This window comes from Viridibacillus sp. NPDC096237 (assembly GCF_050278625.1).
Lineage (GTDB): Bacteria > Bacillota > Bacilli > Bacillales_A > Planococcaceae > Viridibacillus.
Genome location: NZ_JBNNTI010000007.1, coordinates 1 through 57,671, shown reverse-complemented (window position 1 = coordinate 57,671; position 57,671 = coordinate 1). Strand labels below are relative to the sequence as shown.

Sequence of the window (57,671 nt, the reverse complement as noted above, 5' to 3'; positions counted from 1 at the left end):
CAGGAACGCTAAGTGAAGCGAGAACGAGCTCGGGTTCCATGCTTTCAAGCAAATCCATATTAATGGAAAGATCAGGACCAAGGCGTGGTAAATGCTGAATAGCAGATGGCCAATCAGAAAAATCATCGATAGCAATCAACTGATGTTCAAGCTGTAAATAGATTAGTAGTTCAGTATTGCTAGGACAAATTGATATGATTTTCATCTCTAAAAGACCTCCTTGTAAATAAAAAGTCATTCGTTAAGTGTCATTATACCATAACGATTGGCTATTCTTGGATGCAGAAATACTTTTTCCTTTTGTTGATTTAGTACGGATATACATAAAAACAGCGATTGCGAGTAGTAGCATAATCGATGCCATTAGTTCAATTCTCCGTTTCCATTAACTGTTGTTAGCTGTTAATTGGTGATTTTGAATAATTTTAATAGCAAAATTGGGATCATAACCAAGTACCCAATTGCCATTTATATTCGTTTGTGGTACACCGAGACGACCAGTTGCAGTCACTAATAATTGTGCAATTTCAGGCTTTTCTTGAATAATTACTTCCTTATAAGGAATGTTTTATAAATTTTTTATTAACACGCATAACCACAATTTGTAGAAGAATAAACAGTTACGTCATATGTCATTTCGTATTCCCTCCTTTTATATACATTGTAAAGTATTTACAATATACTGCCAGGGGTATTGATTTTCAAATGTTTTGTTTATAGTATATTTACTTGACACAATACCTTTAGGGGTATAATATCTATAACTGTTACACGATATGCTTGAATTGGAGTGATGATAATGGAGTATAACGATCAAATTAAAAATCGATTGAAACGAATAGAAGGGCAGTTAAAAGGTATTATTCGTATGATTGAAGAAGAGAAAGAATGTAAAGATGTCATCACACAGCTATCTGCCTCTCGATCAGCAATTGATCGTGCAATTGGACTTATTGTAAGTACTAACTTAGTACGTTGCATGGAGGATGAAAATGAGCTTAAAGGAAAAGATAAAGAAACTTTAATTAAAGAAGCTGTTGATCTATTAGTGAAGAGCCGATAATCGTCTCTTCCTTATTTTAATATAATATATACCTAGTGGGGTAAGGGGATAATGAAAATGAAATCAATTTCAGTAGAAGAAGTACAACAATTATTAGAATCGGGTAAAGAATTGAAATTGATAGATGTTCGCGAAGTAGAAGAAGTAGCAACGGGCATAATTCCAACAGCTATTAATATTCCTTTAGGTTTAATCGAATTTCGTATGAATGAACTGGATAAATCAAAAGAGTACATTATGGTTTGTCGCTCTGGTGGGCGTAGTGGCAATGCAACAATGTTTTTAGAAAATCAAGGCTTTAATGTAGCAAATATGGATGGCGGCATGCTGGCTTGGGCTGGCGATGTTGAATAATTGAATAAGATTCAGCTATAAGTTCCGTAGAAAAGAGTATGCGATTTGCATACTCTTTTTTATAATGTACATTTCAGTATAATCAACTGAATTTAGAGCGTTCTTAAGAAAATGCTAATTTTTCTTGTTATTTCTGTTATTCTATTAAAAGAAGAGAAGTGTTTTTATTTAATGAGGAGTGTTTTTTGTAAAATGAATTCTATTGATGAAATGAAAGAAAAAGATCAAATACAACCGTTTTTTTCTATTTGGCTTAATCCGAAAAAGACAGCTAGATTTGTATTGGAGGAAAAATCAATTGGTTATGCCATTATGTTTGTTATACTTAGCGGAATTGCGGGTACTATAATTGGAACGTCAGACACGGAAATATATCCAATTATGCCTATTTGGGGAATTATCTTACTATGTACGCTGTTAGGTCCATTCTTAGGTTTACTATCTGTTTCCGTTTCTAGCCTTGTAGTATGGCTGTTTGGTAAACTCTTTGGTGGTCAGGCAACTTATAAAGAAATGTTCAAAGGGCTAAGTATCGTTGGAATTCCGGGGATTTGGTTATTTCCATTTATGTTTATATGGATGGCTTTCTCGCCAGTGACTTATTTTAAAACCGATATAGTTCCTGGAGATGTTTCATTTACGATTATTGCTGTAGTAGCATCAATTGCATCAATTATTATTGGAGTGTGGTCAATAGTTATTAACGTAGCTATTGTTTCTGAGGTACATCGATTCTCAATATGGCGTGCTGTATTAACTATCTTAATTCCTGGTATTATTTTTATTTTTATCCTTATTGCTATAATAGGTACTATTGTAGGGCTCATATTGAGTATTTAAGTGTAAGTTTTTTAGCTCTTTTGTTATTAAGCGGAAGAGCTTTTTTGTAATAAAAATACCTTTAGAAATTGTTGATAATTCAACATTTCTAAAGGTTCTAAAGCTGTTATGAACAAGAGGTAAACGAGAGCTCAATTCAAAAAAGGTTAAGAATGGATTAGATACTGAAATTATCACAGTTAGCAAACCAAACAATACTGAAGAATATTATAAGAAAGGAACACAGGGTTATACCGCATTTTAAAACTATGTTTTGTATATGATGAAGTAGTATTCGGAAAATCAAAAAAGGTACAGGCACTAAGGTGAATGAAAAGTATACTATTACTGATTTAGTTCAATCAGGGAACAGTTATCGATTAAAAACAAAAAGTGGACTACTACCCATAAAACAATTTCTCGATGCAATGTTTCTTCTAATAGATAAAATCAAATATGTACAAAAATAATAAAGACCAGGTACTCGTAATATAATTGAGTCCTGGTCTTTTAATGTTTTATACAGTTACATCAAAGTCTGATTCTAAAACTTCGTTAAATTATTGCTATACGTTCTTTATCTTAATATTCCCTAACTTCAAATGAGGCAATCTTGTCATGTACTATATATTCCGTTACTTTTTTATAAGGCGAAAGTGTTTTTGAAAATTTGAATGTTGAAGTACCTTGAGAACTTTCAAACCAAATTAAGTAATTATTTAAAACTTTATTAGTCACATCATATTCTTTTGTTATGCCATTTACTAAAGTGATACTTAGAATAGCACTCGAATGTTCATTATTTAGTTTCTTGACGATAACTGTACAAATAGCTACTAGATCTGTGTTTTCTACCTTTGCAGTAATAATTGCTTCTCCTTCTCGAATAGCTGTTACATTACCTTCTTGGTCAACAGTCGCAATTGATTCATCACTGCTTGTCCAAATAATTTTTTTATTTGCGGCGTTTTCAGGCAATACGGTTGCTGTAAGTTTATCGTGGCTATCTTCAACTAATTCTAATTTGTATTTATCTAATGAGATTGTTTCAACGTTAGGTTCAGGTTTAACAGTAGCGTCATATCCCCAAAGTTCTAATTCATGAATAGTAAGGTTAACTACATTGCTTGTACTTCCATTATTTTTGGTAATATTAATTCTAAAATGCGTAAATGGTTGCTTATTATCTATTTCAAAGGCATTTTCCCCATCTTGCCATATAGCATAATTGCTAACACTATCAAGCTTTGTCCAATTAACCCCATCGTTAGATCCTTCAAAAGTCCAAGAATTTGGTAAATTAGTCATATAACCAGGATTACTACTTTGATGTTTCCCATAAAATAAAATGTACTTAGTTAATATCTTTGGTGTATCAAATTCATACCCAAGCCAACCCGTTTGTGTATTCGTTCCCCAAGCTTTAAAGTTATTACTAACTGAATAGTGTGGTACTCCGTCAAAAGCTAAAAATGGTTCTAATACTTTAGAGCTGCTTGTTACCTTACCAGATGGTGCATCATTCGATGTCATTTTTGGAATTAAACTTTCAGAAACTGTAGTCTCTGCTTGTGCAGTACTAGAGAAAATAAAAAATGGTAGACTTAATAAAAATATAAACATTATTTTTTTCATGTAAAATTCCCCCTCCTTATAATTACTACTTTAGTATATTTTTTGTAATAAATATATAATAAAAAACATGTAGTTTTGATATCTATCTACCCTTACTAAATTTTATCTCGTAGTAAAAATTTTATATACATAACAATAGGCATCCATGAAATGGAAGTATTGGAAAAAAACTAAAGATATTGATGAATACTTCGTTGTATATTTTATTAAAACTCGAGGGAATGATAAAGGAAAAACACTATTTAAAAGTAGCTTTGCATAATAAGGTGATGAAAAAGTAAAACTGCACTTAAGTTAAAATATGATAAAGAGCGATAGCCGATGATGGCTTTTGCTCTTTTTGCTGTCTGATATGTAAAACATGCATGCCAAGCTCCCCCAGCAATGGTACCAAGGGTTTAAGTGTTCCCTCACAAACTTATTGTACAAAAAAACCACTTCTTTGAACTATTCCCCCAGATAATAAAGTTGTTTTGAGTAACTTTGGATACTTGGAGAAAAAGAAAAAACCTTGAAACTGTTGATATAACAGTTTCAAGGTTTTGAGATAATCTGCTTTTGGAAAGCAAGAAGATTAACGAGAGTAGTACTCTACGATGTAAGCTTCGTTGATTTCAGCCGATAATTCGCTACGTTCTGGAAGACGTACAAAAGTACCTTCTTTTTTGTCTGCATCCAATGATAGGTATTCTGGTACGAAGTTGTTTACTTCGATTGCTTCATTAACTACATCAAGGTTTTGAGATTTTTCACGAAGAGAAATCACTTGACCTGGTTTTACACGGAATGAAGGGATGTCAACGCGTTTGCCATCAACCATAATGTGGCCGTGGTTTACTAATTGACGAGATCCACGACGAGTGCGTGAAAGACCTAAACGGTATACTAAGTTATCAAGGCGAGTTTCAAGAAGGATCATGAAGTTTTCACCGTGGATACCTTGCATTTTACCAGCTTTGTCGAATAGAGTACGGAATTGACGTTCGTTCATACCATACATATGACGAAGTTTTTGTTTTTCTTGTAATTGCAAACCGTATTCTGATAATTTTTTACGTTGGTTAGGACCGTGTTGTCCTGGTGCGTAAGGGCGTTTTTCGATTTCTTTACCTGTGCCGCTTAGTGAAATACCAAGGCGACGAGACAGTTTCCATGATGGACCTGTATAACGAGACATAGAGAGTCTCCTCCTTCAATTGGTTTTATTTTGTTGTAAAATAAAAACCAGATGTATCCAGAATTATTGTCATTTTATTTTCATGTAACTTCGCCCATGCAGCCAAAGGGTTACGTGTTACACCATCCATTTCTGGAGGAATAAAATGAAAGCAATAAAACCATACAACTGCTGCGTTTATTTTACACAAAGCCAATTTTAACTTTTACATAGTAATGTGTCAAGAAAAATGAGAGATTGTAGAAAAGATAAAACAAGTGGATTAAGGATAATTCAAGGAGTTTTGATACAGTTTCTGTGAATTAAGAAGTTTTTTCCAAAAGAACTATAGTTGAAAAGGCTTATTTTATGTATAATAGAATTAGACAAGATCATATATAGCATGTTTTGAAGGAAAAGGTGATTGCATGGCAGATTATCAACAAACAATGCAAAATGTAAAATGTCAGATCCTAGACTTGTGGACAGATTTAATAGATGAAAAACTTAATAGTAGTGAATATTTAGAACTATTAAAAGGGATCTTCTTACAATACTTCGGTGTTTCAAAAAGTGAATACTTACATTTAAAGAAAGATATGTTCTCACCTGTCTCTATTGATGTAGAACAAGAGAATAATGGTATTCCGAGTGCATTATTAGAGCCGTATTTTCATCAACAGTATCCATTCCCAAGCGCATTTGTTGATATTTTGGAAAAAAAATATGATTTTGCTGATGATGCAATAGTTTTACGGGAAGTAAATCAGAAACCATTTGGCATTATCATTGTGCAAGAAACTGGGTATTGGAAAGAATTTGCGAAGACAAAGTATATACATGATTTTGAAATGCTAATCTCGCGTGTTATTCAGTTAATACAAAAAAATAAAAGAACCACATATGAACAAAAGATGAATACTGAATTAGTTAGAATGACTGGTATTTTCCATTCATCGATGGATATAGATCGAATACTGAAAGCACTTCTTCATGGTGTAAGAAGCGCTCTCCCAAAGTTTGAATCTAAACTTATTTTATCAAATGACCAAGATCGGCATTTAACTGTTGATACGCATACATTTGATTATATGTCTGAACGTTCTTCTACTATAGAAGCCTTTGTCTCTGGTGATGTGAAAATTGAGCAGGCAGTAGACATCGAATGGTGTGTATTAAATGCACCAATTAAAGGCCGTCAAGGAATTTATGGGGTGCTTCAAATTTTCGCACCGCTTAATTATGTTTTTAGTCAACAAGAGCAAGACCTTATTATGCATATAGCTGAAATATCAGGGAATGCATTAGAGAATGCAAAATTATATCATCAATCCCATCGATTAGTTTCAGATCTTCAACTTATAAATGAAACGTCCCACCGATTAAACATGAAATTGAATCAAGAAGAAATGTTATTGTTTCTAGCAAAGCAGTTAACAAAGTCGTTCAATCCTAATGAGATTTGTTTTGTTTTAAAGGAAAATAATGATTATCAAGTAACAACTGGGAGTACAGCTTTTTTCTTTGAAAATGTATCTAAGCCATATTTGAAATATGTTAGTGATCATTTTGATAAATCGACAGATCCGCTATTTGTAGCAGATTTCAGCAGTTTAGTGGCTGATAAAGTATCACTTATGTCCATGATGGCTATACCCATTATTATTCGTGAAAAAGTACATGGTTTTAGCATCGTCTTACATAATGATCCTTATTTCTTTTCTTTTGACAGTTTTAAATTAATGCAATCTTTAATACGTCATTCTTCAATGGCGATTTCGAATACAATTTTACGTGAGCAACTTCAGGAAATGGTCGATCGAGATCATTTAACTAAATTGTTTGCTAGAAAATATTTGGACCGGTATGTTGAAGTCTCGATGGATAAGGATGAAAGCGGAGTCTTTATTCTATTAGATATCGATGATTTTAAAATGATAAATGATACATATGGGCACCAAAAAGGTGATGCGATTTTAGTAACAATAGCACGACATTTGACAGATACAGTGCAAGGCCAAGGGATTTGTGCTAGATGGGGTGGCGAAGAAATTGCTATCTATTTACCTAATCAAACATTATTGGCATCAATTGATCTAGTCGATAAAATTGTTGCATCTATTCCAGAAGTAACGGTACCATCAGTCACTGTATCTTCCGGTGTAGCTGCTTGGCAAAAAAATGTTAAACACAATTTTCATAACGTTTTTCAAAATGCAGATATTGCATTATATGAAGCGAAAAATAACGGCAAAAATCAATTTCGTTTGTTTGAAATGGACGATGTCACATATTAAGATTTAAAAAAAGAGTTACGTCCCATATAATTGTGGGCGTAACTCTTTTGATATTTTAAAATGAAAGATGATTCGTTAACACTTGTACAAAATGTTCTATACCTTTACGATCATCATCAGAAAAGCGGTTTTGAATAGGGCTATCGATATCAAGTACACCAAAAAGCTTACCTTCAATGATGATTGGAACAACAATCTCTGATTGAGAAGCTGCATCACAAGCAATATGACCTGGAAATGCATGAACATCTTTAACGACGATTGTTTCTTGTTTAGCTGCTGCGGTACCACAAATTCCACGTCCAATTGCAATATGAACACAGGCGGGTAACCCTTGGAATGGTCCTAGCAATAATTCATCGTTTTTATGTAAGTAAAATCCACACCAGTTAATTGTATCTAAAAATTGATTTAGTAATGCCGAGGCGTTGCTTAAATTAGCAATGGCATCCGTTTCGCCTACTAATAAAGCGTCTAGTTGCTTAGCTAATAAAGCATATTGCTCTGTTGGGCTGCCACTAAAAGAGGATTGTGTAAACATTCTATCTCTCCATTCTAAATTATTTTAAAGGGAAAATTTTATCATAATGTTGGTGTAAATTCGTAACTTGATGAGCGTCAGAGCCAAAAACAAGCGGAATCTTTAGAGTATCAGCAAGTTTAATATATTGTAATGGAGGATAAGGTTCTTTACAATATTTTTTTGATAAACCTGCTCCGTTAACATCTAGTTCATAGTCCTTGTTGGCCATCAGTTGTAAAATTTCTTCGATTTGTTTGTGATCGTCTATTTTTTGTTGATGAGCTAATTGAAATTTATGAACGAGTGTCGGGTGGCCGATTCGCTTTGGTTTGAAAGGACCTAAATCAGCAGAAATAGATTCTTTTACTGTTTCATAATATAGATTGTAAACTTCCTTTACTGTTCCAACTTTTTCGGCAAACTCAAGGAAAATCTCACTTGAATAGTCTACACATGTGTAGGCATTGTCATATTTTAAAAAGTGAACTGATAAAATAGCATCGTCCAACTGTGGACCGATGTGATTTAAAAAGTCCCGTATTTGTCGTTCATAATCGGTAATATAATCGACTTCTAAACCAATGCGGATACGAATTTCTGATGCATATTGTTTTTTTAGTTTTTTTAATTTTTCTATGTATGTTGTTAATTGTTCGGTTTTCATACCACTATCCTTGAAAGGCGTTGGGTCAGTAAAATTGTTAGGAAGAGGTGCGTGTTCTGTAAACGTAATGTCAGTAAATCCAAAATTGATTGCTTTTTTGATGTAGTCTTCAAAATCATCCATCGTTCCATGAGGGCAAAAAGGTGAGTGAATGTGAGCATCTCGTTTCATAAAATATTCCTCCAACTTGTATAATATAGTGATATGGTAGATATTTTTTAAAAATACGTGTAAACGGTAAACAAATTCACCGAAAACATGGTAATATTAAGGTTAATTAATAGGCTGAAATAGTGATTTAGGAACAGGGGGTCTTACGATGCAGTATATCATTCCCGTCATCATCGTACTATGTATTATAGTAGCATTTATTTTCATTTTGCGTCGAAAACATAATAACGAAATTCAGAGGTTGGAACAAAAAAAGCTTCAAATTCAAAATAAACCTGTTTTGGAGGAGTTAACAAAAGTGAAAGCTCTGAATATGAATGGTCAAACAGAAGAAATGTTTGAGCGTTGGCGCAATAAATGGACGGAGCTTATGGACGTTGAAATGCCTAAAATCGACGTGCTATTATTTGATGCCGAAGAGCATGTGGATAAATTCCAATTTGGCAAAGCGACAGACATTGAAAAAGAAATTGAATCACGTATTAATGAGTACGATCAAGAGATGATCCAAATTTTAAAAGAACTTGGTGAATTAATCGGTAGTGAAGAGAAAAACAGAATCGAGATTGAACAGCTGAAGGATCAGTACCGTTCAGCAAGAAAGACGTTGTTAGCGCATCAATATTCTTACGGTCCTGCAGCAGGTCCATTAGAAAAACGTATGGAGGCATTTAATCCGAAATTTGAAGAATATGAAGTACTAACGGAATCAGGTAACTATTTGCAAGCAAGAGAAATCGTTATTACGTTAGATGAAGAAGGTCAACAAATTTTCAAATTGATAAATGAAATTCCAGCGTTATTAACGGATATTCAACACAAAATTCCATCTCATATTCATGAACTGCGAAACGGTCAACGCGAAATGGAAGAACAATCTTTCTTCCTAAAGCATCTAGAAATGAATGAAAAGTTAGATGTGATTGAAGAGAGTATCGCTGAGTTTAAACAACAAATTGCTGATCTGAACATAATTTCAGTACAGCATCGTGTAAATGAAATCAAAGATGAAATCGATTCATTTTACGATGCATTAGAAAAAGAAGTAATGGCTAAGCGATTTGTCGATGAAAACTTTGAACAAATTGGTAATCGATTAGAGGACGTCATTTTATCAACTCTTGAAACAGCAAGAGAAGCAGAAGAAGTTCAAAAAGGATATCATTTATCAGAAAAAGACGCTGCACTTCCTACCAATTGTAAACAACAATTGATGTCAGTTCGTCAGCGTTATGAATTGTTATCGGTACAAGTAAAAGAAGAACAATCTGCCTATTCTAGCTTACAAGAGGAGTTAAAGGGAGTTAAAGAAGAAACAGAACGCCTATTTGAAGAGCAAGATCGATTTGCTGATCGCTTAAAGAGTTTAAGAATTGACGAAAATAAAGCAAGAGCTACACTCGGAAATCTAAAGCAGTTATTGCATGAAACAGATCGTATGTTAAATAAGGCGAATATTCCGGGGATTCCAGAAGAAATGGATATACGATTAGAAGAAGCTGAAGAACAATTATTTATAGTTGTTCAAAGCTTAAAAGAAGTGCCGTTGAATATGGTAGTCGTACATAAGAATTTGGATACCGCTGAAAAATGTATTCAAGATGTACATAATACAGCAACAGAAATGCTTGAAAACGTACTTTTAATCGAAAGAATTATTCAATACGGTAACCGTTACCGTGCATCTAATCCGACAATGCACCAACGTTTACTAGAAGCAGAGCAGGCATTTCGTGAATTCCGTTATGCAAAAGCGCTAGAAAACGCGGCAACAGCTGTAGAAGCAGCAGAACCAGGTGCCATGAAAAAAATTCAAGTACTTGCCAAAGACGACAATTGACGTTCATAATAAGAGAAGCATAAAGCCACCGCACGGTAGAGTGCAGGTGGCTTTCTTTTGGAAGGAAGGTTACACAATTGATTTATCTTGATCATAGCGCGACGACAAAACCAGATTCAGCTGTTTTGAAAACATTTATTCAAGCAAATGAACGATACTATGCAAATCCAGCTTCGCTTCATCAAATGGGTACAGAAGCCAATACATTATTAATGAAAGCAAGGGAACAAATCGCACAAATTCTGAAAACAGGGCCTGAGCATATCATTTTTACGTCGGGTGGAACAGAATCAAATAACTTTGCTATTAAAGGTCTTGCCAGAGCAAACCAACATCGTGGCAAGCATATTCTAATCTCCGCTATCGAACATCCATCTGTCATCGAAAGTGCTCGTCATTTAACAAATGAAGGCTTTGAATTAGAATTCATCGAAGTTGATGAAAATGGAAGTATTATACTTTCTGACCTTCAAAGTAAAATTCGTAAAGATACTGTTCTTGTTAGTATTATGCACGTAAATAATGAAATGGGAGTTATTCAACCAATTCCGGAAATTACAAAGATAATCCGTGCAAATAGTCGTGCGTTTTTCCATGTGGATGCAGTACAAAGTTTCGGTAAATTACCAGTGCAATTTCACGGAGAAAGCGGTCCTGATGCTTTAACTATATCTGGTCATAAAATACATGGCTTAAAAGGAACAGGATTATTAGCCCTTTCTAAGCGCATTAAAATTCAACCGATATTTCATGGTGGTGGCCAAGAATTAGGTTACCGTAGCGGAACTGTTGCTGTACCACAAAATGTTGCTTTAGCGAAAGCTATGCGTTTAATTATGGAGCAAATGGCAGAAAATACAGCGAAATTTGCAAAGTGGCGCGATGATTTACATTCGTTTTTCAATAACTTTTATCATGTTCACGTTATTTCAAGTAATGACGGTGCTCCACATATTATAAGTTGCAGTGTAAGAGGCTTAAAAGGTGAAGTAGTTGTCAATGCATTGCAAAGTGAAGGTTTTATCGTATCAACATCTAGTGCGTGTTCTTCAAAAGATTCAAGTATTAGTCATGTTATAGAAGCGCTTCATATAGAAGAAAGTTTTGAAAAAGGTGTTATACGAATAAGTCTTGGTAATGGCTTAACAAATTCAGATATCGACCAATTTAAAGTAGTATTTGCGAAAATGATGAAACAATTAAAAGGAGAGACAATTCAACTATGAAATGGCATGAAATACTAATACGTTACGGTGAATTAACGACTAAAGGACGTAATCGAAAACAATTTATCACACGATTAAGAGAAAATTTACGTTTCTCATTTGCAGATATACCAGATATGAAAATTCGTGCAGAACGAGATCGTATGTATATTAGCAGTGATAACGACGATGATATGGATGAACTGATTAAACGCTTACCAACAGTTTTTGGTATCCATTCTTTTAGTCCGGTTGCTAAATGCGAACCCACTTTAGATGCAATGAAAGAACTTGCAATAAATATTATGAAATCAATCGATACTGATGGTAAATCGTTTAAAGTAAATGCAAAGCGTTCAGATAAAAGATTTCCGTTAGACACATATGAGTTACAGCTTGAGATGGGTGGACATGTATTAAGAAATATTCCGAATTTATATGTTCAAATGAAAGAACCTGAAATTGAACTTCGTATTGAAGTACGTGAACATGCAGTATATATGATGGTAGAAGTAATTCCTGGTGCTGGTGGTTTACCAGTAGGTGCAAACGGAAAAGCATTGTTATTATTATCTGGTGGTATCGACAGTCCAGTTGCAGGTTATTATATGATGAAACGCGGTGTACGAATAGAAGCAATTCATTTCTTCAGTCCGCCATTTACAAGCGATCGTTCACTTGAAAAAGTTAAAGATTTAGCCGAAAGAATGAGTCGCTTTGGCACAAATGTGCGTCTGCATATCATTCCATTTACTGAAATTCAACAAGTAATCCAACAACAAGTGCCAGAAAACGTAACTATGACTTCGACACGACGTATGATGATGAAGATTTCAGATGCAGTAAGACAAGAAATTGGTGCAACTGCAATTGTAACCGGTGAAAACTTAGGACAAGTAGCAAGCCAGACCTTAGAAAGCTTAGCCGCTATTAATGAAGTAACTTCAACACCTATTTTACGCCCATTAATCACATACGATAAATTAGAAATTATTGATGTAGCAAGAAAAATTGACACTTATGATATTTCAATACGTCCATATGAGGACTGCTGTACGGTATTTACACCTGCAAGTCCAAAAACAAAACCGAAATTAGAGAAAGTTGTGTATTATGAAAGCTTTACTGACTTCGATGAAATGATTCAAAAAGCAGTGCAAAACCGCGAAATTCATACGTTTCCGAAGAAGAAGCAAGATGAATTTGCAGATTTACTCTAATACAAGAAAGAATTTCCTGTAATTTGCCCGTATGAAATCCCTCCTTCGGCGCATTCTATATTCACAAGGAGGTGATACACATGGCAAATTCAAATTCAAATCCACTTGAAGTAGCAGGTGCTAAACAAGCGATCGACCAAATGAAATACGAAATCGCACAAGAATTCGGAGTGCAACTTGGTCCAGACGCATCATCGCGTGCTAACGGTTCCGTTGGCGGAGAAATTACAAAGCGATTAGTGCAAATGGCTGAGCAACAATTAAAAGGTTACAACAAATAATCAAATGATTAAGTAACCAAAGCAGAAGTCGGTGGTAAATTTGTCACCGGCTTCTTTTTTTGTTGATTTCATTATCTAGTACTAAGACTTGATAGTATACGCAAGTTGTGCGAAGTTAGAATTTTCTGTATAATGTTAATATTCTTAATGTGAGCATCTTAAGGGGGAGCTTTTCATGAAACGCGAAGATTTACTTGCGCCAGAAGATTATAATTTAGTTGAGGAATTTGAAAGGTATATACATGATGAGGCAAGGAAAGCCATTGTTTATGAAAACGAAAGTGGTAATACAGATGAAATCACATATGCTGGATTAATAAAAAAAGCAAATAAAGTGGCAAATGTATTTACCAACCATGGCTTGAAAAAAGGTGATGTAATCCTTATAATGGTACCTCGCTTAATCGATACATATGTTACATATGTGGCTGCTCTAAAAGCTGGATTAGTCGTTATTCCTAGTTCTGAAATGTTACGTGCAAAGGATATTGATTATCGCCTTGTACATAGTGAAGCTAAAGCCATCGTTTCTTACGAGCCATATATTGAACAATTTGATGAAGTAAAACATTTAGAAGGCTTAAAACTTTTTGTTATTGGTCAAGCACATAAACCTTGGATTGAAATTATTCAAGAAGCAGAAACAACATCTGAACAATTTGAAATGGCACCGACAAAAAATACAGATATGGCATTTTTATCATACACAAGTGGCACAACAGGAAGTCCTAAAGGCGTTGTCCATACGCATGGTTGGGCTTATGCACATTTAAAAACAGCGGCAGCTCATTGGCTTGGTATTGAAGATGGCGATCTTGTTTGGGCAACGGCAAGTCCAGGTTGGCAAAAATGGATTTGGAGTCCGTTCTTATCGGTATTAGGTAGTGGAGCAACTGGTTTTGTTTATAATGGCAAATTTGAGGCAACAAAATACTTGCAACTATTAGAACGTTATAAAATTAATGCATTGTGCTGTACGCCAACAGAATATCGCATTATGGCGAAGGTTGATGGTTTAGGAGAATATAATCTATCTGCATTACACAGTGCAGTTTCTGCAGGTGAACCGTTAAATCGTGAGGTAATCAATGTATTTGCAAGATTATTTGACTTAGAAGTCCGTGATGGTTATGGGCAAACAGAAAATACATTATTAGTCGGCACAATGAAAGGTATGGAAGCAAGACCGGGGTCAATGGGGAAACCAACACCAGGTAATATCGTTGATGTTGTTGATGAATACGGCAAACCATGCCCAGCTGGTGAAGTTGGCGATATTGCAGTACATGTAACGACACCTGCTCTTTTTCAAGAATATTTAAAAGATCCAGAAAGAACGAGCATGCAATTTCGTGGTGATTATTACATCACAGGCGACCAAGCTAAAAAGGATGAAGATGGTTACTTCTGGTTTGAAGGGCGTTCTGATGATATTATTATTAGTTCAGGCTATACAATTGGACCATTTGAAGTGGAGGATGCTTTAGTCAAACACCCTGCAGTACAAGAGTGCGCCGTTATCGCAAGTCCAGATGAAATCCGTGGTAATATCGTAAAAGCATTTGTCGTCTTAAAAAATAAAGAAGATAAAGGTTCAATTATGCTTATACAAGAGTTACAAGACCATGTGAAACAGCTAACGGCACCTTATAAATATCCGAGAGCGATTGAGTTTATAGATGAATTACCAAAGACAACTTCCGGTAAAATTCGTCGAGTTGAGTTAAGGAATCTAGAATTAAATAAAGCATAATAATAGATAAGTAGAAGGCCTATAGTCACTGCAACATGGCAGTGGAATAGGTCTTCTTTTTTATGTTACGTTTACTTTCGTATACTAAAGTCATATAATTATAGCGATAATCTATAAATTGAATATAGAATGAGGTGTTTCATTGCAGAACGAAAAGAAAGGCATACTTTCTGCCTTAGGCGCGTATATAATGTGGGGGTTCTTTCCTTTCTATTGGAAAGGGTTACAGCATGTTTCAAGCGAAGAGGTTTTAGCAGGACGTGTAATTTGGTCATTTATTTTAACATTAATATTTGTATGCTTCTTAAAACAAGGAAAAACATTAATAGCAGATTTTAAACAACTTTGGCAGCAACCAAAATCATTTTGGTTACTAGTTGCTGCAGCTTATTTAATTTCACTCAATTGGTTTTTATACATATGGGCTGTTAATAATAATCATATCGTAGAATCTAGCTTAGGTTATTATATGAATCCATTAGTGTCTGTACTATTAGGGATTTTCTTTTTAAAGGAAAAACTATCTAAGGCACAAGTGCTATCTTTCATAATCGCTGCTATCGGAGTGTTAATATTAACTATTTCATACGGTCAAATTCCTTGGCTGTCATTTGGTTTAGCATTAACATTTGGGGTATATGGTTTACTGAAAAAGAAAGTACTAGTGGATGCAACAAGAGGATTAGTATTAGAGACATTCTTTATATTACCTGTTGCAGTTGCATATTATATCTATGTCTATTTCCACGGAAATATTTCATTTTTACATATCGATATGAAAACGGATTTACTTATTTTAGGAACGGGTATAGTAACTGCGGTGCCATTAATATTATTTGCGACTGGTGCACAGAATATTCCTTTATATTTAGTTGGATTTATCCAATATGTATCACCAACTATTATGTTGTTTTTAGGTGTAATTGTATACGGTGAATCATTTAGTGGAATAGATTTATTATCATTTACTTTTATTTGGGTAGCATTAATATTATTTTCAATTACTAAGATTATAGAGGTAAGAAAAACGAAAAATTAGTAATTTGAAAAAAACGAAACATTATCAAGCTTGATTCGTAAGTTAATAGAAGGTAAAAGGAGGAAAAAGAAGATGAATGCAAAAAGATGGATCGCTTTAGGTGCAGCTGCTTTTTTGTTAGTTGCTTCAATTGGCGTAAATACTGTATTAAAGGTTGCTACAGCAGACTTTACATCAAAATTTGATAACATGCTTAATATGTCTGGCGGTACTACATATAGCGAAATACCAATTGAATCAGGTGATTTTAATAAGCGAATTGCTGTATTATCCGTGAACGGTACAATTCAAGATAATGGAGGTTCTGGTTCTTTATTAGGAGGATCACCAAGTTATAATCATAAGTTCTTTATGAATCAATTAGAGTCGATTATAAATGATAAGTCTATTAAAGGTGTAGTTTTAAAAGTGAACTCACCAGGTGGTACTGTTATTGAGTCAAAACAAATTTATGACAAGATTAAAGAACTTCAACAGGAACGTAAAATTCCGTTTTATGTATCTATGGGATCAATGGCTGCTTCAGGTGGTTATTATATTTCAGCACCAGCTGATAAGATCTTTTTAGATGAAGAAACGATGACTGGGTCAATCGGTGTAATTATGCAAGGCATGAATTATGGCAAATTAGCAGAAAAGTATGGAATTGAATTTCAAACAATCAAAACAGGTAAGTACAAAGATATTATGAGCCCTACACGTGAAATGACGTCTGACGAGCGTTCTATGCTACAAGAAATGATTAATGATTCTTATGAACGTTTCGTGGATGTTATTGAGGATGGCCGTGGCATGAGTGAAAAAGAAGTTAAGAAAGTTGCAGATGGCCGAATATTAAATGGTACTCAGGCGATTAAAGCTGGCTTAGCAGACGAAATCGGCTATGCAGAAGATACGATTGAAGCGATGAAGAAGGATCATAAACTAGATGGTGCAGAAGTATTTGAATATACAGCAACTGAAGATTGGACTTCAATATTCTCTGTGAAAATGAATAATCTATTCGGTGCTTCTGCTGAAACACAAGCAATTAGTAAAATTCTTTCTAACTACAATTCTGCACCGCGTATGATGTATATGTACGGTGATGAGTAAGGGGCGATGAAAATTGACAGGATTTGTTGAGGTAAACACGATTAGTCAAGAGCCGGTACAGGTTAGAAAAATAGAGCAATATCAACTAAAACCAGCAGGGTTCTGGGTTCGATTTTGGGCTTACTTATTGGATTTAGCTATCATTAGCGCGATTTCAGGCTTAACAGTGAATCCGATTGTGACTATACTCGGAATTGATACTGTGAATGCTCCATGGTATGCACCGGTAACGATTGTTTCTAGTGTTATATTTTATTTATACTTTGTAATCATGACAAAGTTTTGGAATCAAACTGTTGGGAAAATGGTACTTGGACTTAAAGTAATCCATGAAAAAGAGGAAAAGTTAAAGTGGGGTACAGTAATATTCCGAGAATGGATTGGAAGATTCTTTTCAGCTACTTTACCAGTTATCTATTGGATGGTGGCTTTTACACCAAATAAAAAAGGTTTGCATGATTATATTGCGGATACAATTGTAGTTCATGAAAATACTTATGAAAAACATGATAAGATGGTACGAGTGGAACAAAAAGAACCCACTATTGCTGAATCAAAAGAAGAGGGAAATTTATCTGTTGATAAAGAAGCAGTTGATTCTGAGGTTTCTCAGTTGCAAGAGCCTAAAAGATTCGAGTAAGATTAATACAAGGAGGCGTTGAAATGGTACAAGTAACATTTAAAAATAACCCTGTAACATTAGTAGGTAACGAAGTAAAAGTAGGGGATGAAGCACCTAACTTTATAGTAGTAGCTCCAGATCTTTCTGACAAAACTTTACAAGATTTTGAAGGTAAAATTCGTCTAATAAGTGTAGTACCTTCAATAGATACAGGCGTTTGTGATGCACAAACACGTCGTTTCAATGAAGCTGCTTCTGATTTAGGTGAAGATGTAGCCATTTTAACAATCTCATGTGACTTACCATTCGCTCAAAAACGCTGGTGCGGCGCGAACGGTATCGAAAATGTCTATACATTATCAGATCACCGCAGTATGTCATTCGGTGATGCTTATGGTGTACATATGAAAGAACTTCGTTTATTAGCGCGTTCTGTATTCGTTGTAGACCAAGCTGGAAAAGTTGTTTATGCTGAGTATGTATCTGAAGGAACAACACACCCAGATTACGAAGGTGTGTTAGCAGCTGTTAAAGAACTAGTATAATAAGAATTCTAATGATTATTACAACATGAAACCCACTCTGCCTCTTATGAGTGGGTTTCACGTTTGAAGGAGTATATATGGAAACAATTGAAAAACTCTTTTCTTTTATTAATGACAATGCTCAGAAGATAGAAAAGGAACAAGAATTATCATATTTAGATAGTGTTTTAGAAGTTTTGAATGCGTGGTTGGATGGCGATAGTGTACCTGCTGGTAAAGTCGCCTCAAAAGAAGATATCCGTAAGGCGATTCAACTGGCAATTTTAAAAGGGATGCGTGAAAATGCACAACCTAATCACCAAATGACTCCAGATGCACTAGGATTGTTAGTTGGGTATTTCGTGGAACAATTTATGGATAGTAAAGAGCAGACTGGCGCTAAAATCAAACTTCTAGACCCAGCAGTTGGTACAGGGAATTTACTATTAACAGTGATGAACTTACTACAAGACCGAGTAGATGGGATAGGAGTAGAAATTGACGAGCTACTTATCCAATTAGCGGCTGCAGCTGCCGATTTAACGGAGCAGCCAGTTGCGCTTTTCCGTCAAGATGCATTACAAAATTTAATGATTGATCCTGCTGATGCTGTAGTTTGTGATTTACCAGTAGGTTACTATCCAAATGATGAGGTAGCAAAGGAATTTGAGCTGAAGGCTACTGAAGGCATGACGTATGCGCATCACTTATTTATCGAGCAATCATTAAAATATTCGAAGGATGGCGGTTATCTATTCTTCTTAGTACCAGAGAATATTTTCGAATCAGAACAAGCGCAAGATTTGTATAAATATCTACAAAAAACGGCATGGATTCAAGCAGTAATCCAATTACCAAGTTCACTTTTCTCGAATAAAGCACATTCAAAAAGTTTATTTATCTTACAAAAGAAAAGTGCGGATGGAAAACCTGTGAAGGAAGTATTGCTTGCTAAAGTACCAAGTATGACTAATAAGCAAGCATTAGAAATGTTCTTCACAAAAGTTCAAATTTGGAAAAAAGAGCAAAAATAGTGCGTAAAAAAGAGGTCCTAATTATTATTAGGAGCCTCTTTTTATTTAATAATTATTCAGCAGCAGATTCTGGTGTACGTACTACAAGTACATCACATTTTGCAGAACGAACGATGTTTTCAGAAACACTACCGATTAGGAAACGTTCAACAGCGTTTAGACCAGTTGCACCACATATGATTAAATCTACTTCGTATTTTTTAGAAATTTCTTTTGTAATAATTGTTTTTGGGGAACCGTATTCGATTAAAACTTTAACATGTTCTACGCCAGCTGTTTCGGCTTCTTTTTTATATCCACCAAGTAATTCTTCTGCAAAGCCTTGTGCACGTTCAGCAATTGAACGATCGTATGCTTCAACAGCAGCAAATGAACGAGTGTCGATTACGTTTACTAAATTTAACGTTGCATTGTTACGTTTTGCAATTGCAACAGCTTTTTTGAATGCCCACTTTGCTTCTTCAGAACCGTCTACAGCCACAATGATATTGTTATAGGATAATGTCATATGTAATTCCTCCTTTATAATTAATAATATTATACCATCCAAAAGAAACAAATAAACACCACAATATTGAAGTAATTATGAAAGTTTTCCAATAAAAGTGTGAACAAATCCTTGTAAATCAATAAAAAAATTTGTGCTAAAGATTGTATTTTAAAAAAGACTTATATTGATAGAATAATAAAAAAATATAATTTTCTAAATTTATACACAAATTAGTGTTAAAATCTGTTAGAATGAACATGTTTTTAAGTAGAGATACTTGTTAATATTATCAATACAACAAGAGTTAATAGCTTTTCACATTTAGGAGGATGGATTATGAAGATTGGTATTCCAAAAGAGATTAAAAACAATGAAAATCGTGTTGCTATGACACCTGCTGGAGTTGTCAACTTAACAGTTTTCGGACATGAAGTATTCATCGAAACTGGAGCTGGTCTAGGATCTGGTTTTGGAGATGGAGATTATGTAGCTGCTGGAGCACATATTGTAGCGACAGCTGAAGAAGCTTGGTCTCAAGAAATGGTTATGAAGGTAAAGGAACCAGTTGCATCCGAATATGGTTATTTCCATGAAGGGCTAATTCTGTTTACATATTTACATTTAGCGCCAGAGGCAGAGTTAACACAAGCATTGCTTGATAAAAAAGTTGTAGGTATTGCTTATGAAACAGTACAACTTCCAAACAGATCATTACCGTTATTAACACCTATGAGTGAAGTTGCAGGACGTATGGCAACTCAAATTGGTGCTCAGTATCTCGAGAAAATGGAAGGCGGTAAAGGTATTCTTCTAGGTGGTGTACCAGGTGTGCCACGTGGTAAAGTTACTATTATTGGTGGAGGAATGGCTGGTGCAAACGCAGCGCAAATTGCTATTGGGATGGGTGCTGACGTAACAATTATCGACCTAAGCCCAGAACGATTACGCGTATTAGATGACCAATTTGGAAGCGATGTACAAACGCTAATTTCAAACCCATTCAATATCGCTGAGTCTGTAAAAAATTCAGATTTAGTTATTGGAGCAGTACTAATTCCAGGAGCAAAAGCGCCTAAACTTGTAACGGAAGAAATGATTAAATCAATGTCTCCTGGTTCTGTAGTAGTAGATATTGCAATTGACCAAGGTGGTATTTTCGAAACTTCTGATCGTATTACAACGCATGACAATCCTACTTATGTGAAACATGGAGTAGTACATTATGCTGTAGCAAATATGCCAGGGGCTGTGCCACGTACTTCAACAATGGCACTTACAAATAACACTGTTCCTTACGCTTTGCAAATTGCTAACAAAGGCTATCACCGAGCTTGCTTAGACAATGAAGCATTGAAAAAGGGATTAAATACTTTAGATGGCCACGTTACTTTTGCAGCTGTTGCTGAAGCATTAAACCATCCTTATGTAGATGCGGATACATTGTTAAAATAATGATAGAGAGAGCCACTTAGTAAATTTACTAAGTGGCTTTTTGTATAAAAAGGACTACTCAATTGAAGAGTAGTCCTTTCAAACTGTAGACAAACTCGGAAAAAACGAGTTTTCTACAGCCTTTTTATTTGTATACAGGATAAATCAGGTTCTCCGAAGCTTACCACTCGCTTTCCGCGGGCGAGCGCCGAGCCGCCTTCGTAGCTACGCTCCTGCAGGGTCTCGTCTGTCTCGCTTTCCCGCAGGAGTCGAGCGGACGCTTCTCCAAACCAATAAAATGCTACCTTTTACTTTTCTATTGACTCATTCATTTTAATAGATGTTAGACTGTAGACAAACTGCGAAGAAATTCTGGATTATCTACAGCCTTTTAATTTGTATACAGGATAAATCAGGTTCTCCGAAGCTTACCGCTCGCTTTCCGCGGGCGAGAGCCGAGCCGCTTCGTCGCTACGCTCCTGCAGGGTCTCGTCTGTCTCGCTTTTCCCGCAGGAGTCGAGCGGAAGCTTCTCCAAACCAATAAAATGCTACCTTCTACTTTTCTAATAACGCATTCATTTTAATAGATGTTAGACTGTAGACAAAATGCGGAGAAATTCGGGTTTATCCACATTCTTTTTTTATATACAGGATAAATCAGGTTCTCCGAAGCTTACCACTCGCTTTCCGCGGGCGAGCGCCGAGCCGCTTCGTCGCTACGCTCCTGCAGGGTCTCGTCTGTCTCCCTTTCCCGCAGGAGTCGAGCGGAAGCTTCTCCAAACCAATAAAATGCTACTTTCTACTTTTCCATTGACTCATTCATTTTAATAGATGTAAGACTGTAGACAAACTAGGAAAAAACGGATTATCTACAGTCTTTTTATTTTTAAACCGGATAGATTAGGTTTTCCGAAGCTTACCACTCGCTTTCCGCGGGCGAGCGCCGAGCCGTGCTTCATCGCTAAGCTCCTGCAGGGTCTCGACTGTCTCGCTATTCCCGCAGGAGTCGAGCGGAAGCTTCTCCAAACCAATAAAATGCTGCCTTCTACTTTTCTAATAACGCATGCATTTTAATAGATGTTAGACTGTAGACAAAATGCGGAGAAATTCGGGTTTATCCACATTCTTTTTTTATATACAGGATAGATCAGATTTTCCGAAGCTTACCACTCGCTTTCCGCGGGCGAGCGCCGAGCCGCTTCGTCGCTAAGCTCCTGCAGGGTCTCGACTGTCTCGCTATTCCCGCAGGAGTCGAGCGGAAGCTTCTCCAAACCAAGAAAATGCTACCTTCTATTTTTCTATTGACTCATTCATTTTAATAATTGAAAGTAAGAATAATCTTGAGGTGATGAAAAATGATGACGAGAAATCAAAATCATGAACGCCACCAATTAGGCATAATTACAGTTGAATAACTTAATCCGCAAGGCCATTTAGACAAAGAAGGATATCGCAATATAAATCCAATCCTTTAAAGTGCAAAAAATGGTATTCGTAGTGTACTACTCTCTATAATAATAAAAATTTATTTAGAAAAATTTTAAAGGCATTTGGAATGAGCCTATCAACTGTCTTTTGTCTTTAAAATAAAAAGGACTACTCAATTGAAGAGTAGTCTTTTTTATTATTAAAGAATGATTAATTCTTTTGGATATTTCGTTAGAACTTCTACGCCATCTTTAGTTACATATACGTCGTCTTCGATTCGAACGCCAGTAACATCCCCTTTATAAATTCCAGGTTCAATTGTGAAGACCATTCCTTCTTGAAGAGGCATATCGTTTGCGCCGTGAACAGATGGGAATTCATGTACAGAAATGCCCAAACCGTGACCTAAACGGTGTGTGAAATATTCACCATAACCAGCCTCTGTAATAACGTCACGAGAGATTTTATCTAAATCCATCGCACGAACGCCAGGTTTAACAGCTGTAATTGCAGATTCATTGGCGTTGCGAACAGCCTCGTAAATTTCTTTTTGAGCTGGTGTTGGTTCGCCAAATGATACTGTACGTGTAATATCTGAGCAATAGCCGTTATAGACAACACCAAGGTCAAATAAGATGAAATCACCTTTTTCAATTTTACGTTCACCAGGATTACCATGAGGAGAAGCTGTTTTCTTACCACTTAAAACCATTGTGTCGAATGACATATAAACGCCTTTTTTCTTCATAGCTAGTTCAATTGCAGATAAAATTTCAAGTTCCGTTTTACCCTCAGCAATTTCATTGCAACCTACTTCTATAGCATAATCTGCTAGAGCAGCTGCTTGACGTAAGTTTTCAAGTTCTTCTTTTGATTTCACTAAACGCATATTATTTAATTGGTCATCAAAGCCAACAAATTTTGTAGCTGGGAAGAAGGCATTAAGTTCTTCTAAACGTTCAACAGTTAAATGTGATTTTTCGATTGCAATGTTTTGTAATAAAAGTCCACGTGCTTCTGCAGCTTGATGTAATAATTCCCATGCATTATCAGTGTCTTCATGACCGACTACTTCATGTGACCAGCCTGCAGCTTTGGCATCAGGGACTTCCATTTTAGGGCAAATTAAAAATGGTTTTGCATCTTGGAAAATCATTACGCCTAGAAGTCTCTCATGTGGATCACTTTTAAACCCAGATACATAAAACACATTATCAGGTGTTGTTACGAATGCAGCATCAATACTGTGCTCTTTTAAATAGTTTGAAATCGTTTGTATTTTACTCATTATTAATCCCCCTCGGATTGTTTTAACAGGCTGAGACTAAACTTGCGCCTTCAGTATTATAGTATAAGAATACCAAAAAAGAAGGAGAAAACGTATTGATAACGAATATTTTTTAGTAAGTCGAAATATGAGGGGGATTTAATTATGAAGATTTCTTACCATGGGCATTCAATTGTGAAAATTCAGGTGAACGGTTATGCGATTTTATTCGATCCTTTTATTAATGGAAACAAATTAACGGATTTAAACGTAGAGGACCAAAAGCCAGATGTGATTTTGTTGACGCATGGTCATAATGATCATGTCGGGGATACAGTAGAGATTGCAAAAGCATCTAATGCTTTAGTCGTAGCACCTGACGAGTTAGCGAATTATTTGTCTTGGCAGGGCGTTAGAACGCATCCATTACATATAGGCGGTTCTCATGCATTTGATTTTGGTAAAGTAAAATTAACACAAGCATTCCACGGGTCGTCTTATACGACAGAAAAACGTGAAATTATTTATACAGGTATGCCAGCAGGTATTTTATTTTTTGCAGATGGAAAGACGGTTTATCACGCCGGTGATACAGCTCTGTTTAGTGATATGAAATTAATAGGCGAGCGTCATCCGATTGATGTAGCATTTTTGCCAATTGGAGATAACTTTACAATGGGACCTGAGGATGCAGCGTATGCGGTGGCTCTTTTAAAACCGAAAGTTGTCGTTCCGGTGCATTATAATACATTCCCGGTGATCGAACAAGATCCCCATGACTTTGCTGAAATGATCTCGATAACTGAAGTGAAAGTACTAAATCCAGGAGAAGAAATGGATATTTGAATAAAAGAACAGAACGAATATGTCCTTATTGGTTTTTCAATTAATGAAAATTTAATGAAAATGAATGGAATGTGGTACACTTAAACGATAATGATGTTGGAAAATAGGTGATTTTATGGCAACAAAACATGAGAAAATTCTTCAATATATAGAATCACTTCCTGTAGGAGATAAAATTTCTGTGCGACAAATCGCAAAGGATATTTCCGTGAGTGAGGGAACTGCTTATCGTGCAATTAAGGAAGCAGAAACAAGAAGACTCGTAAGCACGATTGAACGTGTAGGAACGATTCGAATTGAGAAGAAGAAAAAAGAAAATATTGAAAGACTTACTTTTGCTGAAATCGTTAATATAGTGGATGGACAAGTGCTAGGTGGTAAAGACGGTTTGCATAAAACACTTACGAAATTTGTCATCGGTGCGATGAAGCTTGAGGATATGATGCGTTATACCGACGCAGGCTGTCTTTTAATTGTTGGGAACCGTAGTCGAACGCATGAAAATGCTTTAAGAGAAGGAGCAGCTGTTTTAATAACAGGGGGCTTTGATGCAGCGGATGAAACGAAAAAGCTCGCTGATCAATTAGAACTACCAATTATTTCAACCAGCTATGATACTTTTACGGTTGCAACGATGATTAACCGTGCTATTTATGACCAACTGATTAAGAAAGAGATTTTATTGATTGAAGATATTTTCGTCTCGATGAAAGATACTGCTTTCTTAAAATCGACTGATTCGGTTCGTGAGTACAATTTATTAAATGCCTCAACGACTCATGGTGGATTCCCAGTAGTGGATAAGCATCATAAAATTGTTGGAATCGTGACATCACGTGATTTGATTGGTAAACAAGATGACGACCAGATAGATCGAATAATGACACGTAATCCTATTACTGTGTCGATGAAAACAAGTGTTGCAACTGCAGGGCATCGAATGATTTGGGAAGGCATAGATTTACTACCAGTAGTCGATGATCATGGATTGTTACAAGGTGTAATTAGTCGTCAGGATGTCTTAAAAGCATTACAAATGGCTCAAAGACAGCCCCAACACGGTGAAACAATTGATGACCTAGTAAAAAATGAAATCAAGATGGCGCGAGATGATGAGGAAACTACAGTAGAATTTACTGTTACACCTCAAATGACAAACCAATTTGGTGCCATTTCATACGGAGCATTTACTACGTTATTAGTCGAATCAGGTTCAAGTGCACTTAAAAAATTTAAGCGTGGTGAAAGTGTCGTAGAAAATATGACAATTTATCATATGAAACCAGTTCAAATGGAGACATCATTAGTCGTAAAACCACGCATTTTAGATATGAGTCGTAAATTTGTGAAAATGGATTTCGAAGTATATAGTGAAGCCGTTTTAGTAGGAAAAGCAATGATGACCTTCCAATTATTGGAGCGCTAAACGTATTGAATTCTACAAAAAAAGTGATGCACAGTACTGTGCATCACTTTTTATTCAAACGATATTCTTCTTCAACAAATTGTCCATAGTGGCGAACTCGTTTATTATAATTAAATGCAGTAAATAGACCTAAAAGAACTAAAACTGCACATACAATATACGTTAAATTGGTGTGGTACATAATCATTTGGTTAATACCAAAAATAACTAATAAGCCACCTAAAGCTACACCAGCACGGCTTGAATACCATTTTTTGTGAATAGGTAAATCAGAACGGAATTGTTTAGTTTTAAGGTAAAAATAAAAAGCAACTATAATAGCAAACAATATTGCTAGAACAATATTCAAAATATTAGACATGGTGTTCCTCCTATAAAAGCAAAGCTGATTCTAGTTTAACGATAAATACAAGAAAAAGCGAGTAGAAATCCAAAGGAAACTTGTTATATATAAATGCTATGATATAGTTTAAATCTTTCTATAGAAATACTTTGATAAATTCTAATATGTTACCCTTTGTACTGAATGTATTTAGGAATCCACTATAGTCTAAAGGAGAATCTTAATGAAACGACAAATTATTGACACAATCAAACAATATGACAAAATTATCATTCATCGACATGTTAGACCAGATCCAGATGCTTATGGTTCACAAATGGGTTTACAAGCTATTTTACAAGCGACATATCCGGAAAAAACAGTATACACAACAGGGGATCATGAAGAATCACTTTCATTTCTTGGGGAGCCTCAAGTTGTTGCTGATAATGAGTTTGAGAATGCGCTTGTCATTGTTACAGATACGGCCAATACAGAGCGTATCGATGATCAACGTTACAAACTAGGGAAGTTGGTAATTAAAATCGACCATCATCCAAATGATGATGCATATGGGGATTTACTTTGGATCAACACAAATGCAAGTTCTTGTAGTGAAATGATTTATGAATTATTCATTGAAGGAAAAGAATTAGCGGATTGGAAAATGGACGCTAAAGCAGCCCGCTTCTTATTTGCTGGAATCGTTGGAGATACAGGACGCTTTATCTATCCGAGTACAACAGAAATGACATTTTACACTGTTGGAGAATTAATCAAATACAATTTTGATCGTACAGAATTATTTGATGGTATGTATGAATTGGACCGAGAATTGCTGCATATGCAAGGTTATATATTCCAAAATTTTGTGATGGATGATGATGGTGCAGCTTATATTAAATTAACGAGCGAAGTATTACAGGAGTTTGGCGTTACGGCTTCTGATACTTCTTTATTAGTAGGGTCATTAGGTAATGTGAAGGGGATCAAAGCTTGGGCAATTTTCGTTGAAGAAGCTGATCAAATTCGTGTTCGCTTACGTTCAAAAGGACCTATTATTAATACTCTGGCAAAGCAATATAATGGGGGAGGTCATCCATTGGCATCTGGTGCAACAATTTATAAATGGGAAGAATCTGAAGAGGTTATCTCAAAATTAAAAGAACTTTGTGCGAAATACTGACTATAGAAAGGAAGAGATGAAGTTGCAAAATGTATATCCACAAATTGTGACGGCTGCGGATGTGTTAAAAAGTACGATTCGCATTGATGAGCTCATTTCTTTCTTACAGCAAGAACATGCGAAGGCAGCAGCAATCGTCAATTCTAAATTGTACGGTTTGTTGCCTTTTTGGCGTGCTTTAAAAAAAGCTGAGATTCATCCAGTTATTGGTTTAACTGTTCGTGTACAGTTTGGAAAACAGCAAGTGCGTTCAGTCGTTTTATATGCGGCAACTCAGCAAGGATATCAACATTTATTGAAAGTGACTTCTGCTATTTCCGTTCGTGAAGGAGAGGTATTACCATTACGCTGGCTTGAGGGCTACCATGAGGGCTGCATTCTGATGATACCTATGACTTCACCTGACTGGACAGCAGACGGTTTTTTTGAAGATGTACAAGCACTTCAAGATATTTTTGGTAAAGGGAGATTATATGTAGGGATCGACCGACCAGGTGGTATGAAGTCTGATTTAGAACAGAGCATTATCAGTTATTGCTGTGAACAAGAACTATCTATTTGTGCTACACATCTCAGTACTTTTATTCGTGAGGAGCATGCATTTTCATTTGAAGTAGCAAGAGCAATTGAACAAGGTATGAAGATGAACAATAGTGATCAGTTAACCGCACGGGAACGTCAACAATTTGTACCTAATCATAACCAATGGCAGGAGTGGTTTGCAGATTATCCTGAGTGGCTTGTGACAACCGAGCAAATGTTGCTTGACTGTCAGGTTGATCTAGCATTCGATAAATTTTTGATGCCTAAATTTCCAACTCCAGAAGGTGAGACAGCTACTTCTTTACTTGAGATAAATAGCTTGAGAGGTTTACATGAGCGCGTGCCAAATGCAAATGTAGCTTATATAGATCGATTGCATTATGAGCTAGGGATTATAAAGGAAATGGGCTATGCAGATTACTTTTTAATCGTCTCAGATTATATTCAATATGCGAAAAGTAAGCAAATTTTAACGGGTCCTGGACGTGGCTCGTCAGCGAGTTCCCTTGTTGCATATACATTACGTATTACAGATGTTGACCCGTTACAATATGGTTTATTATTCGAACGTTTCTTAAATCCTGAGCGAATTACGATGCCGGATATTGACGTCGATTTTGCAGATCATCGCCGGCAAGAAGTTATTCAATATGTTGCTGATAAGTATGGTAAGACATATACATCGCAAATTATTACATTCGGTACATTATCTGCTAAAGCAGTTGCTAGAGATGTTGCACGTGTATTTGGCTTCACTAGTGAAGAGATGTCGACAATTTCGTCGCTTATACCAAATAAAGTGGGCATTACATTAAAAGACGCTTTAGCGGAATCTGCAGCATTGCGTGATTGGATTGCAGCTGTAGATATAAGACGAAAATGGTTTGAAGTCTCATTAAATTTAGAGGGGCTGCCAAGAAATGCATCAACGCACGCAGCAGGTGTTGTTCTTTGTCCCGAACCATTAGTAAATATAGTCCCTATTGAGCCAGGTAATGAAGGGCTTTATATAACGCAGTGGCCGATGCAAGAAGTGGAATCCATTGGCTTATTAAAAATGGATTTCCTTGGATTGCGGAATCTAACTATTTTAGAGCGTATCCGTTCAATGATTTATTATGATACAAGGAAATTTCTTGATTTCGAAAAAATCCCCCTACACGATGAAGCGACATTCAGATTATTGCAACAAGGTGATACAACAGGTGTCTTCCAATTAGAGTCCGACGGCATGCGCCAAGCATTACGTGATATAAAGCCAACTGTTTTTCAAGATATCGTGGCAGTCAACGCATTATATCGTCCTGGTCCAATGGACTTTATTCCTGTGTATAGTAAAAGAAAACATAGTGGAGAAGTAGTAAACATGCCACATGCCATACTTGAACCTATTTTAAGTGAGACTTATGGTGTCATCGTGTACCAGGAACAAATCATGCAAATTGCTGCAGTGATGGCAGGATTTACAATGGGAGAAGCAGATGTTTTACGACGAGCAGTTAGTAAAAAGAAAAAAGAAATATTAGATGCAGAACAAAAGCATTTCGTGAATAACTCTGTAGCAAAAGGATTCACTGAGCAAGTAGCGAAGGAAGTTTACGATTTAATTGTTCGTTTTGCAAATTACGGTTTTCCAAAAAGTCATGCTGTGGCATATAGTGTCATTTCTTACCATATGGCGTATTTAAAAGCGAATTTTCCGGCGTATTTTTACGCGGCACTTTTAACTAGTGCAATAGGAAATCAAGATCGTCTTATGCGTTTGTTGCAAGAAGTGAAGCAAAAAGGAATAATCGTATTACCACCATCCATTCACCAGAGCGGTCGCACGTTCCGGGTGGAAAGCGGAGCTATTCGTTTTGCACTCTCGGCAATAAAGGGTGTACCACAATCATTTTTAACAAAACTTCTGACCTTACGAAAAAATGGTCATTCCAACTGGTCTGATTTATTTGATTTTGCGCTTGATATGACAGGTGTTCATTTTACGAGGAAAGCATTAGAACCTTTAATAAAAGCGGGAGCATTAGATGACTTTGGGCGAGATCGTGGACAACTTTTAGCTTCTATAGAAGCGGTAGTCAAGCATGCAAATTTATATCGACCAAGTGATGAAGAGAGTTTATTAAGTGATGGTGATTTTTTATTTGGTAAACCAAAATATGCAGATGCAAGTTTAATGCCGGAAAAGTTGTTATTGCAATATGAAAAAGAAGTACTGGGATTTTATATGTCAGATCATCCAATTATGAAATTAAAGAAAGAATTGCAGTTTGATTCAATATCAGCTACTGATATTTTAGAACTTCAAAGTCGAAAATATGCGAAAATACTCGGCATCGTTTCTGGGATTAAGCAAATTCGTACTAAAAAAGGCGAGCAAATGGCGTTTGTTGATCTTGAAGATGAATCTGGAATGCTTTCAATAACAATCTTTCCTCGTGAATATATCCATTTTCAAGAATGGTTACAAGAAGAACAAGTTGTTTTAGCAGAAGGTTTTGTAGAGCAGCGTAACGGTAAACCACAAATGATTGTAAAGAAATTGATGACGAATCTAACTGAAAAATAGGATAAAAGACTAAAACTGTGTGGCTTTCACACGGTTTTTTTATTTTTACTTTACTCTTTGAGGGATTTTCTGTATGCTATTATCAAAAGTGGTCAGACCACTATTTCAAACTTATATTGTCCAAGGAGAAATTCAATGAGTGCAGAAAAACCAACTTCTAAAATGTTTCTACAAATTGTCAGTGAGCTACGAGCATTAATACGTGATGAAAATATTCCGGCAGGTGGTAAAATCCCATCAGAGCGCGTACTAGCTGAGCGTTTGAATGTTGGTAGGTCATCTGTAAGAGAAGCACTACGTAGTTTAGAGCTACTTGGACTCATTGAAACGCGTAGAGGCGAAGGGACATTCTTAACAGATTTTCGAAATCATAAACTAGTAGAAGTATTGTCTACCTTCATTTTGCAGGAGGGAACAGATCTAGAGAATGTGAATGAAACACGAAAAATTCTTGAAAGAGATGCTATTCGTATCGTGTCTTCAAATGAAACATTACGTAAATTACCGGTATGGGAAAGTTTGTGGCGTAACCTTGAAACTGAAGGTGTAATTGCACGTGAGGATATTATGCGAGAAATCGTTATCGTATCAGAAAATCGCCTAGTACTGAAAATGTGGATCCTGTTAAAGCAATATGGAAAAGAGATATATAGTGGACTTTCTACCGAGCATGAACAGCCTATGTTACAAGCCTTTATAAGTGAATTAATGATAGGAAATACTGCTGAAGCAATAAGCTGGTTTGAGAAATGGACCGAGTTGCTACATAAGGGGAGAGATATTTTATGAGTATTAAAGATTTATTTAAAACCAATAAAATTAAAAATAAAGCGCGTAATTCTATAAAGCGCGAAGAAAATGATGTGCCAGAAGGGATCATGACTAAATGTCCTGAATGCCGTCATGTAGAGTTAACAAAGGATTTAGTGAAAGGACTGAAAGTTTGTTCAAAGTGCGATCATCACTACAAAATGACAGCTCAAGAGCGTGTTGATATTTTCTTTGATGAAGGTACATTTACATCATTGGATGATCACTTGCAATCTGTTAATCCATTAGAGTTTCCTAGTTATATTGAGAAGATCCAATCAGATATAAAGAAAACAGGATTAAATGAAGCAGTATTAACAGGTATTGGTGAATTAGATGGCAAACAAATTGTTGTAGCGATTATGGATTCACATTTCCGTATGGGTTCAATGGGTTCTGTTGTAGGTGAGAAGATTACCCGTGCAATTGAAAAGGCCACTGAACTAAGTGTACCATTCATCATTTTCACAGCGAGCGGTGGGGCTCGTATGCAAGAAGGTGTGTTATCTCTTATGCAAATGGCGAAAACGAGTGTTGCTTTACAACGTCATAGTGCAGAAGGTAACTTATTTATTTCGATAATGACACATCCAACAACTGGTGGTGTATCTGCAAGCTTTGCTTCTCTTGGTGATATCAATTTAGCTGAACCAAAAGCGTTGATTGGCTTTGCTGGTCGTCGTGTTATTGAACAGACCGTGCGTGAAAAGTTACCAGAAGATTTCCAAACTGCTGAATTTCTATTGGCACATGGTCAGTTAGATGCCGTAGTAAATCGCAAAGACATGCGCAAAACAGTTTCAACAATTGTTAAACTTCACGTAAAGGAGGCGCAATAATAATGGTGAAATACTTACCGTTCGAAGCACCCCTTATGCAGCTTCGTGAAAAAATTAATGAACTAAAAGAATTCACTTCCAATGCAGATGTAGATATGTCTAAAGAAATTAAGCAACTTGAGGACCGTTTTAGTAAATTAGCAAAAGAAATTTATGACAACATTCAACCTTGGGATCGTGTACAGATTGCTAGACATCCTGAGCGTCCAACGACAAAAGATTATATAAATGCTATTTTCGAAGATTTTATCGAGTTTCATGGAGATCGCAACTTCGGTGATGATGAGGCGATTGTAGGTGGTATTGCCTCTTTTGAAGGACAACCAATTACAATTATTGGTCATCAAAGAGGTAAGGATACAAAAGAAAATATTCGTCGTAACTTCGGTATGCCTCATCCTGAGGGTTATAGAAAGGCTATACGCTTAATGAAGCAAGCCGAGAAATTTTCAAGACCAATTATATGTATGATTGATACAAAAGGTGCGTATCCTGGTAAAGCGGCTGAACAACGTGGACAAAGTGAAGCTATAGCTCGCAACCTATTCGAAATGGCAGGTTTGAAAGTTCCTGTTATTAGTATTGTTATAGGTGAAGGTGGTAGTGGGGGTGCTCTTGCTTTAGGTGTTGCAAACCAAATCCATATGTTAGAGAATGCAACTCTTTCTGTCATCTCACCAGAAGGTGCAGCATCAATATTATGGAAAGATGCGACTTTAGCGCAAAAAGCAGCTGAAGCTATGCGTATTACTGCACCTAACTTAAAAGAGATAGGAATTATAGATGAGATTATTCCAGAAGTATTAGGTGGCGCGCATAATGATGTAGTGCAACAAGCACTTAATATGAAATCTGTTTTAAGCAATTCATTAGGACAACTACAAACTTTATCAGGTGACGAACTTATTCAAAATCGTTATGATAAATTTAGAGAAATTGGTGTTTTTGCCGAATAATTACAATTTTGAGGGTAGGCTGATTCTGTATCGATAAATTTGATACATGAAACAGCCTATTTCTTTCGACGCAATACTGACACAGAATACAGTTTCGTGTTAATGTTTTAATAGTGACGCTTGTAGGAGGAATGAATCATATGAAAAAGATTGGTGTTTTAACAAGTGGCGGAGATGCACCAGGCATGAATGCAGCTGTTCGTGCAGTTGTCAGGAAAGCTTTATATCATGATTTAGAAGTTGCAGGTATTTACTATGGTTATCAAGGCTTGATAGAAGGTCAAATTGAAAGTTTAGATCGAGGTTCTGTAGGGGATATTATTCAACGAGGGGGTACGAAATTACACTCTGCGCGTTGTCTTGAATTCAAAACAGAAGAAGGACAACTCAAAGCAATTGAACAGTTGAAAAAGCATGGTATCGAAGGGTTAGTTGTAATTGGTGGAGATGGTTCATATCGAGGGGCCTTAGAGTTAACGAAGCATGGTTTCCCTTGCGTAGGTGTGCCGGGAACCATTGATAATGATATTCCAGGAACAGATTATACAATAGGTTTTGATACAGCTTTGAATACGGTAATTGAAAGTATTGATAAAATTCGTGATACAGCAACATCTCATGAACGCACATTTATCATTGAGGTAATGGGACGTGATGCGGGGGATTTAGCTTTATGGGCTGGTCTTGCGGGTGGAGCTGAAACTATATTGATTCCTGAAGTACCACATGATTTAGATGAACTTGTCACACGTTTAGAACAAGGTTATGAGCGTGGGAAAAAGCATAGTATTATAATAGTTGCCGAAGGTGTTATGTCAGCTAGTGATTTGGCAAAAAAGCTATTAGAAAAAAATATTGAAACAAGAGTCTCGGTTTTAGGTCATATCCAACGTGGTGGCTCGCCGACAGCACGCGACCGTGTACTGGCAAGTACTTTTGCTGCAAGAGCGGTAGAATTATTAATAGAGAACCGTGGTGGCCTTGCAGTTGGCATGAGGAATCATGTGGTGGTAGACTATGACTTAGCAGAGGCATTTAAGAAAGAACGTAATACAGATTTGTCGATGTATACTTTATCAAAAGAATTATCGATTTAAATAAATTGGAGTGGTCGAGCAGATGAGAAAAACAAAAATTGTATGTACTATTGGTCCCGCTAGTGAATCGCAAGAAATTTTAGTTCAATTAATTGAAGCTGGAATGAACGTAGCTCGTTTAAATTTTTCGCATGGTAGTCATGAAGAACACGCAGCAAGAATCAAAAGCATTCGTGAAGCAGCGAAAAAAACTGGACAAGTTGTAGCTATTTTACTCGATACAAAAGGTCCTGAAATTCGCACTCATTCAATGGAAAATGACGCTGTTGAATTAGTAACAGGTCAAACAATTGATATTTCAATGACTGAAGTACTTGGAAACAAAGAAATTTTTTCTATTACTTACGAAAAATTAATCGACGATGTTGAAGAAGGTTCAATTATTTTACTAGATGATGGCTTAATTGAATTACGTGTAACTGGTAAAAGTATTGAGGCCGGATTAATTCATACTGTAATTGAAAATGCTGGTCTACTTAAAAACAAAAAAGGCGTGAATGTACCGGGTGTTTCAGTGCAATTACCTGGTATTACGGAAAAGGATGCACAAGATATTCTATTTGGTATCGAACAAGGTGTAGATTTTATAGCTGCTTCATTTGTACGTCGTGCATCAGATGTATTAGAAATCCGTGAGCTTTTAGAAAATAATAACGGTGGATACATCCAGATTATTCCTAAAATAGAAAACCAAGAAGGCGTCGATAATATCGATGAAATCATCCAAGTTTCCGACGGTTTAATGGTTGCTCGTGGCGATCTTGGTGTTGAAATTCCAGCAGAAGAAGTACCGATTGTTCAAAAAAGCCTTATCCAAAAATGTAACACAGTAGGAAAACCGGTTATTACAGCTACACAAATGCTGGATTCAATGCAACGTAATCCGCGTCCTACTCGAGCAGAGGCAAGTGACGTAGCGAATGCTATCCTTGATGGTACAGATGCAATCATGCTTTCAGGTGAAACAGCAGCTGGACTTTACCCGGTGGAATCTGTAAAAACAATGTATAAAATTGCGAATCGTATAGAGGATTCATTGGATCACCGTGCAATCGTTAGTAAACGTAGCCGTGAGAAAGGTGCTAGCATGACAGAGGCAATTAGCCAAGCAGTTGCTTATACTTCTCTTAACTTACAAGTTTCAGCTATTTTAGCACCTACTGAGAGTGGTCATACAGCAAAAATGATTGCCAAGTATCGTCCAGGTGTACCGATTATTTCAGTTACATCGTCTGAACAAACATGTCGTAAATTAGCGCTTGTATGGGGTGTATTCCCTATCGTTGGACCAAAAGTAAGTTCAACGGATGAAATTCTAGAGTTAACTGTCCAAGAAAGTTTGAACAAAGGCTACGTTCACCACGGAGATCTAGTTGTAATTACAGGTGGTGTGCCAGTAGGTGAAGCGGGTACAACAAACTTGATGAAAGTTCATGTAATCGGCGATATGCTAACTAAAGGTCAAGGGATTGGTAAATCTGCTGCTATTGGTAAAGCTTTAGTCGTAAGAAATGCAGAGCAAGCACTAGCTCAAGATACTGAAGGGAAAATCATTGTAACGATTGGTTCGGATCGTGATATGATGCCTGCTATCTCTAAATGTGCGGGGTTAATCACTGAAGAAGGTGGACTTACGAGTCATGCAGCAGTTGTTGGCTTGAGTCTAGGTATACCTGTTATTGTGGGCGTAAAAGACGCTACAACGATGATTAGTGATGGACAAGAGTTATCAATTGACGCAGTATCTGGTGTCATTTACTACGGACGTTCAAGTATTTTGTAATATAAAAACAACCTCAGCGTATTTGAGCTGAGGTTGTTTTTTAAAAGAGGTGAATAAATTGAAAAAAATCCTACTGTTTCTTATATTAATTCCGATTATAGAAATTGCCGTTGTTTTATTATCTGGCAAACTAATTGGTGCCATGTATACACTAATTTTAATTGTCGTAACAGGTATTTTAGGAATCTATTTAGCCAAAACGCAAGGAGTTAAAGCTTTTCGAGATATCCAACAAGCTATACAAAATGGACAACCACCGGGTCATGCCATGATAAATGGATTGCTTATATTTATCGGTGGAGTGTTTTTAGTCTTGCCAGGTTTTGTATCTGATATTATTGGTATTCTTTTAGTATTCAGTCCAACGAGAAACCTCTTTAAACCAATGTTATATTACTGGTTACGTAAAAAGATGAAAAACGGCCAAGTTATTTTGATACAAAAATAGGGTGTTTTTTCAGTTTTACAGCAAGTAGTAATAAGAATGGGCTAATTAAAATGCCTGCAATGCCAAAGAGTAATAAGCTAATGGCACTTATCATAAAAGCATGAACGGAACGGATATGTAAAGTTGACGCCCACATATACGATTCAGCGAACTGTCTTGAAAGCTGAATCACGGCATAGAGGACCAGTAAATAAATACAAAGCATCTCATTACCTGTTACAAAGAAGTATATACACATAGGGATAAGGAAAATACCGATACCTAAAAAAGGAAGACTATCTGCAACAGAGATGAGCAATGCTTTTCCAACAGGAAATGAAAATTCAAGGACCATTAAGCCGACAGATAAAAGCGCAAATGTCATGAGTAATAAACGTAATTCTACTGACAGAAAGTAACCAAATAATTGAGCAGCCTCTTCATAGACACGTTGAATAGGTTTTCTAAAACGAGCAGGAAAATAGATAAAGAACCATAGTCTATTCCTGCTTGTTTCATATAAAGCAAAATATAAAGCTACTAAATAAAAAGTAAAATTAATTAGATTATGGAAAGTAGACTGCACGATATTTACAAGCGATTCCATAGCCATGTCTACTAGGGAAATAAATTTTTCCTGTAAATTAAGTAGTAACATTGATTGCATATCAGAGAAAAACTCAACTTGGGTAATTATGCGTTTAATCTCTGGTAATGTTTCGATTAAAACAGAAGTTAAAAATAGTATAGCTGCGATGAAAATGGATAAAATAATAGCCTCGGTAGTTAATGCGGCAAACCATCGAGGTAATTTTAATTTCGAAAATAAATACTTTTGTAATGGATGTGCGAAGTAAGCTGTTAAAATCGCAAGAGATACAGGTAAAACTAACCAACATAATCCTAATAGTAGTGCAATTAGTACGAATAGTTGGATTCGATACATGGTGGATTTCTTGATTTTCTCTTGTAACAAAACATCATCCTTTAATAAATGTGATTTTTTCATCCTTGTTAATGTTGATTTTTTTCTACAAAATACGATATTTCTGTTTAAATTCTGTTTTTCTAATGAAATAACGGCTTTTCATTCACAAAGCCGTCAAAATTTATTATAATATCAATGTAAGCGATTTACTTATAGGTTCATATCGAAAAAGTAGGTTGCATTTATGTAATTTTTTGTAATGTAATGTAATCTAATACATTTTAAGAAGAAGGAGCGATATATTATGACAGCAACACGCGGATTAGAAGGTGTCGTAGCAGCAGAGACTAAAATCAGTTCTATTATTGATGATACTCTTACATATGTTGGCTACAACATTGATGACTTAGCAGACAATGCATCTTTTGAAGAGGTAGTTTATCTACTATGGCACACACGTCTTCCTAAAGCAGACGAATTAGCTGAATTGAAACAACAATTAGCTGACAATATGGAAGTGCCACAAGCGGTATTAGATCACTTCAAAACTTATGACATCAAATCTGTACACCCAATGGCTGCATTACGCACAGCAGTTTCTTTACTAGCTTTATATGATGAAGATGCTGAGGATATGTCTGACGAAGCAAACTATCGTAAAGCAATCAAATTACAAGCTAGAATTTCTACTGTTGTAACTGCGTTCTCACGTATTCGTGCAGGTTTAGAGCCAGTAGCACCTAAGAAAGAATTAAGCTATGCTGCAAACTTCCTTTATATGTTATCTGGTAAAGAACCAGAAGCAATCGCTGTTGAAGCATTTAACAAAGCATTAGTATTACATGCTGACCACGAATTAAATGCATCTACATTTACTGCTCGTGTATGTGTAGCTACATTATCTGATGTATATTCAGGTGTTACTGCTGCAATTGGCGCACTTAAAGGTCCATTACACGGTGGCGCTAACGAACAGGTTATGAAAATGCTTTCTGAAATTGGTTCAGTTGAAAACGTTGAAGATTATATCAACGATAAATTAGCTAACAAAGTTAAAATCATGGGCTTCGGACACCGCGTATACCGCAAAGGTGATCCACGTGCTCCACACTTAAAAGTTATGTCTGAAAAGTTAACTAAATTAACTGGACAACCTGAGTATTATGAAATGTCAGTGAAAATCCATGAAATGGTGACTGGACAAAAAAATCTACCACCAAACGTAGATTTCTATTCAGCATCTGTATACCATTCTTTAGGTATCGATCACGATTTATTCACACCAATCTTCGCGGTTTCACGCGTATCTGGATGGGTAGCTCACATTTTTGAACAATATGCTAACAACCGTTTAATCCGTCCACGTGCTGAGTATGTTGGACCAGGAATGCAAAAATATGTACCTGTAAACGAAAGATAATTGGTATAATAAAAAAGTCGAGGGCGGTGCTAGGTTTTGGTACCAGCCCTTTGATTATGAATATTAGGAGGCAATTAGTTTATGTCTAACGGTAAAATCGTAGTTGAAAATGGCGTACTTAACGTACCAAACAATCCAATCATTCCATTCATCGAAGGTGACGGAATCGGTCCAGATATTTGGGCAGCGGCATCACGTGTAATCGATGCAGCAGTAAAACAAGCTTACAATGGCGAAAAATCTATCGAGTGGAAAGAAGTACTTGCTGGTCAAAAAGCATTCGACCAAACTGGCGAATGGTTACCACAAGCAACTCTTGATGCTATCAATGAATACTTAATCGCAATTAAAGGACCTCTTACTACACCAATCGGTGGCGGTATCCGTTCTCTAAACGTAGCATTACGTCAACAACTTGACCTTTATGTTTGTTTACGTCCTGTACGTTACTTCGAAGGTGTTCCTTCTCCAGTTAAACGTCCTGAAGACACTGATATGGTTATTTTCCGTGAAAACACAGAAGATATCTATGCTGGTATCGAATATGCTGAAGGTTCAGATGAAGTTAAAAAGCTAATCAACTTCCTTCAAACTGAAATGGGCGTTAACAAAATCCGCTTCCCAGAAACTTCAGGTATCGGTATTAAACCAGTATCTAAAGAAGGTACACAACGTTTAGTTCGTGCTGCTATTAACTATGCTATTAAAGAAAAACGCGAATCTTTAACTTTAGTACACAAAGGTAACATCATGAAGTTCACTGAAGGTGGATTCAAAACTTGGGGTTACGAACTAGCTGAAACAGAATTTGCTGATCAGACGTTCACTTGGAACCAATATGATGCAATCAAAGAAGCTGAAGGCGCTGAAGCTGCTGATAAAGCACAAGCAGAAGCACTTGCTGCTGGTAAAATCTTAGTTAAAGATTCTATTGCTGATATCTTCTTACAACAAATCTTAACTCGTCCAAAAGAGTTTGATGTTGTTGCAACAATGAACTTAAACGGTGACTACATCTCTGACGCATTAGCTGCTCAAGTTGGTGGTATCGGTATCGCTCCAGGAGCTAACATTAACTATGTAAGTGGACATGCGATCTTCGAAGCTACTCACGGTACAGCACCAAAATATGCAGGTCTTGATAAAGTAAACCCATCTTCAGTATTACTTTCTGGCGTTCTTATGCTTGAACACCTAGGTTGGAAAGAAGCTGCAGATTTAGTAACTGCATCAGTAGAAAAAACAATTGCTTCTAAAGTTGTAACTTACGACTTTGCACGTCTAATGGACGGCGCTACAGAAGTTAAATGTTCTGCATTTGCCGATGAATTAATTAAAAACCTGTAATATTAGACTAGATGAAAGAGGGAATCGGGTGCTTATCCCTTTTCCCTCTTTACATATATAATAAAAGGGGCGTATTCAAATGACTTTGAAACGTAGTAAAATTTCTGTAATCGGTGGCGGTTTCACTGGCGCTACATCTGCTTTTTTAGCCGCACAAAAAGAACTTGGTGATGTTGTATTAGTAGACATTCCACAAGCTGAAAACCCAACAAAAGGTAAAGCTCTTGACATGTTTGAAGCTTCTCCAGTACAAGGTTTTGACGCACGTGTAATGGGTACTTCTAATTATGCTGATACTGCTAATTCAGACGTAGTAATTATTACTGCTGGTGTTGCGCGTAAACCAGGAATGAGCCGCGATGATTTAGTTCAAATCAACCAAGGTGTTATGAAAGCCGTAACAAAAGAAATTGTAAAACACTCTCCTGAAGCAACAATTATCGTTTTAACAAACCCAGTTGATGCAATGACTTACACAGTTTATAAAGAATCTGGATTCCCTAAAAACCGCGTAATCGGTCAATCAGGTGTTCTTGATTCAGCTCGTTTCCGTTCATTCATCGCTGAAGAGTTAAACATCTCAGTTAAAGATATTACTGGCGTTGTACTTGGTGGCCACGGTGACACAATGGTACCACTAACTCGCTACTCATTCGCTGGAGGTATTCCACTAGAAAAACTAATACCTGCTGAGCGTTTAGAAGAAATCGTTGATCGTACTCGTAACGGTGGGGCTGAAATTGTAAATCTTCTTGGTAACGGTTCTGCTTATTACGCTCCAGCTGCAGCATTAGTTGAAATGGCTGAAGCAATAATTAAAGACCAACGTCGTGTATTACCATCTATCGCTTATCTAGAAGGCGAATATGGTTACAATGATATCTACCTAGGTGTACCAACAATACTAGGCGCTAACGGTATCGAATCAATTATTGAATTAGACTTAACAACAGAAGAAAAAGTAGCTTTAGATAACTCTGCAGAAGCGGTTAAAAATGTTATGAAAGTTCTAGCTTGATTTATATACTTTTTAAAACGAGTAGGTTTTTACCTTCTCGTTTTTTTATAGTATCAAAAAAATTCAGACAATATATTATATGTATGCAATCATACTGTCTTTTTTTACTGATTATTGATACTATTGAATTAACAAATTATTTAAGGGGGAATATTGTGTTACTTGGCAAGAAGAGGAAGTTAGGTAAAAAAATTGAAGAGTTATCTGTTGGCGAATCATTACAACTAACAGAGAAAATCGAAGATAAAGACTTACTATTATATCTCGGCTTAACCAATGACAGTAATCCTCTATACATACAACATGACTTTACCTCGCAGACTAGTTTTCAAAAACCTGTAGTGCCTACAATCATGTTGAATGGTGTTGTAACATCAGCTATTTCAAAATATATTCCGGGCCCTGGTTCTTATATTACTTCTCAGCAATTTGAATATCCACATCCGGTATATCATAATGATACGATTCAAATTTTACTTGAAGTAATCGAAGTAAATAAAGAGCTTAATGAAGTAACTGTGAATATTAACGGGCACAATGATGACAGCATTCTAGTCATGCAAGGTAAAGTGACAGTAAATCCGCCGAATCGCGAACAAGACGAGTCTGCAAATAAGAAAGAAGAAATCTAGTAGCAAAGGTTTGAAATGGGGGTTTCAAATCAATTGCGGAGGAAACAAACATGACAAATAAAATACTTGTAGTAGAAGACGAAATTTCAATTGCAACATTATTACAATACAATCTCCAACAGGCTGGATACGATGTAGTAATTGCGAATGACGGGAAAGACGGTTTACACAAAGCAATTTTGGAAAAGCCAGATTTACTATTATTAGACTTAATGTTACCTAAAATGGATGGCATGGAAGTTTGCAAGGAGTTACGTATTAAGAAAATCAATACACCAATTATTATGTTAACTGCAAAAGACGATGAGTTCGATAAAGTACTGGGTCTTGAACTTGGTGCAGATGATTATATGACAAAACCCTTTAGTCCACGTGAAGTAATGGCTAGGGTTAAAGCGGTATTACGCCGTTCTAAAGTGACTGAGGTAGTGAAAGAAGAAGAGCATATTGAACAAACTTATTCATTTGGACAACTGCAAGTATTCCCTGACCGCTTTGAAGCTTTCTTAGGAGAGGAAGTGTTAGAATTCACTCCGAAAGAATTTGAGCTGCTTGTTTATTTATTGGAAAATAAAAATCGTGTGTTAACACGCGATCAGCTACTAAGTGCTGTATGGCATTATGATTTTGCGGGAGATACGCGGATTGTTGATGTGCATATTAGCCACTTGCGTGAACAAATTGAAGAAAATAGTCGCAAACCAAAGTTCATAAAAACGATAAGAGGTTTAGGTTATAAATTTGAGGAGCCGAAGCTATGATGAAATCTCTTAGAGCTAGGCTGCTCATTGCTTTTGGATTTCTGTATGGTACAGCGCTAGCTGGTCTTGGTTTTATACTAGGCCAGCTTTTTCCTGTATATGTAGAAGATTCGATACGCTCTAATTCCCTTCGATCGCATGAGAATATTTTACATGCAATTGAAAAACAAAGGATCGATTTAACTGTAGAGCAAGAACGTGCAATAATAGATGTCTTGCCACTTGATTTTGGCGGAAGTGAATTAGCGGATATAAGAATTCGTCTATGGATTATGCTTATTATCGCTTTAATAATTACCTTTATATTACTGATGATTATTACTTCGCGCTTGATAAAGAATTTAGCTCAGCCTATAGACAATGTAACAAATACAGCGTTAGAGTTAGCAAAAGGAAATTATCGTGCAAGGGCATATGAAAATGCCGAATCACCCACGATCCAACTAAGTAATGCGGTTAATGTCCTTGCTCGTAACTTGCAAGATATTATGATGATTCGCGAGATTGAGCAAGAGCGCCTCAAAACGCTGATTGAGAATATGGGTAGTGCACTTATAATGATTGGGAAGGAAGGGCATATATCCATTGTTAATAAAGTGTTTTTGGAATTATTCGATGTGCCCTACAATACAGTCTATAAACAGGTTTTCCGCGAGTTAGGTTTACCGAATGAGTTAGAACAATTCGTAGACCATGTCTTTATGACAGAAATAACATATCGTAAGCAAATGCAAATAGAAATTCAACAAGAATTTCGACATATGGAAGTATATGGTGCTCCTGTTATAGGAGAGCATGGTCACTGGTTAGGGATTGTGATTATCATGCATGATATTACGGAATTGAAAAAGCTGGAGCAAATACGTAAGGACTTCGTAGCAAATGTATCACATGAATTACGCACCCCTATTACATCGATTAAAGGCTTTTCAGAAACGTTATTAGACGGCGCATACAAGGATCAAGGGACATTATTGTCCTTTTTAGAAATTATTAATAAAGAGAGTAATCGCCTGCAAATGCTTATTATAGATTTGCTTGAGTTATCAAAAATTGAAAAGCACGGTTTTACAGTCAATATTGAACAGACAAGTTTAAAGGATGTTATTGTAAGAGCCACTGAAATGACAGTGCCACGTATTGAGGAAAAAAACATATCATTCGAAGCTGAAATTGAGCAGGATGTTGTAGTTGAAGGTGATTCAAATCGGCTAATTCAAGTTGTTATGAATTTAATGACGAATTCGATTACTTACTCTCCAGAGAATACGAAAATTAAAGTGAAGTTATATGAACAAAATAAAAATGGCATCATTGAAATCGTTGATGAAGGGATTGGGATTGAGAAACCCGAAATTCCAAGGATATTTGAACGCTTTTATCGTGTTGATCGAGCTCGTAGTCGTAACTCGGGTGGAACAGGGCTAGGTCTTGCGATTGTAAAGCATTTAATTGAGGCGCATCACGGTAAAATACAAGTGGAGAGTGAAGTTGGTAAAGGGACGACAATGCGTGTTATTTTGCCGGAAAAACAACCAAATTAACACACTCTTTACAATTTATATATATACTCTTCATAATCCTTTGTTAATATAATATTCGAAGCCCCCTTCAACCAGTGTTTATGGAAGCGAGAATCTAGGATTTCCTAGATTCTTTTTTAGGTTTTAAATAGCAGAATATAGTAATAATAAAATGCGAACATTTTTTCGTATTTTTATTAGCCGTCATTTTCCTTTCTACTTACACGCATGGTAAAATAGAAAAGAGAGACGGCTTTTTGACGTTTAGGAAAAAAGAAATTCCGCGCATAATAACATATAAAGCAAACAGCTCAAATGAGTAAGAAGAATGAGGAGAGTGTACACATGACAAAGGAAAAGCTACTACTTTTAGATGGAAATAGCTTAGCTTATCGAGCATTTTTTGCTTTACCACTATTAACAAATGATAGCGGTATTCACACAAATGCGGTTTATGGCTTTACTACGATGTTACAGAAAATATTAGAAGAGGAAAAACCAACGAAAATGCTTGTAGCATTTGATGCTGGTAAAACGACATTCCGTCATTCTACATACGGAGAATATAAAGGTGGACGTCAGAAAACACCACCTGAATTATCAGAGCAATTCCCGTATTTACGAAAATTATTAGATGCATATCGTATTAAGCAATATGAGCTGGAGATGTATGAAGCAGATGATATTATCGGTACTTTGAGTAAACAAGCTGAAGACCAAAAGCTACAAGTTATCGTTGTTACAGGAGATAAAGACTTAACGCAGCTGGCATCAAAGAACACAACTGTTTATATTACGCGTAAAGGTATGACAGATATTGAAAAATATACACCAGATCATATTCAAGAAAAATATGGTTTAATGCCTCAGCAAATTATTGATATGAAAGGTCTAATGGGGGATGCATCAGACAATATACCTGGCGTACCTGGTGTGGGTGAAAAAACAGCTATCAAATTATTAAAGCAATATCCAACTATTGAAGAACTATATGAAAATGTAGAACACGTGAGTGGTGCAAAGTTAAAAGAAAAACTTACGACCAATGAAGAACAAGCGAAAATGAGCAAACAGCTAGCAACGATTGATCGTCAATCACCCATTACTATTACGCTTGATGACTTAGTATATGGTGGTCCAAATGTAGATGAGCTGTTTTCATTGTGGCAAGATTTATCTTTTAAATCATTAATCGAAAAAAGTGAATTTGAATCAGAAGCGACAACAACGAAGGAACTAATTTTTTCTATATTAGACGATATATCAGCAGAGCAATTACAGGATGCGATGGCTGTACATATTGAACTTGCTGATGAGCACTATCATACTTGTGACAGATTTGGAATAGCGTTAGTAGATGACAAGCAAGCATATTATATTCCTTACGACAAAGCAATCGCTTCTTCAACGTTAAAAGAATGGTTAGAAGATTCTTCAAAGAAGAAGTATATTGTCGATTCAAAAGCAGCGCAAGCCGCATTATTACGTGATGGTATTAAATTAGCGGGCGTGGAATTCGATATGCTATTAGCTGCATATATTGTGAATCCTGCAATCCCTTCTGATGATGTCGCAACCATTTCGAGAGAGTTTGGTTATACTGATGTCCTATCAAATGACAATGTATATGGTAAAGGTGCAAAAAAAGCTACTCCGGCAATAGAAGCTGTTGCGGAGCATGCTTGTCGTAAAGCAAATGCGGTATACATTTTACAACCAAAGTTGGAGCAACTTCTTCGAGAAAATGAACAATTTGGGTTGTATAAACAATTAGAGCTACCACTAGCTGGAATATTAAGTGAAATGGAAAGTGAAGGTATCACAGTTGATCGTGAACGACTTGTTGAAATGGGGCATGATTTAACAACGAAACTAAAAGCGATTGAGGAAGATATTTATTCAATCGCTGGTCAATCTTTTAATATTAATTCACCGAAACAGTTAGGTGTTATTTTGTTCGAAAAATTGGGGTTACCTGTTATTAAGAAAACAAAAACAGGTTATTCTACTGCCGCAGATGTATTAGAAAAACTAGAGCCAGAACACGAAATAATTCGTCATATTTTACAGTATCGTCAGCTTGGGAAATTGCAATCAACGTATATAGAAGGTTTATTGAAAGAAATTCACGTAGAAGATCAAAAAATTCATACAAGGTTCCAGCAAGCATTAACATCAACAGGCCGCTTAAGTTCAACAGATCCAAATTTGCAAAACATACCAGTAAGACTTGAAGAGGGGCGTAAAATACGCCAAGCATTCGTTCCCTCAAATCCAGATTGGCTCCTTTTCGCGGCTGATTATTCACAAATCGAGTTACGTGTATTAGCTCATATGTGTGGTGACGAAAATCTAATTAGTGCATTCCAAAATGGTTCGGATATTCATACGAATACTGCGATGAATGTATTCCATGTGGCAGAAGAGGAAGTAACATCAGACATGCGTCGTGCAGCCAAAGCAGTTAACTTCGGAATAGTTTATGGTATTAGCGATTACGGTCTATCTCAAAACTTAGATATTACACGAAAAGAAGCGGCAGATTTCATTGAACGATATTTCGTGAGCTTCCCAGGTGTACAAGACTATATGAAAAATATCGTTGAAGAAGCGAAACAACATGGCTATGTGACTACTATTTTAAATCGACGACGCTATCTGCCAGACCTGAAAAGTTCAAACTTCAATTTACGTAGCTTTGCAGAGCGAACTGCTATGAATACGCCAATTCAAGGTAGTGCAGCTGATATTATAAAAAAAGCAATGATTGATATGGCAGCGGTATTAAAAGAGCAAAATTTACAAACGAAAATGCTTTTGCAAGTACACGATGAGTTAATTTTTGAAGCACCGAAAGAGGAAATTGCAATTCTTAAAAAGTTAGTACCAGAAGTAATGGGGAATGCATTCGAACTAAATGTACCACTAAGAGCCGATTTTGCATTTGGCCCAACTTGGTATGATACAAAATAAAGGAGTGATCGCATGCCAGAATTACCAGAAGTAGAAGGTGTTGTGCGTTCATTACAGCCGGTCGTTACGGGGAAAAAGATTCATCATGTGATGATTTCAAAAATTATTAGACAGGCGAAAGAACAAGGCAAAGAGTGTATTATTAAAGCAGTTGATCCTGATTCTTTTCAACAAGCGATTGAAGGCATGACTATAAAAAGCATCGAACGACGCTCAAAATATATCTTTTTCCACTTGGAGAAAAAGGGGGATCCATATCTGCTCGTCAACCATTTAGGTATGACGGGCGCATGGTTCCATGTATCGCAAGTTAGTGAAATTACTGAAGAGAAGTTTCAAAAACATGCGCATGTTTTAATCCAGTTCGATGATGGCGAGTGGCTTGTCTATTCTGATATTCGTCGTTTTGGTGAAATGCGCTTTTTGCATGAGCTAGCAGAGCATCCGCCACTACTTGAAATGGCACCTGAGCCTTTTTCAGATGAAGCTCTACCTTATTTTCTCGAAAAAGCAAATCTGACGAAATATGCAAATAAGTCAGTTAAAGAAGTAATTATGGACGGACATGTAATTGCTGGTTGCGGCAATATATATGCGACGGAAGCGTTATTTAAGATGAACATTCATCCAGCACGTAAATTGTCTCGAATTAGTAAACAACGTAAAATTGAACTTTTCGGGATAATTGTTCATATTTTACAAGAGAGTATTGATATTGGCGGCTCAACCATTTCGGATTACCGGAATATTAATGGGGAAGCGGGCAGTATGCAACATCGCTTGAAAATGTATGGGAAAAAGATTTGTCCGGTTTGTAATGGAAATACTAAACAAAAGATAATTGGTGGCAGAAACTCAGTTTATTGCCCCAATTGCCAACATTAAAGGTGTGATATACATGATTATTGGATTAACAGGAAGTATTGCGAGTGGTAAAAGTACAGTTGCAGAAATGCTAAAAGGGTTACAATTGCCGATTGTTGATGCTGATATAGTAGCACGTGTAGTAGTAGAACCTGGGACGGAAACGCTAAGAAATATAGTAGAAGCATTTGGCGAGGACGTTCTGTTAGATGATGGTACGCTTGATCGCCCTAAACTAGGAAATATTATCTTTCATAAACCTGCAGCACGTAAAACGTTAAACGATATTATACATCCAGCTATTCGCCGTGAAATGCTTCGCCAACGTGATGAACTATTAAAACATGGTGCACGTTTTGTTATAATGGATATTCCGTTATTGTTTGAAAGTCACCTTCAACATTTTGTTGAGAAAATTTTAGTTGTATCTGTCACAGAAGAAACACAATTACGGCGTTTAATGGAACGTAATAATTTATCTGAAAAAGAAGCTAAGGCGAGAATTAGTTCTCAACTACCGTTATCTGAAAAGGAAAAAGGTGCTGATGCAGTTATTTATAATAATGAATCGCTCAAGTCAACGAGTGAGCAATTGCATAAAATATTACGTAAGTGGAATGTGATTGAATGATGTATTTCGGAAAAATCAGAATTTACAAACTTTTAAATGTTCATCATAATAGGTTTTACTTTCTTGAAAATGTGTTATACTAATTTTCGAATTAATAAAATAAGTATAACGCAGTTACAGGAGGATATTATTCATGACAGTTTCTATTGCTATTAACGGATTTGGCCGCATTGGTCGCATGGTGTTCCGTCAAGCGATACTTCAAGATGATTTAAATATTGTTGCAATTAATGCTAGTTACCCAGCTGAAACGTTAGCACATTTGATTAAGTATGACACAAATCACGGGAAATTTGATGGGGACGTACAATTTGAAGAAAAAGCCCTAATCATAAATGGCAAACGTGTTGAACTTATTAGTGAACGTGATCCGTTGAACTTACCTTGGAAAGAAATGAATGTTGATATCGTTATCGAAGCAACAGGTAAATTCAATGCTCGTGAAAAAGCAGCATTGCATCTAGAAGCAGGAGCTAAAAAAGTTATTTTAACAGCACCTGGGAAAAATGAAGATGTAACAATTGTAATGGGTGTTAATGACGAAAAATTAGACCTTACAAAACATGATGTAATTTCAAATGCAAGCTGTACTACAAACTGTCTTGCGCCAGTTGCTAAGGTATTAAATGATACTTTTGGAATTGACAATGGCTTAATGACAACTGTACATTCATATACAAATGATCAAAAAAATATTGATAATCCACATAAAGACTTACGTCGTGCTCGTGCGTGTGCTGCTTCAATTATTCCTACTTCAACAGGAGCTGCTAAAGCTCTAACTCTAGTATTACCAGAACTAGAAGGTAAGTTACATGGTATGGCACTTCGCGTTCCAACTCCAAACGTCTCATTAGTAGACTTAGTAGTAGATTTAAACAGAGATGTCACGGTTGAAGAAGTGAATGAAGCGTTTAAAGCAGCATCTGCTGGTTCACTAAAAGGAATTTTAGATTTCACAATGGAACCTTTGGTATCAGTAGATTACAATACAAACCCAGCTTCAGCTACGATTGATGGTTTAACTACAATGGTAATCGGTACTCGTAAAGTAAAAGTACTTGCTTGGTACGATAACGAATGGGGTTATTCAACTCGAGTAGTAGATTTAACGAGAAAAGTTGCAGCTGCACTTAAGGCGTCTGTAAACGCTTAAATTTAATATAATAGAGCCCTTTCTAGTAATGTACTAGAAAGGGTTTTTTGATTTAAGATTAGACAAAATAGCATATAAATGATGAACATATGTCTGTTTTTTCTGTTTTTATCGACCCTATATTGTCCTAAAACAGTATCTTTATCATGCATCAGAGAATTTCCACTGCATTTTTTCGATTTTTTAAGGCATTATTTGATATAATAGATAAACTAAAATGTTTTGCAATCAGGAGAGAAAAAATATGAAATGTCCAGCATGTCAGTTTAATGGAACAAAAGTTATTGACTCAAGACCGGTAGATGACAATAAGGCAATCCGTAGGCGTCGAGAATGTGAGTCATGTGCATATCGTTTTACTACGTTTGAAAAAGTTGAAGAAATGCCATTAATTGTTGTGAAAAAAGATGGTTCACGGGAGGAATTTAGCCGTGAAAAAGTTTTGCGAGGCCTTATTCGAGCATGTGAAAAACGCCCGGTAGCCCTTAATGAATTAGAGGAATTAGTATTTGCTATAGAACAAGATCTACGTAGAATTGGTAATTCAGAAGTGAAGACAGAAGACGTCGGTGAAATGATTATGGATCGCCTAGCAAAAATTGACGAAGTATCTTATGTAAGATTTGCTTCTGTATATCGTCAATTTAAAGATATTAATGTCTTTATTGACGAATTAAAAGAATTAATAGAAAGACAATCCGATGACAAATAAATGTGATATGGAGGACGGTGATCGTGGTGCATTTATATAAAGAAATACAGCCCGTTGATCGATTGTCCATTCGAATGCCATTTCCTGTATCGAGCTATGATCGCCAGCTTATTACACTGCTATATCAGCCGTTAATAGGTGTTGAACCCATTAGCTTATATTTCATGCTTTGGGCTGAGGGGGAAAGTGCGACTGAAGCCGAAATATCACATTACCATTTGATGAATTCGCTTGACATGCCGATTGCTAAAATTTTCGAGTCACGCATAGCGTTAGAAGCTATTGGTTTAATGCGCACTTGGCGTAAGGATTCCGAGGGTGTACGCTCGTTTATGTACGACGTATTGCCCCCCTTAGAAGCATCAGCTTTTTTTAATGATCCATTATTATCAATGTTTTTATTTAGCAAAATTGGTGAACAAGCCTATAGACAATTGCGCCAACGTTTTGTTCAAAAAGGTCCATCAAATGATGGCTATCAGGAAGTGTCACGAACATTTACAGATGTTTATCGTCCTGTGCAGCATCATTTACCATCCTTTGCGAATGAGCAAACAGTTGAGGAAAAAGAGAAGCCTAAAGAACTACCATTTAACTATGAGGATTTTGATTTTTCTTTACTTAGAGCTGGATTGTCAGAACAACTTGTACCATCTTCAGCACTTACTGCTGAAGCGAATGCAACGATTGCGAAGCTAGCTTTTTTATATAATTTAACACCATTAGATATGCAGAAAGTTGTTATGCTCGCTTTAGATGATCATATGATATTATCCGAGTCAAGGCTAAAGAAATCAGCAGCTGATTATTATAAATTGACTGTTTCTACAGAACCACCTGCTATGCAACATGCTTTCCAATCAGTAGTTAAAGAAGTAGAGAAAAAGAGTACAAAAGAGCAAGTTGTACAGTCGAAGGAAGAATTATTGATTCATTATCTAGAAACAACTGCTCCAATTGATGTCTTACGTGATATTGCTGATGGAAAAGAACCAATCCCTGCTGATATTCAGCTTGCCCAAAACCTTGTCCTCCAATATCAAATGCCTATAGGTGTTGTAAATGCCTTACTTCAGTATGTTCTTTTACGTACAGATATGAAGTTAACGAAAAATTATGTCGAAAAGATCGCATCGCATTGGATGCGAAAAGGTGTGAAAACGGCGAAAGAAGCAATGGATTTAGCGCGTAAAGAGCATAAGCAATATATGGAATGGAAAACAGCTGAGCAAAAACCAGTGGCGAAAAAACGCTATAGTGGTGGGCGAGAAGAAAAAGTACCTGACTGGTTTAATAAAAATAAAGAAAAGAAACAGAAAAAAGAAGTTACTATAAAAGAAACATCAAAAGAAGCAGTTAAAAGCAATACCGATTTTGAAGAGGAACGACGAAAAATTCTCGAAAAACTAGGAATAGAAGAAGGGCAGGTGGATTCACATGGAACCGATTAATAATCAACTTAGAAAAGTGATGGATTCACAAACTTTTCAAGAACGGTACGAGCAAATGAAGCGGGAAATTCTTGAAAATAAAGGTGTCCAGCAATTTCTAGCTGACAATGATCAAGAAGTAAATAAAGACATGGTAGACCGTGGTTTAGGTAAATTATATGAATACACAGGACAGAAACATGATTGTGATGAATGTGTATCCGTTGCAAAATGTCAAAATGTATTAAAAGGCTTTGTGCCAATATTATCAATTATCCGCGATTCAATCGAAGTCGAATATACACCATGTCAACAAAAACGTATAGACGACGAGCGTCGTAAAACGGCTTCAATGATTGCAAGTATGCATATGCCGAAGGAAGTATTAAAGGCTACAATCAAAGATTTGATGATTGATGATCATTCACGCGTGAATATCGCTAATAGAGCAGCCGATTTTGTGCGTGAATTTAAAGAGACCGGTGAACTGCCTCATAAAGGGTTTTATTTATACGGTGAATTTGGTGTAGGTAAATCTTTTGTATTAGGCGCTATTGCAAATGAACTGGCGACTTTACAAATTAAATCGGTTGTAGTATTTGTACCCGAGTTTTTACGTGAAATGAAAGGTTCAATCCAAGATCAATCTTTACAAGAGAAAATCGATTTTGTGAAAAAGGCACCTGTTTTAATGCTAGATGATTTAGGAGCAGAAACGTTGTCGAGCTGGACACGTGACGAAATTCTAGGAACTATTTTGCATTTCCGAATGGCGGAACAATTGCCGACATTTATCACATCGAATCTTGGATATGATGAATTAGAGGACCATTTAGCATATAACCAAAAAGGTGATCGTGATATGTTAAAAGCTTCTCGAATTATGGAGCGTATTAAAGCATTGACGACACCAATTCGAATGAGTGGTCAAAATAGAAGAGACCAGAAATAGTTACATCTTTGCTGAAGGTTCTTTTTCCTACTTGATTTTCAACTTAATCGAGCGTATACTTTCAGTCATAATATAAAAAATGCATTGAAAAGGACAACAATTTTTTGTACGACTTTTAGAGAGAGAAGCCTTGGCTGGAAGCTTCTTAGTACGGCGAATTATTTACCCCCTTGGAGCTGCGACAGTGAAAGTAGTAGTAATTGTCGACGGTAACGGCCCGTTAGCCGATCGAGAGCTTCGTCTATACCTGCATTTTTTAATTGTAGGCAGTAGAAGGAAGAAGGGTGGAACCACGAGAATACAGCCTCGTCCCTTTTTGGGATGGGGCTTTTTTATGCCTAAATGCTGAAGTGGCCCGTTTAAAGGAACACAGTCTAAAGCCCACGTCCTGTGGCAACGACTGCATGACCCGCGTCATGCGGGCCCTAAACCTCTCGTAAATAAAAAAATAAAATTAAAAGGAGATTACAAAATGGCAGACATGATTAATTTAAAATTCCCAGACGGCGCAGTTAAGGAATTTGCAAAAGGTACAACAACTGAAGAAATTGCTCAATCAATTAGTCCGGGACTTCGTAAAAAAGCAATCGTTGGTAAATTCAACGGACAATTAGTAGATTTAACAACACCTTTAGAAGAAGATGGTGACATTGCAATCGTAACTCCTTCAGATGTAGAAGCATTAGAAGTAATGCGTCACTCTACAGCTCACCTTTTAGCACAAGCTGTTAAGCGTATGTTCCCTGGTGTAAAACTTGGAGTAGGTCCAGTGATTGAAGGTGGTTTCTACTACGATATCGACTCACCAGAACCAATCACTGCTGATGATCTTCCTAAAATCGAAAAAGAAATGAAAAAAATTATATCTGAAAACATCATCATTACTCGCCAAGACATTTCACGTGATGAAGCTATCAAACGCTTCACTGCAATTGATGATGAATATAAATTAGAACTAATTGAAGCTATTCCGGTTGATGAGCAAGTATCTATTTACGAACAAGGTGACTTCTTCGACCTTTGCCGTGGTGTACACGTTCCATCTACAGGTAAAATTAAAGAATTTAAATTGTTATCAATCGCTGGTGCATATTGGAGAGGTAACTCAGATAACAAAATGCTGCAACGTATTTATGGAACAGCATTCTTTACAAAAGATGATTTAAAAGCACATCTTCAAATGTTAGAAGAAGCAAAAGAGCGTGATCACCGTAAAATTGGTAAAGAACTTGAATTATTCACTACATCTCAAAAAGTAGGTCAAGGTCTACCATTATGGTTACCAAATGGTGCTACAATCCGTCGTACAATCGAACGTTATATTGTAGATAAAGAATTGTCTCTTGGTTATAAACATGTGTACACTCCAGTATTAGGTTCTAAAGAGCTATATGAAACTTCAGGACACTGGGCACACTATCAAGATGACATGTTCCCACCAATGGAAGTGGATAACGAAACATTTGTATTACGTCCAATGAACTGTCCTCACCATATGATGGTTTACAAATCGTCAATGCACTCATACCGTAACCTACCATTACGTATCGCTGAACTTGGTACAATGCACCGTTACGAAATGTCAGGTGCTGTATCAGGACTTCAACGTGTTCGTGGTATGACTCTAAATGATGCGCACATTTTCGTTCGTCCAGACCAAATTAAAGAAGAATTTAAACGTGTAGTAGAATTAGTACTTGGTGTTTATAAAGACTTCGACTTAAACGATTACTCATTCCGTCTATCTTACCGTGACCCAGCCGATACTGAAAAATACTTCGATGACGATGCAATGTGGGAAAAAGCGCAAAGTATGCTAAAAGAAGCAATGGATGAGCTAGGCTTAGATTACTTCGAAGCTGAAGGTGAAGCAGCGTTCTACGGTCCAAAACTTGATGTACAAGTAAAAACTGCAATTGGTAAAGAAGAGACTTTATCAACTGTTCAACTTGATTTCTTATTACCGGAGCGCTTCGACTTAAACTATGTTGGTGAGGATGGTAAACCACATCGTCCGGTTGTAATCCACCGTGGTGTTGTATCAACAATGGAACGTTTTGTTGCCTTCTTAATCGAAGAATACAAAGGTGCATTCCCAACTTGGTTAGCGCCAGTACAAGTGGAGATCATTCCTGTATCAAACGAAGTACACTTCGACTATGCAAAACAAGTAGAAGAAAAACTTCAAGCAGCAGGCTTCCGTGTTGAAATGGATGACCGTGAAGAAAAACTTGGCTATAAAATCCGTGAAGCACAAATGAAGAAAATTCCTTACATGCTAGTACTAGGTGATAAAGAATTAGAAGCTGGTAGTGTAAATGTACGTCGCTACGGCTCTCAAGATTCTGAAAGTATTGCGATTGAAGATTTCTTATCGAATTTAAAAGCTGACGTTTCCTTTGAATAAATAGTATCTAATAAGCAAAAGTTGACTGGTGCAGAAATGTTCAGTCAACTTTTTTATATGCTTATAATTCAAAAAAATATCATCTGCTATTTAAAAAATGCGATGCTAGATGTTTGTGCCGCATCGAATCCACGTAAACCAACATTAGCCCAAGTTCAAGAAATTATTCGTAATGCATGCAAATTTCCGGTTAAAGAGCAGGTTTTAGTGAATATTTAATATAACTAAATTAGAAGTATCTACACTGACTTTTAAGCGTAGGTACTTTTCCTTTTGAAAAATGTTGAGTGAAATCATTGACAACATCAAATAGACATGATAGAGTTATAAAGGTTAATGAATACAAAGTTTGTGGTTGAAGAAGAGGCTGCCCGCTTCTCACCTGTTTGACTCATCAGATGATGTTTACAGGTTACATGATAGAACGGATCACGCATTAAGGCGTGTACATATATCGGCGGGCGGACATTTCGACTATGTCCGCTCGTTTTTTTGTGGACATCGAAATATTCGTACCGGTCATCGGGCAACTAGCCCAAACCATGTATTCGCGACACTATTTGGAGGTGGATTGTTATTAGCAAAGACATGTATGTAAACGAAGGTATTCGCGCACGTGAACTTCGTGTTATCGACCATAACGGTGATCAGCTAGGAGTTAAGACACGTAACGAAGCTTTGGAGATTGCCGAACGCGCCAATCTGGATCTTGTCCTTGTGGCTCCTCAGGCCAAACCGCCAGTCGCTCGTATTATGGACCATGGTAAATTTAAATTCGAGCAACAAAAGAAAGATCGCGAAGTGCGTAAGAATCAAAAAGTTATCGTGATGAAAGAGGTTCGTTTGAGCCCATCTATTGATGAACACGATTTCCAGACGAAACTACGCAATGGGATCAAGTTCCTTGAAAAAGGAGACAAAGTTAAAGCATCTATTCGCTTTAAAGGTCGTGCAATTACGCACAAAGAAATTGGTCAACGTGTATTAGACCGATTTGCTGTGGCTTGTGCTGAAGTATCTACGATTGAATCTAAACCGAAGATGGAAGGCCGTAGCATGTTCTTAGTTTTACAACCAAAGAACGAAAAAGAGTAATTTTATAGTTACACGAACAGTTTAGGAGGAATTCGACATGCCAAAAATGAAAACTCACCGTGGTGCTGCGAAACGTTTTAAAAGAACGGGTACTGGTAAATTAAAACGTGACCGCGCATTTGGTAGCCACTTATTCGCAAACAAATCTACTAAAGCGAAACGTCACCTACGTAAAGGTCAATTAGTTTCTTCAGGAGACTACAAACGTATCAAGTCTCTACTTGCTTACATGAAATAATTCGATTCGAAAACATACAAATTCATACTATATGAATAGCAGGAGGTAATCACTATGCCACGCGTAAAAGGCGGTACAGTAACGCGCAAGCGTCGTAAAAAAGTTTTAAAATTAGCTAAAGGGTACTACGGTTCTAAACATACTCTTTATAAAGTAGCTAACCAAGCAGTAATGAAGTCAGGTCAATATGCATATCGTGACCGTCGTCAAAAGAAACGTGATTTCCGTAAATTATGGATCACTCGTATCAATGCAGCAGCTCGTGTAAATGGTCTTTCATACAGCCGTTTAATGCACGGTTTAAAACTTGCTGAAATCGAAGTTAACCGTAAAATGTTAGCTGATTTAGCAGTAACTGATGCACAAGCATTCGCTCAATTAGCAGATGCTGCTAAACAAGCAATCGCAAAATAATTCATGCTTTTTAGCGTGATTTATAAAAACTCATGAATCTATGATTCATGAGTTTTTTTGTTAGGAAAATAAACTTGAGTAAAGCATATGCAATTGTGTGTTTGTTTTGCAAATGACGAATTGTAATATTAAGTGCAACACCAAGACAAAATAGAAAACGCCCATAACGATTCCGTGTAAAATGTAAGTTACCACACTAAACATCAGACGGAGGAATCGTTATGAGCTACCAACATCTTACCATATCTGAACGTTCAAAAATAGAAACATTTCTTGCTTTAGGTTTCTCGATTCGGGCGATTGCCAAACAAATTAAGCGAAGTCCATCCACTGTGTCTCGCGAATTAAAACGTCATTTTAATTGCTCAGTAGAAGTTGCACAAAAGCGCTATAAAATTAATAAATCGAACTGTGGTGCCAAGTCAAAATGTACCCCTGAGTTAAAAGACGCT

General features: G+C 36.5%; 53 protein-coding genes and 1 other annotated feature (1 of these 54 running past the window's edge). Of the genes, 43 read left to right on the top strand and 10 right to left on the bottom strand.

The genetic code is table 11. The features are described from left to right. Together ACQKMD_RS06675 and ACQKMD_RS06670 are read right to left on the bottom strand one after the other, a co-directional pair. Positions 1–205: the beginning of a cobalamin-binding protein gene (locus ACQKMD_RS06675; protein ID WP_427750537.1), read on the bottom strand. 608 nt of this gene lie to the left of the window's left edge; the window shows 205 of its 813 coding nt (coding positions 1–205); its start codon is at positions 203–205; the stop codon falls past the left edge of the window. A gap of 36 nt (positions 206–241) precedes the next feature. Then, on the bottom strand, positions 242–364 hold the full coding sequence (locus tag ACQKMD_RS06670) for a hypothetical protein (protein ID WP_427750535.1): 123 nt from the start codon (positions 362–364) through the stop codon (positions 242–244). 435 nt (positions 365–799) lie between these two features. On the opposite strand from ACQKMD_RS06670, the gene ACQKMD_RS06665 reads away from it, so the two are divergent. The 3 genes from ACQKMD_RS06665 to ACQKMD_RS06655 all read left to right on the top strand — a co-directional run bounded on the left by ACQKMD_RS06665 (position 800) and on the right by ACQKMD_RS06655 (position 2,257). Continuing rightward, complete coding sequence (locus ACQKMD_RS06665) at positions 800–1,063, top strand: metal-sensitive transcriptional regulator (RefSeq protein ID WP_038187870.1); 264 nt, start codon at positions 800–802, stop codon at positions 1,061–1,063. Between the two features lie 57 nt (positions 1,064–1,120). Next, positions 1,121–1,417, top strand: a complete 297-nt coding sequence (locus tag ACQKMD_RS06660; protein ID WP_427750533.1) for a rhodanese-like domain-containing protein — start codon at positions 1,121–1,123, stop codon at positions 1,415–1,417. A 192-nt stretch (positions 1,418–1,609) separates the two neighbouring features. Then, on the top strand, positions 1,610–2,257 hold the full coding sequence (locus ACQKMD_RS06655) for a YIP1 family protein (protein WP_427750531.1): 648 nt from the start codon (positions 1,610–1,612) through the stop codon (positions 2,255–2,257). Positions 2,258–2,818: 561 nt separating this feature from the next. Here the strand turns inward: ACQKMD_RS06655 and ACQKMD_RS06650 are convergent. Next, the gene (locus ACQKMD_RS06650) at positions 2,819–3,871 is read right to left on the bottom strand and encodes an Ig-like domain-containing protein (protein ID WP_427750529.1); all 1,053 of its coding nucleotides are present in this window, start codon (positions 3,869–3,871) and stop codon (positions 2,819–2,821) included. Positions 3,872–4,445: 574 nt separating this feature from the next. Then, a complete protein-coding gene (gene rpsD, locus ACQKMD_RS06645; RefSeq protein ID WP_427750527.1) occupies positions 4,446–5,048 on the bottom strand; it encodes a 30S ribosomal protein S4 in 603 nt (200 codons plus the stop codon). 407 nt (positions 5,049–5,455) lie between these two features. On the opposite strand from rpsD, the gene ACQKMD_RS06640 reads away from it, so the two are divergent. Then, the gene (locus ACQKMD_RS06640; RefSeq protein WP_427750525.1) at positions 5,456–7,324 is read left to right on the top strand and encodes a diguanylate cyclase domain-containing protein; all 1,869 of its coding nucleotides are present in this window, start codon (positions 5,456–5,458) and stop codon (positions 7,322–7,324) included. 55 nt (positions 7,325–7,379) lie between these two features. Here ACQKMD_RS06640 and ACQKMD_RS06635 read toward each other — a convergent pair whose 3' ends face one another. Both ACQKMD_RS06635 and hisJ read right to left on the bottom strand, forming a co-directional pair. Beyond that, positions 7,380–7,865 carry a GAF domain-containing protein gene (locus tag ACQKMD_RS06635; protein WP_427750523.1) on the bottom strand — a complete coding sequence of 162 codons (486 nt, stop codon included), beginning with the start codon at positions 7,863–7,865 and terminating at the stop codon, positions 7,380–7,382. A 19-nt stretch (positions 7,866–7,884) separates the two neighbouring features. Then, positions 7,885–8,682 (bottom strand): histidinol-phosphatase HisJ, encoded by a 798-nt coding sequence (gene hisJ, locus ACQKMD_RS06630; protein WP_427750521.1) that lies wholly within the window; start codon positions 8,680–8,682, stop codon positions 7,885–7,887. Between the two features lie 148 nt (positions 8,683–8,830). Between hisJ and ezrA the strand changes: the two genes are divergently transcribed. The 10 genes from ezrA to ACQKMD_RS06580 all read left to right on the top strand — a co-directional run bounded on the left by ezrA (position 8,831) and on the right by ACQKMD_RS06580 (position 19,295). Then, complete coding sequence (gene ezrA, locus ACQKMD_RS06625; protein WP_427750519.1) at positions 8,831–10,522, top strand: septation ring formation regulator EzrA; 1,692 nt, start codon at positions 8,831–8,833, stop codon at positions 10,520–10,522. A 77-nt stretch (positions 10,523–10,599) separates the two neighbouring features. After that, a complete protein-coding gene (locus tag ACQKMD_RS06620) occupies positions 10,600–11,748 on the top strand; it encodes a cysteine desulfurase family protein (protein WP_427750517.1) in 1,149 nt (382 codons plus the stop codon). Beyond that, entirely contained in the window at positions 11,745–12,947 is a 1,203-nt protein-coding gene (gene thiI, locus ACQKMD_RS06615; protein WP_427750515.1) for a tRNA uracil 4-sulfurtransferase ThiI, read from the top strand. Before ACQKMD_RS06620 ends, thiI begins: the two co-directional genes overlap by 4 nt. 80 nt (positions 12,948–13,027) lie before the next feature. Further along, positions 13,028–13,228, top strand: a complete 201-nt coding sequence (locus ACQKMD_RS06610; RefSeq protein WP_038187843.1) for an alpha/beta-type small acid-soluble spore protein — start codon at positions 13,028–13,030, stop codon at positions 13,226–13,228. A gap of 175 nt (positions 13,229–13,403) precedes the next feature. Beyond that, entirely contained in the window at positions 13,404–14,981 is a 1,578-nt protein-coding gene (mbcS, locus tag ACQKMD_RS06605; RefSeq protein WP_427750513.1) for an acyl-CoA synthetase MbcS, read from the top strand. A gap of 142 nt (positions 14,982–15,123) precedes the next feature. Continuing rightward, positions 15,124–16,020: an EamA family transporter RarD gene (gene rarD, locus ACQKMD_RS06600; protein WP_427750511.1), complete on the top strand. Its 897-nt coding sequence runs from the start codon at positions 15,124–15,126 to the stop codon at positions 16,018–16,020. A 72-nt stretch (positions 16,021–16,092) separates the two neighbouring features. Next, positions 16,093–17,115 (top strand): signal peptide peptidase SppA, encoded by a 1,023-nt coding sequence (sppA, locus tag ACQKMD_RS06595; RefSeq protein WP_427750509.1) that lies wholly within the window; start codon positions 16,093–16,095, stop codon positions 17,113–17,115. 13 nt (positions 17,116–17,128) lie between these two features. After that, complete coding sequence (locus ACQKMD_RS06590) at positions 17,129–17,755, top strand: RDD family protein (protein ID WP_427750508.1); 627 nt, start codon at positions 17,129–17,131, stop codon at positions 17,753–17,755. Positions 17,756–17,778: 23 nt separating this feature from the next. Beyond that, positions 17,779–18,282: a thiol peroxidase gene (tpx, locus tag ACQKMD_RS06585; protein ID WP_427750506.1), complete on the top strand. Its 504-nt coding sequence runs from the start codon at positions 17,779–17,781 to the stop codon at positions 18,280–18,282. 77 nt (positions 18,283–18,359) lie between these two features. Next, positions 18,360–19,295 (top strand): class I SAM-dependent methyltransferase, encoded by a 936-nt coding sequence (locus tag ACQKMD_RS06580; protein ID WP_427750504.1) that lies wholly within the window; start codon positions 18,360–18,362, stop codon positions 19,293–19,295. Positions 19,296–19,347: 52 nt separating this feature from the next. Here the strand turns inward: ACQKMD_RS06580 and ACQKMD_RS06575 are convergent, their stop codons facing one another. Further along, a complete protein-coding gene (locus ACQKMD_RS06575) occupies positions 19,348–19,803 on the bottom strand; it encodes a universal stress protein (RefSeq protein WP_427750502.1) in 456 nt (151 codons plus the stop codon). Between the two features lie 318 nt (positions 19,804–20,121). Here ACQKMD_RS06575 and ald point away from each other — a divergent pair, with 318 nt between their 5' ends. Then, complete coding sequence (gene ald, locus ACQKMD_RS06570; protein WP_427750500.1) at positions 20,122–21,237, top strand: alanine dehydrogenase; 1,116 nt, start codon at positions 20,122–20,124, stop codon at positions 21,235–21,237. A 1,606-nt stretch (positions 21,238–22,843) separates the two neighbouring features. On the opposite strand, the gene ACQKMD_RS06565 is transcribed toward ald, so the two are convergent. Continuing rightward, positions 22,844–23,932, bottom strand: coding sequence for a M24 family metallopeptidase (locus ACQKMD_RS06565; RefSeq protein WP_427750498.1), 1,089 nt, complete (start codon positions 23,930–23,932; stop codon positions 22,844–22,846). A 144-nt stretch (positions 23,933–24,076) separates the two neighbouring features. Between ACQKMD_RS06565 and ACQKMD_RS06560 the strand changes: the two genes are divergently transcribed. Next, positions 24,077–24,757, top strand: a complete 681-nt coding sequence (locus ACQKMD_RS06560) for a metal-dependent hydrolase (protein WP_427750496.1) — start codon at positions 24,077–24,079, stop codon at positions 24,755–24,757. Between the two features lie 115 nt (positions 24,758–24,872). Beyond that, on the top strand, positions 24,873–26,183 hold the full coding sequence (locus tag ACQKMD_RS06555; protein ID WP_427750495.1) for a DRTGG domain-containing protein: 1,311 nt from the start codon (positions 24,873–24,875) through the stop codon (positions 26,181–26,183). A gap of 43 nt (positions 26,184–26,226) precedes the next feature. On the opposite strand, the gene ACQKMD_RS06550 is transcribed toward ACQKMD_RS06555, so the two are convergent. Next, on the bottom strand, positions 26,227–26,544 hold the full coding sequence (locus ACQKMD_RS06550; protein ID WP_427750493.1) for a YtpI family protein: 318 nt from the start codon (positions 26,542–26,544) through the stop codon (positions 26,227–26,229). A gap of 205 nt (positions 26,545–26,749) precedes the next feature. Between ACQKMD_RS06550 and ACQKMD_RS06545 the strand changes: the two genes are divergently transcribed. From ACQKMD_RS06545 to ACQKMD_RS06510, 8 genes are all read left to right on the top strand, one after another. Then, positions 26,750–27,691: a DHH family phosphoesterase gene (locus tag ACQKMD_RS06545; RefSeq protein ID WP_427750491.1), complete on the top strand. Its 942-nt coding sequence runs from the start codon at positions 26,750–26,752 to the stop codon at positions 27,689–27,691. A 22-nt stretch (positions 27,692–27,713) separates the two neighbouring features. Further along, a complete protein-coding gene (gene dnaE / locus ACQKMD_RS06540) occupies positions 27,714–30,806 on the top strand; it encodes a DNA polymerase III subunit alpha (RefSeq protein WP_427750489.1) in 3,093 nt (1,030 codons plus the stop codon). Between the two features lie 135 nt (positions 30,807–30,941). Further along, complete coding sequence (locus ACQKMD_RS06535; protein WP_427750488.1) at positions 30,942–31,595, top strand: FadR/GntR family transcriptional regulator; 654 nt, start codon at positions 30,942–30,944, stop codon at positions 31,593–31,595. After that, positions 31,592–32,455 (top strand): acetyl-CoA carboxylase, carboxyltransferase subunit beta, encoded by an 864-nt coding sequence (accD, locus tag ACQKMD_RS06530; RefSeq protein WP_427750486.1) that lies wholly within the window; start codon positions 31,592–31,594, stop codon positions 32,453–32,455. Before ACQKMD_RS06535 ends, accD begins: the two co-directional genes overlap by 4 nt. Positions 32,456–32,457: 2 nt before the next feature. Further along, a complete protein-coding gene (gene accA / locus ACQKMD_RS06525; RefSeq protein ID WP_427750484.1) occupies positions 32,458–33,411 on the top strand; it encodes an acetyl-CoA carboxylase carboxyl transferase subunit alpha in 954 nt (317 codons plus the stop codon). A 140-nt stretch (positions 33,412–33,551) separates the two neighbouring features. Further along, positions 33,552–34,508 (top strand): 6-phosphofructokinase, encoded by a 957-nt coding sequence (gene pfkA, locus ACQKMD_RS06520; protein WP_427750482.1) that lies wholly within the window; start codon positions 33,552–33,554, stop codon positions 34,506–34,508. A 22-nt stretch (positions 34,509–34,530) separates the two neighbouring features. Further along, the gene (gene pyk, locus ACQKMD_RS06515; protein WP_427750480.1) at positions 34,531–36,291 is read left to right on the top strand and encodes a pyruvate kinase; all 1,761 of its coding nucleotides are present in this window, start codon (positions 34,531–34,533) and stop codon (positions 36,289–36,291) included. Positions 36,292–36,349: 58 nt separating this feature from the next. Next, positions 36,350–36,739, top strand: coding sequence for an FxsA family protein (locus ACQKMD_RS06510; protein WP_427750479.1), 390 nt, complete (start codon positions 36,350–36,352; stop codon positions 36,737–36,739). On the opposite strand, the gene ACQKMD_RS06505 is transcribed toward ACQKMD_RS06510, so the two are convergent. Beyond that, positions 36,720–37,694 carry an AI-2E family transporter gene (locus tag ACQKMD_RS06505; protein WP_427750477.1) on the bottom strand — a complete coding sequence of 325 codons (975 nt, stop codon included), beginning with the start codon at positions 37,692–37,694 and terminating at the stop codon, positions 36,720–36,722. The genes ACQKMD_RS06510 and ACQKMD_RS06505 overlap by 20 nt on opposite strands. 256 nt (positions 37,695–37,950) lie before the next feature. On the opposite strand from ACQKMD_RS06505, the gene citZ reads away from it, so the two are divergent. The 18 genes from citZ to ACQKMD_RS06415 all read left to right on the top strand — a co-directional run. Further along, complete coding sequence (citZ, locus tag ACQKMD_RS06500) at positions 37,951–39,066, top strand: citrate synthase (RefSeq protein ID WP_427750475.1); 1,116 nt, start codon at positions 37,951–37,953, stop codon at positions 39,064–39,066. Between the two features lie 81 nt (positions 39,067–39,147). Continuing rightward, positions 39,148–40,413: an NADP-dependent isocitrate dehydrogenase gene (icd, locus tag ACQKMD_RS06495; RefSeq protein WP_427750473.1), complete on the top strand. Its 1,266-nt coding sequence runs from the start codon at positions 39,148–39,150 to the stop codon at positions 40,411–40,413. A 79-nt stretch (positions 40,414–40,492) separates the two neighbouring features. Further along, on the top strand, positions 40,493–41,431 hold the full coding sequence (mdh, locus tag ACQKMD_RS06490; RefSeq protein WP_427750471.1) for a malate dehydrogenase: 939 nt from the start codon (positions 40,493–40,495) through the stop codon (positions 41,429–41,431). A gap of 155 nt (positions 41,432–41,586) precedes the next feature. Beyond that, the gene (locus ACQKMD_RS06485; protein ID WP_427750470.1) at positions 41,587–42,063 is read left to right on the top strand and encodes a MaoC/PaaZ C-terminal domain-containing protein; all 477 of its coding nucleotides are present in this window, start codon (positions 41,587–41,589) and stop codon (positions 42,061–42,063) included. 50 nt (positions 42,064–42,113) lie between these two features. Further along, positions 42,114–42,824, top strand: a complete 711-nt coding sequence (locus tag ACQKMD_RS06480; protein ID WP_427750468.1) for a winged helix-turn-helix domain-containing protein — start codon at positions 42,114–42,116, stop codon at positions 42,822–42,824. Continuing rightward, positions 42,824–44,368 carry a two-component system histidine kinase PnpS gene (pnpS, locus tag ACQKMD_RS06475; protein WP_427750617.1) on the top strand — a complete coding sequence of 515 codons (1,545 nt, stop codon included), beginning with the start codon at positions 42,824–42,826 and terminating at the stop codon, positions 44,366–44,368. Before ACQKMD_RS06480 ends, pnpS begins: the two co-directional genes overlap by 1 nt. A 324-nt stretch (positions 44,369–44,692) precedes the next feature. Then, entirely contained in the window at positions 44,693–47,320 is a 2,628-nt protein-coding gene (gene polA / locus ACQKMD_RS06470) for a DNA polymerase I (protein ID WP_427750467.1), read from the top strand. Positions 47,321–47,332: 12 nt separating this feature from the next. Continuing rightward, the gene (gene mutM / locus ACQKMD_RS06465) at positions 47,333–48,205 is read left to right on the top strand and encodes a bifunctional DNA-formamidopyrimidine glycosylase/DNA-(apurinic or apyrimidinic site) lyase (protein WP_427750466.1); all 873 of its coding nucleotides are present in this window, start codon (positions 47,333–47,335) and stop codon (positions 48,203–48,205) included. 13 nt (positions 48,206–48,218) lie between these two features. Continuing rightward, positions 48,219–48,815, top strand: a complete 597-nt coding sequence (coaE, locus tag ACQKMD_RS06460; protein WP_427750464.1) for a dephospho-CoA kinase — start codon at positions 48,219–48,221, stop codon at positions 48,813–48,815. A gap of 133 nt (positions 48,816–48,948) precedes the next feature. Then, entirely contained in the window at positions 48,949–49,971 is a 1,023-nt protein-coding gene (locus ACQKMD_RS06455; protein ID WP_427750462.1) for a glyceraldehyde-3-phosphate dehydrogenase, read from the top strand. A gap of 244 nt (positions 49,972–50,215) precedes the next feature. Further along, positions 50,216–50,683 carry a transcriptional regulator NrdR gene (nrdR, locus tag ACQKMD_RS06450; RefSeq protein ID WP_427750461.1) on the top strand — a complete coding sequence of 156 codons (468 nt, stop codon included), beginning with the start codon at positions 50,216–50,218 and terminating at the stop codon, positions 50,681–50,683. 23 nt (positions 50,684–50,706) lie between these two features. Beyond that, positions 50,707–52,134, top strand: a complete 1,428-nt coding sequence (locus tag ACQKMD_RS06445) for a replication initiation and membrane attachment family protein (protein WP_427750459.1) — start codon at positions 50,707–50,709, stop codon at positions 52,132–52,134. Continuing rightward, positions 52,121–53,065 (top strand): primosomal protein DnaI, encoded by a 945-nt coding sequence (gene dnaI / locus ACQKMD_RS06440; protein ID WP_427750457.1) that lies wholly within the window; start codon positions 52,121–52,123, stop codon positions 53,063–53,065. The genes ACQKMD_RS06445 and dnaI overlap by 14 nt, the downstream gene beginning before the upstream one ends. Before the next feature lie 75 nt (positions 53,066–53,140). Next, positions 53,141–53,382 (top strand) — a binding site (T-box leader). Positions 53,383–53,537: 155 nt separating this feature from the next. Next, positions 53,538–55,472: a threonine--tRNA ligase gene (thrS, locus tag ACQKMD_RS06435; RefSeq protein ID WP_427750456.1), complete on the top strand. Its 1,935-nt coding sequence runs from the start codon at positions 53,538–53,540 to the stop codon at positions 55,470–55,472. Between the two features lie 588 nt (positions 55,473–56,060). Continuing rightward, positions 56,061–56,567 carry a translation initiation factor IF-3 gene (infC, locus tag ACQKMD_RS06430; protein ID WP_427750454.1) on the top strand — a complete coding sequence of 169 codons (507 nt, stop codon included), beginning with the start codon at positions 56,061–56,063 and terminating at the stop codon, positions 56,565–56,567. Positions 56,568–56,604: 37 nt separating this feature from the next. Next, a complete protein-coding gene (gene rpmI / locus ACQKMD_RS06425; RefSeq protein ID WP_038187730.1) occupies positions 56,605–56,805 on the top strand; it encodes a 50S ribosomal protein L35 in 201 nt (66 codons plus the stop codon). A gap of 54 nt (positions 56,806–56,859) precedes the next feature. After that, on the top strand, positions 56,860–57,219 hold the full coding sequence (rplT, locus tag ACQKMD_RS06420; protein ID WP_038187728.1) for a 50S ribosomal protein L20: 360 nt from the start codon (positions 56,860–56,862) through the stop codon (positions 57,217–57,219). A 221-nt stretch (positions 57,220–57,440) separates the two neighbouring features. After that, positions 57,441–57,671 (top strand): helix-turn-helix domain-containing protein (locus ACQKMD_RS06415; protein WP_427750452.1); only part of this gene is annotated, 231 nt, incomplete at its 3' end.

Excerpts from the sequence above, each read along its gene's own strand:
- ACQKMD_RS06670 (WP_427750535.1), bottom strand. The coding sequence starts at position 364 with ATGGCATCGATTATGCTACTACTCGCAATCGCTGTTTTTATGTATATC.
- ACQKMD_RS06665 (WP_038187870.1), top strand. The coding sequence starts at position 800 with ATGGAGTATAACGATCAAATTAAAAATCGATTGAAACGAATAGAAGGG.
- ACQKMD_RS06660 (WP_427750533.1), top strand. The coding sequence starts at position 1,121 with ATGAAATCAATTTCAGTAGAAGAAGTACAACAATTATTAGAATCGGGT.
- ACQKMD_RS06655 (WP_427750531.1), top strand. The coding sequence starts at position 1,610 with ATGAATTCTATTGATGAAATGAAAGAAAAAGATCAAATACAACCGTTT.
- ACQKMD_RS06650 (WP_427750529.1), bottom strand. The coding sequence starts at position 3,871 with ATGAAAAAAATAATGTTTATATTTTTATTAAGTCTACCATTTTTTATT.
- rpsD (WP_427750527.1), bottom strand. The coding sequence starts at position 5,048 with ATGTCTCGTTATACAGGTCCATCATGGAAACTGTCTCGTCGCCTTGGT.
- ACQKMD_RS06640 (WP_427750525.1), top strand. The coding sequence starts at position 5,456 with ATGGCAGATTATCAACAAACAATGCAAAATGTAAAATGTCAGATCCTA.
- ACQKMD_RS06635 (WP_427750523.1), bottom strand. The coding sequence starts at position 7,865 with ATGTTTACACAATCCTCTTTTAGTGGCAGCCCAACAGAGCAATATGCT.
- hisJ (WP_427750521.1), bottom strand. The coding sequence starts at position 8,682 with ATGAAACGAGATGCTCACATTCACTCACCTTTTTGCCCTCATGGAACG.
- ezrA (WP_427750519.1), top strand. The coding sequence starts at position 8,831 with ATGCAGTATATCATTCCCGTCATCATCGTACTATGTATTATAGTAGCA.
- thiI (WP_427750515.1), top strand. The coding sequence starts at position 11,745 with ATGAAATGGCATGAAATACTAATACGTTACGGTGAATTAACGACTAAA.
- ACQKMD_RS06610 (WP_038187843.1), top strand. The coding sequence starts at position 13,028 with ATGGCAAATTCAAATTCAAATCCACTTGAAGTAGCAGGTGCTAAACAA.
- mbcS (WP_427750513.1), top strand. The coding sequence starts at position 13,404 with ATGAAACGCGAAGATTTACTTGCGCCAGAAGATTATAATTTAGTTGAG.
- sppA (WP_427750509.1), top strand. The coding sequence starts at position 16,093 with ATGAATGCAAAAAGATGGATCGCTTTAGGTGCAGCTGCTTTTTTGTTA.
- tpx (WP_427750506.1), top strand. The coding sequence starts at position 17,779 with ATGGTACAAGTAACATTTAAAAATAACCCTGTAACATTAGTAGGTAAC.
- ACQKMD_RS06580 (WP_427750504.1), top strand. The coding sequence starts at position 18,360 with ATGGAAACAATTGAAAAACTCTTTTCTTTTATTAATGACAATGCTCAG.
- ACQKMD_RS06575 (WP_427750502.1), bottom strand. The coding sequence starts at position 19,803 with ATGACATTATCCTATAACAATATCATTGTGGCTGTAGACGGTTCTGAA.
- ald (WP_427750500.1), top strand. The coding sequence starts at position 20,122 with ATGAAGATTGGTATTCCAAAAGAGATTAAAAACAATGAAAATCGTGTT.
- ACQKMD_RS06565 (WP_427750498.1), bottom strand. The coding sequence starts at position 23,932 with ATGAGTAAAATACAAACGATTTCAAACTATTTAAAAGAGCACAGTATT.
- ACQKMD_RS06560 (WP_427750496.1), top strand. The coding sequence starts at position 24,077 with ATGAAGATTTCTTACCATGGGCATTCAATTGTGAAAATTCAGGTGAAC.
- ACQKMD_RS06555 (WP_427750495.1), top strand. The coding sequence starts at position 24,873 with ATGGCAACAAAACATGAGAAAATTCTTCAATATATAGAATCACTTCCT.
- ACQKMD_RS06550 (WP_427750493.1), bottom strand. The coding sequence starts at position 26,544 with ATGTCTAATATTTTGAATATTGTTCTAGCAATATTGTTTGCTATTATA.
- ACQKMD_RS06545 (WP_427750491.1), top strand. The coding sequence starts at position 26,750 with ATGAAACGACAAATTATTGACACAATCAAACAATATGACAAAATTATC.
- ACQKMD_RS06535 (WP_427750488.1), top strand. The coding sequence starts at position 30,942 with ATGAGTGCAGAAAAACCAACTTCTAAAATGTTTCTACAAATTGTCAGT.
- accD (WP_427750486.1), top strand. The coding sequence starts at position 31,592 with ATGAGTATTAAAGATTTATTTAAAACCAATAAAATTAAAAATAAAGCG.
- accA (WP_427750484.1), top strand. The coding sequence starts at position 32,458 with ATGGTGAAATACTTACCGTTCGAAGCACCCCTTATGCAGCTTCGTGAA.
- pfkA (WP_427750482.1), top strand. The coding sequence starts at position 33,552 with ATGAAAAAGATTGGTGTTTTAACAAGTGGCGGAGATGCACCAGGCATG.
- pyk (WP_427750480.1), top strand. The coding sequence starts at position 34,531 with ATGAGAAAAACAAAAATTGTATGTACTATTGGTCCCGCTAGTGAATCG.
- citZ (WP_427750475.1), top strand. The coding sequence starts at position 37,951 with ATGACAGCAACACGCGGATTAGAAGGTGTCGTAGCAGCAGAGACTAAA.
- icd (WP_427750473.1), top strand. The coding sequence starts at position 39,148 with ATGTCTAACGGTAAAATCGTAGTTGAAAATGGCGTACTTAACGTACCA.
- mdh (WP_427750471.1), top strand. The coding sequence starts at position 40,493 with ATGACTTTGAAACGTAGTAAAATTTCTGTAATCGGTGGCGGTTTCACT.
- ACQKMD_RS06480 (WP_427750468.1), top strand. The coding sequence starts at position 42,114 with ATGACAAATAAAATACTTGTAGTAGAAGACGAAATTTCAATTGCAACA.
- pnpS (WP_427750617.1), top strand. The coding sequence starts at position 42,824 with ATGAAATCTCTTAGAGCTAGGCTGCTCATTGCTTTTGGATTTCTGTAT.
- polA (WP_427750467.1), top strand. The coding sequence starts at position 44,693 with ATGACAAAGGAAAAGCTACTACTTTTAGATGGAAATAGCTTAGCTTAT.
- mutM (WP_427750466.1), top strand. The coding sequence starts at position 47,333 with ATGCCAGAATTACCAGAAGTAGAAGGTGTTGTGCGTTCATTACAGCCG.
- coaE (WP_427750464.1), top strand. The coding sequence starts at position 48,219 with ATGATTATTGGATTAACAGGAAGTATTGCGAGTGGTAAAAGTACAGTT.
- ACQKMD_RS06455 (WP_427750462.1), top strand. The coding sequence starts at position 48,949 with ATGACAGTTTCTATTGCTATTAACGGATTTGGCCGCATTGGTCGCATG.
- nrdR (WP_427750461.1), top strand. The coding sequence starts at position 50,216 with ATGAAATGTCCAGCATGTCAGTTTAATGGAACAAAAGTTATTGACTCA.
- dnaI (WP_427750457.1), top strand. The coding sequence starts at position 52,121 with ATGGAACCGATTAATAATCAACTTAGAAAAGTGATGGATTCACAAACT.
- thrS (WP_427750456.1), top strand. The coding sequence starts at position 53,538 with ATGGCAGACATGATTAATTTAAAATTCCCAGACGGCGCAGTTAAGGAA.
- infC (WP_427750454.1), top strand. The coding sequence starts at position 56,061 with ATGTATGTAAACGAAGGTATTCGCGCACGTGAACTTCGTGTTATCGAC.
- rpmI (WP_038187730.1), top strand. The coding sequence starts at position 56,605 with ATGCCAAAAATGAAAACTCACCGTGGTGCTGCGAAACGTTTTAAAAGA.
- rplT (WP_038187728.1), top strand. The coding sequence starts at position 56,860 with ATGCCACGCGTAAAAGGCGGTACAGTAACGCGCAAGCGTCGTAAAAAA.